Origin of the sequence: Neobacillus sp. GCM10027624, assembly GCF_042675345.1 — a bacterium.
GTDB classification, from domain to species: domain Bacteria; phylum Bacillota; class Bacilli; order Bacillales; family Cytobacillaceae; genus Neobacillus; species Neobacillus cucumis_D.
The window spans coordinates 173,015-228,175 of sequence record NZ_JBHTHD010000033.1 but is presented as its reverse complement, the minus strand read 5'-3'; the positions used below and the strand labels follow the sequence as shown (position 1 = coordinate 228,175).

Annotated in this window: 70 protein-coding genes and 1 pseudogene (2 of these 71 only partly in view); 56 read left to right on the top strand and 15 right to left on the bottom strand. The window is 38.7% G+C overall.

What is annotated here, in order from left to right:
* A protein-coding gene (locus ACFQZ9_RS30755; RefSeq protein WP_498947139.1) for a M23 family metallopeptidase crosses the window boundary here: on the bottom strand, positions 1–465 show its 5' end (the start). 531 nt of this gene lie to the left of the window's left edge; the window shows 465 of its 996 coding nt (coding positions 1–465); it begins with the start codon at positions 463–465; the stop codon falls past the left edge of the window.
* A gap of 203 nt (positions 466–668) precedes the next feature.
* On the opposite strand from ACFQZ9_RS30755, the gene lipA reads away from it, so the two are divergent.
* Positions 669–1,586 carry a lipoyl synthase gene (gene lipA, locus ACFQZ9_RS30750; RefSeq protein ID WP_498947138.1) on the top strand — a complete coding sequence of 306 codons (918 nt, stop codon included), beginning with the start codon at positions 669–671 and terminating at the stop codon, positions 1,584–1,586.
* 45 nt (positions 1,587–1,631) lie between these two features.
* Here lipA and ACFQZ9_RS30745 read toward each other — a convergent pair whose 3' ends face one another.
* Complete coding sequence (locus tag ACFQZ9_RS30745; protein WP_198310366.1) at positions 1,632–2,261, bottom strand: YhcN/YlaJ family sporulation lipoprotein; 630 nt, start codon at positions 2,259–2,261, stop codon at positions 1,632–1,634.
* Between the two features lie 115 nt (positions 2,262–2,376).
* Between ACFQZ9_RS30745 and ACFQZ9_RS30740 the strand changes: the two genes are divergently transcribed.
* A complete protein-coding gene (locus ACFQZ9_RS30740) occupies positions 2,377–2,652 on the top strand; it encodes a YutD family protein (RefSeq protein ID WP_198310365.1) in 276 nt (91 codons plus the stop codon).
* 34 nt (positions 2,653–2,686) lie between these two features.
* On the opposite strand, the gene ACFQZ9_RS30735 is transcribed toward ACFQZ9_RS30740, so the two are convergent.
* Positions 2,687–2,977 carry a cytosolic protein gene (locus ACFQZ9_RS30735; RefSeq protein WP_498947137.1) on the bottom strand — a complete coding sequence of 97 codons (291 nt, stop codon included), beginning with the start codon at positions 2,975–2,977 and terminating at the stop codon, positions 2,687–2,689.
* A gap of 66 nt (positions 2,978–3,043) precedes the next feature.
* On the bottom strand, positions 3,044–3,310 hold the full coding sequence (locus tag ACFQZ9_RS30730; RefSeq protein ID WP_026576053.1) for a DUF3055 domain-containing protein: 267 nt from the start codon (positions 3,308–3,310) through the stop codon (positions 3,044–3,046).
* Between the two features lie 175 nt (positions 3,311–3,485).
* On the opposite strand from ACFQZ9_RS30730, the gene ACFQZ9_RS30725 reads away from it, so the two are divergent.
* Genes ACFQZ9_RS30725 through ACFQZ9_RS30715 form a run of 3 tightly spaced genes read left to right on the top strand, consistent with a single transcriptional unit; the run spans position 3,486 to position 6,066 of the window.
* Positions 3,486–4,784 (top strand): EAL domain-containing protein, encoded by a 1,299-nt coding sequence (locus ACFQZ9_RS30725; RefSeq protein ID WP_498947136.1) that lies wholly within the window; start codon positions 3,486–3,488, stop codon positions 4,782–4,784.
* Positions 4,785–4,812: 28 nt separating this feature from the next.
* Positions 4,813–5,250, top strand: a complete 438-nt coding sequence (locus ACFQZ9_RS30720) for a DUF86 domain-containing protein (RefSeq protein WP_498947135.1) — start codon at positions 4,813–4,815, stop codon at positions 5,248–5,250.
* A 51-nt stretch (positions 5,251–5,301) separates the two neighbouring features.
* The gene (locus tag ACFQZ9_RS30715) at positions 5,302–6,066 is read left to right on the top strand and encodes a TIGR01457 family HAD-type hydrolase (protein WP_498947134.1); all 765 of its coding nucleotides are present in this window, start codon (positions 5,302–5,304) and stop codon (positions 6,064–6,066) included.
* A 27-nt stretch (positions 6,067–6,093) separates the two neighbouring features.
* On the opposite strand, the gene ACFQZ9_RS30710 is transcribed toward ACFQZ9_RS30715, so the two are convergent.
* Positions 6,094–6,591 (bottom strand): phosphatidylglycerophosphatase A family protein, encoded by a 498-nt coding sequence (locus ACFQZ9_RS30710; RefSeq protein WP_035424610.1) that lies wholly within the window; start codon positions 6,589–6,591, stop codon positions 6,094–6,096.
* Between the two features lie 184 nt (positions 6,592–6,775).
* On the opposite strand from ACFQZ9_RS30710, the gene yutH reads away from it, so the two are divergent.
* On the top strand, positions 6,776–7,786 hold the full coding sequence (gene yutH / locus ACFQZ9_RS30705) for a spore coat putative kinase YutH (RefSeq protein WP_198310360.1): 1,011 nt from the start codon (positions 6,776–6,778) through the stop codon (positions 7,784–7,786).
* 30 nt (positions 7,787–7,816) lie between these two features.
* Positions 7,817–8,809: a 2-hydroxyacid dehydrogenase gene (locus ACFQZ9_RS30700; protein WP_498947133.1), complete on the top strand. Its 993-nt coding sequence runs from the start codon at positions 7,817–7,819 to the stop codon at positions 8,807–8,809.
* Between the two features lie 38 nt (positions 8,810–8,847).
* Here ACFQZ9_RS30700 and ACFQZ9_RS30695 read toward each other — a convergent pair.
* A pseudogene (locus ACFQZ9_RS30695) lies at positions 8,848–9,139 on the bottom strand (NifU family protein).
* A gap of 95 nt (positions 9,140–9,234) precedes the next feature.
* On the opposite strand from ACFQZ9_RS30695, the gene ACFQZ9_RS30690 reads away from it, so the two are divergent.
* Positions 9,235–9,561 carry a YuzD family protein gene (locus tag ACFQZ9_RS30690; protein ID WP_198310357.1) on the top strand — a complete coding sequence of 109 codons (327 nt, stop codon included), beginning with the start codon at positions 9,235–9,237 and terminating at the stop codon, positions 9,559–9,561.
* A gap of 51 nt (positions 9,562–9,612) precedes the next feature.
* Here the strand turns inward: ACFQZ9_RS30690 and ACFQZ9_RS30685 are convergent, their stop codons facing one another.
* On the bottom strand, positions 9,613–10,680 hold the full coding sequence (locus ACFQZ9_RS30685) for an NAD(P)/FAD-dependent oxidoreductase (RefSeq protein WP_498947131.1): 1,068 nt from the start codon (positions 10,678–10,680) through the stop codon (positions 9,613–9,615).
* Positions 10,681–10,952: 272 nt separating this feature from the next.
* Here ACFQZ9_RS30685 and ACFQZ9_RS30680 point away from each other — a divergent pair, with 272 nt between their 5' ends.
* Together ACFQZ9_RS30680 and ACFQZ9_RS30675 are read left to right on the top strand one after the other, a co-directional pair.
* Positions 10,953–11,192: a YuzB family protein gene (locus ACFQZ9_RS30680; RefSeq protein WP_498947130.1), complete on the top strand. Its 240-nt coding sequence runs from the start codon at positions 10,953–10,955 to the stop codon at positions 11,190–11,192.
* Positions 11,193–11,384: 192 nt separating this feature from the next.
* Positions 11,385–11,750 carry a HesB/IscA family protein gene (locus ACFQZ9_RS30675; protein ID WP_198310354.1) on the top strand — a complete coding sequence of 122 codons (366 nt, stop codon included), beginning with the start codon at positions 11,385–11,387 and terminating at the stop codon, positions 11,748–11,750.
* Positions 11,751–11,794: 44 nt separating this feature from the next.
* Here ACFQZ9_RS30675 and ACFQZ9_RS30670 read toward each other — a convergent pair whose 3' ends face one another.
* Positions 11,795–12,793, bottom strand: coding sequence for an NAD(P)/FAD-dependent oxidoreductase (locus ACFQZ9_RS30670; protein WP_498947129.1), 999 nt, complete (start codon positions 12,791–12,793; stop codon positions 11,795–11,797).
* Positions 12,794–13,305: 512 nt separating this feature from the next.
* Between ACFQZ9_RS30670 and ACFQZ9_RS30665 the strand changes: the two genes are divergently transcribed.
* From ACFQZ9_RS30665 to kapD, 9 genes are all read left to right on the top strand, one after another.
* Entirely contained in the window at positions 13,306–14,523 is a 1,218-nt protein-coding gene (locus ACFQZ9_RS30665; RefSeq protein ID WP_026576066.1) for an NAD(P)/FAD-dependent oxidoreductase, read from the top strand.
* A gap of 83 nt (positions 14,524–14,606) precedes the next feature.
* Entirely contained in the window at positions 14,607–15,086 is a 480-nt protein-coding gene (locus tag ACFQZ9_RS30660) for an NUDIX hydrolase (protein WP_498947128.1), read from the top strand.
* A gap of 156 nt (positions 15,087–15,242) precedes the next feature.
* Positions 15,243–15,368 (top strand): YuiA family protein, encoded by a 126-nt coding sequence (locus tag ACFQZ9_RS30655; RefSeq protein WP_372512730.1) that lies wholly within the window; start codon positions 15,243–15,245, stop codon positions 15,366–15,368.
* A gap of 201 nt (positions 15,369–15,569) precedes the next feature.
* Entirely contained in the window at positions 15,570–15,893 is a 324-nt protein-coding gene (locus ACFQZ9_RS30650; protein WP_133334069.1) for a YuiB family protein, read from the top strand.
* A gap of 96 nt (positions 15,894–15,989) precedes the next feature.
* Positions 15,990–16,598 (top strand): stationary phase survival protein SpsC, encoded by a 609-nt coding sequence (spsC, locus tag ACFQZ9_RS30645; protein ID WP_286180123.1) that lies wholly within the window; start codon positions 15,990–15,992, stop codon positions 16,596–16,598.
* Positions 16,599–16,735: 137 nt separating this feature from the next.
* On the top strand, positions 16,736–18,244 hold the full coding sequence (locus ACFQZ9_RS30640; RefSeq protein ID WP_498947126.1) for a M17 family metallopeptidase: 1,509 nt from the start codon (positions 16,736–16,738) through the stop codon (positions 18,242–18,244).
* A gap of 111 nt (positions 18,245–18,355) precedes the next feature.
* Positions 18,356–18,592, top strand: coding sequence for a hypothetical protein (locus ACFQZ9_RS30635; protein WP_198310349.1), 237 nt, complete (start codon positions 18,356–18,358; stop codon positions 18,590–18,592).
* A 110-nt stretch (positions 18,593–18,702) separates the two neighbouring features.
* Positions 18,703–19,086 carry a hotdog fold thioesterase gene (locus tag ACFQZ9_RS30630; protein ID WP_198310348.1) on the top strand — a complete coding sequence of 128 codons (384 nt, stop codon included), beginning with the start codon at positions 18,703–18,705 and terminating at the stop codon, positions 19,084–19,086.
* A gap of 187 nt (positions 19,087–19,273) precedes the next feature.
* Complete coding sequence (kapD, locus tag ACFQZ9_RS30625) at positions 19,274–19,891, top strand: 3'-5' exonuclease KapD (RefSeq protein WP_198310347.1); 618 nt, start codon at positions 19,274–19,276, stop codon at positions 19,889–19,891.
* Positions 19,892–20,153: 262 nt separating this feature from the next.
* Here kapD and kapB read toward each other — a convergent pair whose 3' ends face one another.
* Positions 20,154–20,534, bottom strand: a complete 381-nt coding sequence (gene kapB / locus ACFQZ9_RS30620) for a kinase-associated lipoprotein KapB (RefSeq protein ID WP_498947123.1) — start codon at positions 20,532–20,534, stop codon at positions 20,154–20,156.
* 103 nt (positions 20,535–20,637) lie between these two features.
* On the opposite strand from kapB, the gene ACFQZ9_RS30615 reads away from it, so the two are divergent.
* From ACFQZ9_RS30615 to ACFQZ9_RS30585, 7 genes are all read left to right on the top strand, one after another.
* Positions 20,638–21,378: a peptidylprolyl isomerase gene (locus tag ACFQZ9_RS30615; RefSeq protein WP_286180035.1), complete on the top strand. Its 741-nt coding sequence runs from the start codon at positions 20,638–20,640 to the stop codon at positions 21,376–21,378.
* Between the two features lie 81 nt (positions 21,379–21,459).
* The gene (locus ACFQZ9_RS30610) at positions 21,460–21,666 is read left to right on the top strand and encodes a hypothetical protein (protein ID WP_198310345.1); all 207 of its coding nucleotides are present in this window, start codon (positions 21,460–21,462) and stop codon (positions 21,664–21,666) included.
* An 86-nt stretch (positions 21,667–21,752) separates the two neighbouring features.
* On the top strand, positions 21,753–22,301 hold the full coding sequence (locus tag ACFQZ9_RS30605) for a superoxide dismutase family protein (RefSeq protein ID WP_498947122.1): 549 nt from the start codon (positions 21,753–21,755) through the stop codon (positions 22,299–22,301).
* Positions 22,302–22,435: 134 nt separating this feature from the next.
* A complete protein-coding gene (locus tag ACFQZ9_RS30600) occupies positions 22,436–23,617 on the top strand; it encodes an alanyl-tRNA editing protein (protein ID WP_498947121.1) in 1,182 nt (393 codons plus the stop codon).
* Positions 23,618–23,766: 149 nt separating this feature from the next.
* Positions 23,767–25,179: an NADP(+)-dependent, decarboxylating phosphogluconate dehydrogenase gene (gene gnd, locus ACFQZ9_RS30595; protein WP_498947120.1), complete on the top strand. Its 1,413-nt coding sequence runs from the start codon at positions 23,767–23,769 to the stop codon at positions 25,177–25,179.
* A gap of 94 nt (positions 25,180–25,273) precedes the next feature.
* Positions 25,274–25,651: a PH domain-containing protein gene (locus ACFQZ9_RS30590; protein ID WP_198310341.1), complete on the top strand. Its 378-nt coding sequence runs from the start codon at positions 25,274–25,276 to the stop codon at positions 25,649–25,651.
* Positions 25,652–25,672: 21 nt separating this feature from the next.
* Positions 25,673–25,939, top strand: coding sequence for a DUF1871 family protein (locus ACFQZ9_RS30585; RefSeq protein ID WP_498947119.1), 267 nt, complete (start codon positions 25,673–25,675; stop codon positions 25,937–25,939).
* Positions 25,940–26,102: 163 nt separating this feature from the next.
* Here the strand turns inward: ACFQZ9_RS30585 and ACFQZ9_RS30580 are convergent, their stop codons facing one another.
* Complete coding sequence (locus tag ACFQZ9_RS30580; protein WP_026576081.1) at positions 26,103–26,339, bottom strand: helix-turn-helix domain-containing protein; 237 nt, start codon at positions 26,337–26,339, stop codon at positions 26,103–26,105.
* Positions 26,340–26,546: 207 nt separating this feature from the next.
* Here ACFQZ9_RS30580 and yugI point away from each other — a divergent pair, with 207 nt between their 5' ends.
* Both yugI and ACFQZ9_RS30570 read left to right on the top strand, forming a co-directional pair.
* A complete protein-coding gene (yugI, locus tag ACFQZ9_RS30575; RefSeq protein ID WP_026576082.1) occupies positions 26,547–26,948 on the top strand; it encodes a S1 domain-containing post-transcriptional regulator GSP13 in 402 nt (133 codons plus the stop codon).
* 159 nt (positions 26,949–27,107) lie between these two features.
* A complete protein-coding gene (locus tag ACFQZ9_RS30570) occupies positions 27,108–28,307 on the top strand; it encodes an ornithine--oxo-acid transaminase (RefSeq protein WP_198310339.1) in 1,200 nt (399 codons plus the stop codon).
* Positions 28,308–28,384: 77 nt separating this feature from the next.
* On the opposite strand, the gene ACFQZ9_RS30565 is transcribed toward ACFQZ9_RS30570, so the two are convergent.
* Positions 28,385–28,615, bottom strand: a complete 231-nt coding sequence (locus ACFQZ9_RS30565; RefSeq protein WP_198310338.1) for a DUF378 domain-containing protein — start codon at positions 28,613–28,615, stop codon at positions 28,385–28,387.
* Positions 28,616–28,769: 154 nt separating this feature from the next.
* On the opposite strand from ACFQZ9_RS30565, the gene ACFQZ9_RS30560 reads away from it, so the two are divergent.
* The 3 genes from ACFQZ9_RS30560 to ACFQZ9_RS30550 all read left to right on the top strand — a co-directional run bounded on the left by ACFQZ9_RS30560 (position 28,770) and on the right by ACFQZ9_RS30550 (position 31,925).
* Positions 28,770–29,933, top strand: a complete 1,164-nt coding sequence (locus ACFQZ9_RS30560; RefSeq protein ID WP_498947118.1) for an iron-containing alcohol dehydrogenase — start codon at positions 28,770–28,772, stop codon at positions 29,931–29,933.
* Between the two features lie 145 nt (positions 29,934–30,078).
* Entirely contained in the window at positions 30,079–31,428 is a 1,350-nt protein-coding gene (locus tag ACFQZ9_RS30555) for a glucose-6-phosphate isomerase (RefSeq protein ID WP_498947116.1), read from the top strand.
* A gap of 98 nt (positions 31,429–31,526) precedes the next feature.
* Positions 31,527–31,925 (top strand): YugN-like family protein, encoded by a 399-nt coding sequence (locus ACFQZ9_RS30550; RefSeq protein WP_133334085.1) that lies wholly within the window; start codon positions 31,527–31,529, stop codon positions 31,923–31,925.
* A 3-nt stretch (positions 31,926–31,928) separates the two neighbouring features.
* On the opposite strand, the gene ACFQZ9_RS30545 is transcribed toward ACFQZ9_RS30550, so the two are convergent.
* Positions 31,929–32,915 (bottom strand): potassium channel family protein, encoded by a 987-nt coding sequence (locus tag ACFQZ9_RS30545; RefSeq protein ID WP_498947115.1) that lies wholly within the window; start codon positions 32,913–32,915, stop codon positions 31,929–31,931.
* A gap of 211 nt (positions 32,916–33,126) precedes the next feature.
* On the opposite strand from ACFQZ9_RS30545, the gene ACFQZ9_RS30540 reads away from it, so the two are divergent.
* The 5 genes from ACFQZ9_RS30540 (at position 33,127) to ACFQZ9_RS30520 (ending at position 38,807) form a co-directional block, all read left to right on the top strand.
* A complete protein-coding gene (locus tag ACFQZ9_RS30540; protein WP_198310334.1) occupies positions 33,127–33,285 on the top strand; it encodes an aspartyl-phosphate phosphatase Spo0E family protein in 159 nt (52 codons plus the stop codon).
* Between the two features lie 132 nt (positions 33,286–33,417).
* Positions 33,418–35,115, top strand: coding sequence for a DUF6044 family protein (locus ACFQZ9_RS30535; protein WP_498947114.1), 1,698 nt, complete (start codon positions 33,418–33,420; stop codon positions 35,113–35,115).
* A complete protein-coding gene (locus ACFQZ9_RS30530; RefSeq protein WP_198310332.1) occupies positions 35,112–36,149 on the top strand; it encodes a glycosyltransferase family 2 protein in 1,038 nt (345 codons plus the stop codon). The genes ACFQZ9_RS30535 and ACFQZ9_RS30530 overlap by 4 nt, the downstream gene beginning before the upstream one ends.
* 110 nt (positions 36,150–36,259) lie before the next feature.
* Complete coding sequence (locus ACFQZ9_RS30525; RefSeq protein WP_198310331.1) at positions 36,260–36,883, top strand: LysE family transporter; 624 nt, start codon at positions 36,260–36,262, stop codon at positions 36,881–36,883.
* Between the two features lie 136 nt (positions 36,884–37,019).
* The gene (locus ACFQZ9_RS30520; RefSeq protein WP_498947113.1) at positions 37,020–38,807 is read left to right on the top strand and encodes an adenine deaminase C-terminal domain-containing protein; all 1,788 of its coding nucleotides are present in this window, start codon (positions 37,020–37,022) and stop codon (positions 38,805–38,807) included.
* 51 nt (positions 38,808–38,858) lie between these two features.
* Here the strand turns inward: ACFQZ9_RS30520 and ACFQZ9_RS30515 are convergent, their stop codons facing one another.
* Complete coding sequence (locus tag ACFQZ9_RS30515; RefSeq protein ID WP_498947112.1) at positions 38,859–39,830, bottom strand: MBL fold metallo-hydrolase; 972 nt, start codon at positions 39,828–39,830, stop codon at positions 38,859–38,861.
* 292 nt (positions 39,831–40,122) lie between these two features.
* Between ACFQZ9_RS30515 and ACFQZ9_RS30510 the strand changes: the two genes are divergently transcribed.
* The 11 genes from ACFQZ9_RS30510 (at position 40,123) to ACFQZ9_RS30460 (ending at position 48,565) form a co-directional block, all read left to right on the top strand.
* Positions 40,123–40,917 carry an enoyl-CoA hydratase/isomerase family protein gene (locus ACFQZ9_RS30510; RefSeq protein ID WP_498947110.1) on the top strand — a complete coding sequence of 265 codons (795 nt, stop codon included), beginning with the start codon at positions 40,123–40,125 and terminating at the stop codon, positions 40,915–40,917.
* Between the two features lie 69 nt (positions 40,918–40,986).
* Complete coding sequence (locus ACFQZ9_RS30505) at positions 40,987–41,436, top strand: acyl-CoA thioesterase (RefSeq protein ID WP_498947108.1); 450 nt, start codon at positions 40,987–40,989, stop codon at positions 41,434–41,436.
* 87 nt (positions 41,437–41,523) lie between these two features.
* A complete protein-coding gene (locus ACFQZ9_RS30500) occupies positions 41,524–42,402 on the top strand; it encodes a PaaX family transcriptional regulator (protein WP_198310327.1) in 879 nt (292 codons plus the stop codon).
* A 26-nt stretch (positions 42,403–42,428) separates the two neighbouring features.
* Positions 42,429–43,421, top strand: a complete 993-nt coding sequence (locus ACFQZ9_RS30495) for an MBL fold metallo-hydrolase (protein WP_498947107.1) — start codon at positions 42,429–42,431, stop codon at positions 43,419–43,421.
* A 287-nt stretch (positions 43,422–43,708) separates the two neighbouring features.
* On the top strand, positions 43,709–44,647 hold the full coding sequence (locus ACFQZ9_RS30490) for a Phenylacetic acid catabolic protein (protein WP_498947106.1): 939 nt from the start codon (positions 43,709–43,711) through the stop codon (positions 44,645–44,647).
* 2 nt (positions 44,648–44,649) lie between these two features.
* Positions 44,650–44,970: a metal-sulfur cluster assembly factor gene (locus tag ACFQZ9_RS30485; protein WP_498947153.1), complete on the top strand. Its 321-nt coding sequence runs from the start codon at positions 44,650–44,652 to the stop codon at positions 44,968–44,970.
* Positions 44,967–45,197, top strand: a complete 231-nt coding sequence (locus ACFQZ9_RS30480) for a hypothetical protein (RefSeq protein ID WP_498947104.1) — start codon at positions 44,967–44,969, stop codon at positions 45,195–45,197. Before ACFQZ9_RS30485 ends, ACFQZ9_RS30480 begins: the two co-directional genes overlap by 4 nt.
* A 1-nt stretch (position 45,198) precedes the next feature.
* Positions 45,199–45,837, top strand: coding sequence for a Phenylacetic acid catabolic protein (locus tag ACFQZ9_RS30475; protein WP_498947102.1), 639 nt, complete (start codon positions 45,199–45,201; stop codon positions 45,835–45,837).
* Positions 45,830–46,000: a PaaD family protein gene (locus tag ACFQZ9_RS30470; RefSeq protein WP_498947101.1), complete on the top strand. Its 171-nt coding sequence runs from the start codon at positions 45,830–45,832 to the stop codon at positions 45,998–46,000. Before ACFQZ9_RS30475 ends, ACFQZ9_RS30470 begins: the two co-directional genes overlap by 8 nt.
* A 67-nt stretch (positions 46,001–46,067) precedes the next feature.
* Positions 46,068–46,865 carry an enoyl-CoA hydratase/isomerase family protein gene (locus ACFQZ9_RS30465; protein WP_498947099.1) on the top strand — a complete coding sequence of 266 codons (798 nt, stop codon included), beginning with the start codon at positions 46,068–46,070 and terminating at the stop codon, positions 46,863–46,865.
* A gap of 122 nt (positions 46,866–46,987) precedes the next feature.
* The gene (locus ACFQZ9_RS30460; protein ID WP_498947098.1) at positions 46,988–48,565 is read left to right on the top strand and encodes an acyl-CoA synthetase family protein; all 1,578 of its coding nucleotides are present in this window, start codon (positions 46,988–46,990) and stop codon (positions 48,563–48,565) included.
* Positions 48,566–48,651: 86 nt separating this feature from the next.
* On the opposite strand, the gene ACFQZ9_RS30455 is transcribed toward ACFQZ9_RS30460, so the two are convergent.
* Positions 48,652–48,813: a hypothetical protein gene (locus ACFQZ9_RS30455; protein WP_498947097.1), complete on the bottom strand. Its 162-nt coding sequence runs from the start codon at positions 48,811–48,813 to the stop codon at positions 48,652–48,654.
* A gap of 187 nt (positions 48,814–49,000) precedes the next feature.
* Here ACFQZ9_RS30455 and ACFQZ9_RS30450 point away from each other — a divergent pair, with 187 nt between their 5' ends.
* On the top strand, positions 49,001–49,774 hold the full coding sequence (locus ACFQZ9_RS30450) for a yteA family sporulation protein (protein WP_498947096.1): 774 nt from the start codon (positions 49,001–49,003) through the stop codon (positions 49,772–49,774).
* Between the two features lie 63 nt (positions 49,775–49,837).
* Here the strand turns inward: ACFQZ9_RS30450 and ACFQZ9_RS30445 are convergent, their stop codons facing one another.
* Positions 49,838–50,011 (bottom strand): YozQ family protein, encoded by a 174-nt coding sequence (locus ACFQZ9_RS30445; RefSeq protein WP_198310317.1) that lies wholly within the window; start codon positions 50,009–50,011, stop codon positions 49,838–49,840.
* An 88-nt stretch (positions 50,012–50,099) separates the two neighbouring features.
* Here ACFQZ9_RS30445 and ACFQZ9_RS30440 point away from each other — a divergent pair, with 88 nt between their 5' ends.
* The 8 genes from ACFQZ9_RS30440 to ACFQZ9_RS30405 form a co-directional block, all read left to right on the top strand.
* Complete coding sequence (locus ACFQZ9_RS30440) at positions 50,100–50,240, top strand: hypothetical protein (protein ID WP_198310316.1); 141 nt, start codon at positions 50,100–50,102, stop codon at positions 50,238–50,240.
* 107 nt (positions 50,241–50,347) lie between these two features.
* Entirely contained in the window at positions 50,348–51,244 is an 897-nt protein-coding gene (locus ACFQZ9_RS30435) for a cation diffusion facilitator family transporter (RefSeq protein WP_498947095.1), read from the top strand.
* Between the two features lie 81 nt (positions 51,245–51,325).
* Positions 51,326–51,454: a hypothetical protein gene (locus ACFQZ9_RS30430; protein ID WP_286180031.1), complete on the top strand. Its 129-nt coding sequence runs from the start codon at positions 51,326–51,328 to the stop codon at positions 51,452–51,454.
* Between the two features lie 12 nt (positions 51,455–51,466).
* Entirely contained in the window at positions 51,467–52,405 is a 939-nt protein-coding gene (locus tag ACFQZ9_RS30425) for a magnesium transporter CorA family protein (protein ID WP_498947093.1), read from the top strand.
* Between the two features lie 96 nt (positions 52,406–52,501).
* Positions 52,502–53,200: a class I SAM-dependent methyltransferase gene (locus ACFQZ9_RS30420; protein WP_498947091.1), complete on the top strand. Its 699-nt coding sequence runs from the start codon at positions 52,502–52,504 to the stop codon at positions 53,198–53,200.
* Positions 53,201–53,327: 127 nt separating this feature from the next.
* A complete protein-coding gene (locus tag ACFQZ9_RS30415) occupies positions 53,328–54,593 on the top strand; it encodes a S8 family peptidase (protein WP_498947089.1) in 1,266 nt (421 codons plus the stop codon).
* Between the two features lie 52 nt (positions 54,594–54,645).
* Complete coding sequence (locus tag ACFQZ9_RS30410) at positions 54,646–54,813, top strand: hypothetical protein (protein WP_498947087.1); 168 nt, start codon at positions 54,646–54,648, stop codon at positions 54,811–54,813.
* A gap of 178 nt (positions 54,814–54,991) precedes the next feature.
* A protein-coding gene (locus ACFQZ9_RS30405; RefSeq protein WP_498947085.1) for an aldehyde dehydrogenase family protein crosses the window boundary here: on the top strand, positions 54,992–55,161 show its beginning. Its footprint extends 1,315 nt past the window's final position; 170 of the gene's 1,485 nt are visible here — the first part of the coding sequence; the start codon lies at positions 54,992–54,994; its stop codon lies beyond the right edge, outside the window.

Sequence of the window (55,161 nt, the reverse complement as noted above, 5' to 3'; positions counted from 1 at the left end):
TTTATCACGATGATAATAATTCCACAGACCAATCTTAAGATTATCATGGTCCAAACCATAAGAAAGAAGGTAATGGGCAAATGTATATAAAACATCTTCATCATTTTTACTATCCGCTTTTCCATCTCCATCCCCGTCGACGCCCAATCCATTAAAAAGCTGAATCGTTGCAGGATTTTGATCTGTTGGGTTAGGGTTTGTAAGACCTGCCCATTTTTCTGGGCTGATATAAATCGCAATCACACTTTCTGCCTTTGGCAAGTCTCTACGGACTTGACGAATACTTCTTTCATATTGATCAATGGCAGCAAGGTAGTACCAAGGAATCTGTGTAATCGTTTCAACTTTTTTGTAAAGTTTCATTCTTTCCTGGTATACATCAGGTTCTTTCGCATGAGCATCCCTGACAGCAAATGTAGAGGAAAAGAATAAAAGGAAAGTTCCAATTATCAGAGCTGCCCGCACAGGAATCCTCCTTCCAATTAATGTACAACATTAGTTTATGATTCTTTAGCCATTTCATAATGGTTAATAAATGGTAATGAATGTTTTTAGAATGAAAAAATTCACAAGGTTGCAAAGTTTTCTCGACTTGTCCTTCGGTGTACTCTATGTTAAAGTGACAACTGAGAGAACTCATTCACATACATAATGTAGGGGTGGAATACATGAGCACAAAAGAACCAAATTTAAGAAAGCCGGAATGGCTAAAAATAAAATTAAATACAAATGAGCATTATACTGGCTTGAAAAAAATGATGCGTGAAAAGAGCCTTCATACCGTTTGTGAAGAAGCGCGCTGCCCGAATATTCATGAATGCTGGGCCGAAAGAAGAACCGCTACCTTTATGATTCTCGGAGATGTTTGTACCCGGGCATGCCGCTTCTGTGCGGTTAAAACAGGTCTGCCAACTGAATTAGATTGGCAAGAGCCGGAAAGAGTTGCTGACTCTGTTCAGTTAATGAATCTAAAGCATGTCGTTGTCACCGCAGTAGCCAGGGATGACTTAAAGGACGGCGGTGCTGCTGTATTTGCAGAAACCGTAAGAGCCATCCGCAGAAAAAATCCGTTTACCAGCATTGAAGTTCTGCCTTCTGATATGGGTGGTAAGGAAGAAAATTTAAGAATTTTAATGGATGCTAAACCGGATATTTTAAATCATAATATCGAGACCACCAGACGCTTGACTCCAAGTGTAAGGGCAAGGGCTAAATATGACCGTTCATTAGAATTTTTACTCCGCGCAAAAGAAATGTATCCGGAAATTCCAACCAAATCAAGCCTAATGATTGGACTTGGGGAGTCAAAGGAAGAGATTCTTGAAGTTATGGACGATTTAAGAGCAAATCAGGTAGATATTATGACGATTGGCCAATATTTACAGCCAACGAAAAAGCATTTAAAGGTTCAGAAATATTATAGCCCTCAGGAATTTGAAGAATTACAACAAATCGCTATGAGTAAAGGCTTCAGTCATTGCCAGGCAGGGCCGCTTGTCCGTTCATCCTACCATGCAGATGAACAAGTAAATGAGGCAGCAAAACATAAACAAGCTTTAGGTGAGCAAGAAATAAAAGAAGCATAAAAAAAAAGTTCAGCCGAATGAAAACGGCTGAACTCTTTTTTTTATTTAATGCATTTTACGGTCATCCGATGTTAAACCATTTTCATCTTCACTATCACTTAAGCGGTTTCCTTGTGGAGAGTCTTTCATTTGTCTGATAACATAGTTAATCGAATGTCTGGAGTTTTTGTTCCTTGCATCCATATGCGAAAGGTTTTCAACATCGCGCATTAAAGCCTTTTTATCGGTAACATATACATGATAGTAACGCGGAACAACAGACATGGCTGTTCTTTTTACCTGATCCGCTGTTAAATTACGATCCTTGGAATCGGTTGTATAAGCAACCAAAACCTCCTGGTCGGTTACCAATGTAGCCACATCATGTACATTCGGCAGGTTTGTACTGTATTTACTAATAATATTCGCAACCTGCTCACGGTCAAGGGCAGTGTAATGGTTATTTGCCGTATTATCGTTCATGATTGGACTTTTTTGATGGCGGACATATCCGAAATCATTACTGACATTTCGGACACTTCGACCCGCCCCTTCATTATAAAGCTCAGTCCTTTTATTGTTCACATTAATGGAATTTCCGCTTTCCTCGTAGACATCCCGGTTATTCATATCCTTGGAGCAACCTGTTATGGTTGTAATCGTACATAACCCAAGGATGATCATCAACTTTTTCAAATTAAAACACCTCCCTTTTATTAGAATAGCCAGAAGGAGGATTTTTTTTCTTAGTAATTGATGGTGAATCGGTTATAATGGGAAGTAGGATCGACTGGTAAAATGAGGTGATAACATGATTGTAATGAACAATACCATGTATGAAATGGTCGAGGAATACCGCAACGGCTTTAACGAAGAAGCCTTTAAGGCAAGGTATAGTGATATTTTATCCAGGTATGACTATGTTGTCGGAGATTGGGGCTATGGGCAGCTCCGTTTAAAAGGATTTTTTGATGACCAAAATCAAAAAGCAACCTTTGATACAAAAATAAGCACACTTAGCGAATATATATATGAATACTGTAATTTCGGATGTGCTTATTTCGTTTTGAAAAAAGTAAAAAAATAATGAAAGGACCCAAAATCGGGGTCCTTTCATTATTTTATTCATTCATGGAATACGGCGGCTGGGCATCTGTATCCGGGTCATCATGCGGCTGATGTGCAGGCTCTATTTGTCGAGGTGCATCTTCATGCAAAGATTTGAATTCCCAGTTAAAAGCTGAATAATAGCGCTGTCCTTCTTTCCAAGGTGTACTCTTATTCTGCACGGGATCATTTACTCGGAAAGTTGAGCCATAGGGTCCTTCTGGGAACTCCTGGGCAGTCAAATAATTTTCCCGCTTTTCCACTGTTGATATTTCTGTATATTTTTCCGCATCCTTTTTAGACATGTACCTCACTCCTTTTATCGTTAGTATGATAAAAGAAGTTCCTAAACATAATATCCAATTTTTTGGTTAAACGATTTCAGAAAGAAAAGATCTTAATTCCTCTGCATCCTCTTCATTTAATTGAAAAGCGAATTCTAAATAGCCTTCTTCTTCCAGGTCATCATGTCCAATAATGGCAAAACGGTTCCCTTGCATATCAAGGACAAGATGTTTGCCATAATGACGACTTGTTTGGACAATCGCTAGATCAAAACGCTGGTTTTCACCCACAAAGCTGACAAATCTCGTTCTTGTATTTTCTGTATCATCATATAAGAAAAATCGTTCGTTCATAAAACGGTCTCCTTTATTCACAACTTTTTTCGACACTCCCCTAATCATATCAAATATACAGTAATAAAGGGAGTAATGTTTTTAATAATTAAAATGTCGTGAAAAGACAAAAGGTGCCAAAATGTGGTATAATTGAACTAATCACGTATGTTGACTTTTGAGAGGAATGAATGGAATGGTCCGTTGTTACATTGAAAAAGCTAAACGTGTAATACAATGGGGAAAGCTCCTTTTACCTCTTGCGTCCATACGATATTATCCCCCTCAATTTAATTTGCGCAACCCATTATTGGAAGGCGTTTCTGCTGCATTTAAAGCAAGGCATGATGTAGCGGTAATTGTTTTTACCATAAAAAATTATATTGAATTGTCAGAAGCGGAGGGAAACTTTCATTCCTCTCCATTTATAAAAAAAATGAAACGAGTTTTTCAGAACTGTATTGAAAAAGAAATGGAAAAAAATGATGTTATTGCCCTTCATGACCATTATGAAGATGGCATTACCCTAATGATTAAGGTGGACTATGAACGGCATAGCCTTTCGGAAATTGATGAACTTGTGAATAAAATTATCCAAGAAGTGGAACGTAATCTACACCAGGAAAATCCACTAGTCAGACCTGTTTTTGATGGTGGTTATATGTTCGTGGAGAAACATAATTTTTCGATTCAAAGCTCCATTGAAAGGGCTCATCGCCAAGCAATTGCAATGGCGGAACGAAAGATAGATGCAGAGTTGAATGAAATGATTTTTACGTTTAAGAAAATCATCTCTAAAAAAGAAATTCACCTATGGGCACAGCCGATTATTGATGTGGCAACAAGCGAAATTCACGCTTGGGAAATGCTGACACGTGGTCCTCAGGGGGTATTAGAGAATCCTTTTCCGCTTTTTTCTGTTGCCAGACAGACAGGAATGCTATATGACCTTGAAATGATTATTTTCGAAAAGATTTTTCAACAATTAAAGGTAACAAAAAGCAGGGAAAATATCTTTATGAACTGTACGCCGCTGACGCTTGGAAATATCCGGTTTCCCCGCGATATAAAACAGTTACTTGAAAAATATAGAAGAATTTCCCCCAAACAGATTACGTTTGAAATAACTGAACATGATTCAATTGATGGGGTTGAGAATTTTTCCTATAATCTTAAGGTCTTACGATTAATGGGATTTCGATTTGCTGTTGATGATACTGGAGCAGGTTATAATAGTTTAAATACGATTAGTGAGATCATGCCTGATATCATTAAAGTGGATCGTTCCGTGATTGAGAATATCCACAAAAGTCCTGTAAAGGAATCCATGTTGAAGGGATTGTTACTCGTGGCACGAGAAGCAGGGTCGTTAGTGGTAGCCGAAGGTATCGAAAATGAAGAGGAAGCCTCTGTATTAACACGTAATAAGGTTGATTTAGCCCAGGGATACTATTATGCTAGACCTACCGCACTTGTGAAAGGAATTGCAACATAAGAGAAGCGGAAACAAGGAGTGGACAATCATGTATTTTGTTGATAGGGAAAAAATTGAAGCCATTTTAGTTTTTTTTGAAAAGCAAATTAGCCTTTTTTTAAGCCAGAAAAATTGGTCATCGCCAATTGAAAAGGCTGCGCTCGAACGGTTGACGCAGATGATGCTCGAGTCCGTACTGGATGTCGGCAATTCGATGATTGATGGGTTTATTATGCGTGACCCTGGCAGCTATGAAGATATTATTGAAATTCTAACAGACGAAAAGGTGATTTCTGCAGAAAACGGCAATCGTCTTAAGGTTCTCATTCAATATCGAAAATCTCTTGTGCAAAATTATACAGAAATCAATCATGATGAACTACTAAAACAATTTTCAGAGAACATCGAAGCATTACACCAATTTTCAGCCAATGTCCGGGAGTACATTGTAAATGAACTGGGTCCCGTTTCAGCATTTAAAAATTAACCATAAGACCGTCAATTGCGGTCTTTTTCCTATTTAGGAAAGGAGTATCAAATGAAAAAATATCAAGGTTATTTAATTGATTTAGATGGCACGATGTACAAAGGAACAGAGCGAATCGAAGCTGCTTCCGATTTTGTCAAAAAACTAGCAAACAAAGGAATCCCTTATTTATTTGTAACCAATAATTCTTCAAGAACTCCAGCGCAGGTTGCGGAAAAACTCCGTGGATTTGATATTCCTGCAGAAGAGCATCAAGTGTTCACAACTAGCATGGCAACGGCTAATTATATTTTCAGTCAAAAGCCAGATGCTTCAGTTTATGTGATTGGTGAGGAAGGAATCCAAACGGCCATAAAAGAAAAAGGATTTCTAACTGCATCCGAGAATGCTGATTTTGTGGTGGTAGGAATTGATCGTGCAATTACCTATGAAAAATTAGCAGTTGCCTGCTTGGCTGTAAGAAATGGGGCTGTGTTTATTTCTACTAACGGCGATATTGCGCTTCCAACAGAGCGAGGACTGCTGCCTGGGAATGGTTCATTGACCTCTGTTATTACCGTATCAACCCAAACAAAACCAATTTTTATTGGGAAGCCTGAATCGATTATTATGGAACAGGCGCTAAAGGTATTGGGGACGACTAAAGGTGAGACCTTAATGGTGGGGGATAACTATGATACAGACATCATTGCGGGAATGAACGCCGGCATGGATACTTTGTTAGTACATACAGGCGTTACCACAAAAGAATTGCTGGCTGGATATGACCGCAGACCAACCTGTGTGGTGGATACGTTAGACCAATGGGAGCCATAAAAAAAGGATGGAAGAGGTCCATCCTTTTTATTCTTTATCCTGTTCCTCTTTGCGTGCGGCCCGGTGTGCCAAACGGCTTGATGCAGCTGCAGCAATCGCACCGACAATATCATCAAGGAAGGTGTGGCATTCCCCAGTTGATTTATCGTTTAAATGAGCAAGGATACCTGGTTTCTGCTTATCAATATAACCGTAATTTGTAAAACCAATTGAACCGTAGACATTCACAATTGATAACGCAATAATTTCATCCACACCATAAAGGCTTTCATCACGTTTAATAATGTCCTGGAGCGGCTCCTCTAATAAACCCTTTTCCCCCAGCTTATCGAGCTGAATCCCTGTTAAAATTGCGTTTTGAACCTCGCGCTTTGATAGTACCCGTTCTACGTTGGCAATACAGTCCTCCATTTGTAAATTTTCATGATACTTATTTTGGAGAAAATAAACTAAATCGGCAATATCCTGAATTTCAACGCCTCTTTCTTTAATCCATCTTCGAGCGGTTTCTTCAAGAATATCCATTTTTTTGTCTGCTGCCATACAATCACCTTTTCTATGAATTTTCACGATTGTTCTCTATATATTATTGATTTTTTCCCTAACATATGCACTTTTTTCAAAAATGAATTGAAAAACGGGAACCAACAAGTTTTGAAAGACCCTTACATATATATAAAGTAAAAGAGGTTTCGAAAGAGGTGGCGGCATGCTGCAGAAATTGCTGGAGAACCAGTATGGAATCAAGGTTGAGGAATATCTGAAATTAGATTCTTATGACGCTTTAAGGGGAAATGGCTGGCTTTATTTAGTCTCTAAGCCTGGTGGCAAGGAGGAAACGGATATTTCTGAATTGGAGAAAATAGCAGTGCATCTTAGAAACTTTGGAGACCAGCATGTACCTGTTTTTCTTTCATCAAAAGACGGGAATTTGATTACAACCTGGGAGCAAAATAAATATTGTGTTCTCGCAAACAAGCAGACTGAAAAACCACAAAAAATTAAATTAGGCCGTAAATTGGCCAAATTCCATGAGCGCGGCCGAAATGTTCCGTTTCAAATCGAAAGAACTAGCAGGATTGGCCAGTGGAAGTCCCTATGGGAAAAGCGTCTAGAGCAAATGGAGAAGGTATGGAATGGACAGTTGTTTCAAACACCGGAGGATGAATTTGAAAAAATGTTTATTGAATCCTTTCCCTACTATTTGGGGTTAACCGAAAATGCTATTCAATATTTAGTGGATACTGAAATTGACGATGAACCAATGGACTTTGATGCTGGGACTGTGTGTCACGAACGGTTTTCAAAAAATTCATGGGGCAGAAATTATTATATTAAAAATCCATTTGATTGGGTATTTGACCATCGAAGCCGGGATCTTGCTGAATGGACGAGGGAGCGCTATTTCCGAAACAATCAAACATATGATCAGGAATTAAGACAGTTTTTCGAGGAATATCAAAGCATTGCTCCATTATCTTCCTTTTCTTGGCGGCTTTTATATGCTCGTTTATTATTTCCATTACATTATTTTGAGTGTGTTGAAAATTATTATATTACTCGTTCTGAGCAAGATAAAAAGCTTTTGGAGGAGAAATTAAGTAAAATCTTAAGGCAATCATCAGAGTATGAACAATTTCTTGGGGGCTTTTATTTATTATCAGGAGCTCCAATTAAAAGACTGAATCTTCCACTGCCTGAATGGCTTATGGTAAAATAATGTTAAAAGCGGGTAAGGAAGGAAATACCAATGAAGCCATATATTTATATAACAAGGAAGCTGCCAGAAGAAGCAATAGCGCCGCTTCGGCAAAATTATGAAGTCAAAATGTGGGAACACGATGACGTTCCTGTGCCGATGGACATTTTACTAGCGGAAGTCAAACAAGCAGATGCCCTATTAACCATGGTATCCGATACGATTGATGAAAAGGTACTAAATGAAGGGAATAAGCTTAAAATAGTAGCTAATTGTGCTGTTGGGTATGACAATATTGACCTTACTGCAGCTGCTAAAAATGGGGTAGCCATTTGTAATACCCCTGATGTTTTAACCGATACAACGGCAGATCTGACCTTTGCATTATTAATGTCCGTTTCCCGCAGGGTGGTGGAAGCGGCTGAATTTATTAAAAAGGGACAGTGGAAAAGCTGGAGTCCGTTTTTACTAGCAGGTCAGGATATTCATCATAAAACACTTGGGATTGTTGGAATGGGGAAAATCGGAGAAGCGGTTGCCAAACGTGCGTCCGGATTTGAGATGAATCTTCTCTACCATAATCGAACAAGGAAGCCGGAAATCGAACAGAAACTGGGCACTGTTTATTGTGCGTTTGAGGACCTCATAAAAAAGGCTGATTTTGTGGTCTGTTTAGCACCGCTAACCGATGAAACCCAAAATATGTTTACCCGGGAAGTTTTTCAGAAAATGAAGCATTCCGCCATTTTCGTTAATTCTTCAAGAGGACCCGTTGTAGATGAACAGGCTTTATATGAGGCACTTGTTACAGGAGAAATCGCCGGGGCTGGATTGGATGTATTTGAAAAGGAACCTATTGACAACGGTCACCCATTACTTGGGCTTTCAAATGTTGTTGCGCTCCCGCATATCGGAAGCGCAAGTGTAGAAACAAGAACGGCAATGATCAATTTATGTATCGCTAATATTGAAGCGGTGTTAGAGGGAAAGCTGCCCTTAACAATTGTAAATAAGAATTGGAAGACCTGTACGAATTCTAAATAAAAAGAGCGATTGCCGATGAGGCAATCGCTATTATTTTATTAGAATACTTGTTCAACTTCGACAATTCCAGGAACTTCTTCAAGAAGTGCTCTTTCAATGCCGGCTTTAAGTGTGATGGTGGAACTTGGACAGCTGCCGCATGCACCTAATAAACGGAGTTTCACAATACCATCCTCAACATCAACTAATTCACAATCCCCGCCATCGCGAAGAAGAAATGGTCGTAATTTATCTAATACTTCTTGTACTTGTTCTTTTATTTCTAACTCTTCCATTCCCATCGACTCCTTTCCTATCTATATTATAATGTGATTGACAGTAAAAATCCATTCCGAAGAAACTGGCAAAACGCCCATTTAATCATTTTCTTTCATTTTTAAGTAAGAGATGTTGTAAAATAAAAGAAAAAAACAAGGATGAATCAAATGGAACATAATCAAGTAGAAATCATATTATACGGAGCAGAGCAGCTTTGCCCAAGCTGTGTAAATCTTCCCTCATCGAAAGAAACATTTGAATGGCTTGAGGCTGCTATTGCTCGAAAATTTCCGGAACAGCCCTTTAAAATGACTTATGTAGATATTCATTTTCCTCCCGCAGAGCCCGAAAAGCAAAGCTTCGCTCAAAAAGTGATTGAGGAGGATATGTTTTATCCTGTGGTTGTGATCAAGGACAAAGTGGTCGGCGAAGGAAACCCGCGGTTAAAAACGATATTTTCCGAGCTTGAAAAGCATGGATACAAAGCGGTTTAAACAGAAGAAGGGGGTGTTCCATTATATGGACATCCCCTTCTTTTTCATGCATTATCCATTATGATATTTGTACATCCATAAGATTCCGGACTTGATCAGGCGTGCAACACGTCCTGTAATCGCTGAATTGCCCATCATTCCAAATCCTTGTTTCTTTCCAAGGGATCCGAGTATGCCTTTTAATTTGATTGGTGGGAATGATGCTGGCGGTTCTTCCCCATTCCAACGTTTTCTCAATACCTCCACAATTTGCTCTGCTTGTCCTTCCGCTAATTGTGCACTTGGTGCATGAGGGAGGCTTGCACAGTCACCGAGGATATAAATATGTTCATCCGTTTTTAGGTTGTGTTGAGGAGTAAGGACCACTCTACCCATGTTATCTTTTTCCTCAGGAAAATCACGAACGATTTTGTTTGCTTGAATTCCAGCTGTCCAAACGATGACATCACAATCAATTGGTTCATCATGGTTATATAGTCTTTTTTCTTCTACTTTTGTTATATTAGAATTGTTGATAATTTCAACATTATTCTTATTAAACCAATTTTCAACATATTTACTCAGGCGGTCAGGAAACGATGATAGAATATGCTTTCCTCTGTCAAACAACTTAATTTTAAGGTCATCTCGGCTTTCGCTTAATTCACTTGCAAGTTCTACCCCGCTAAGACCAGCTCCGACAATGCCGACCACTGATCCGGGAGGCAGATTATTTAAAACAGAATAAGTTTCACGGGACTTTCCAATGCTTTGAATACTGTAAGTAAATTCATCTGCCCCAGGAACCCCATGATACTTGTCCTCACAGCCAAGACCAATAATTAAATCATCGTAGCTAATTGGTTCATCATCTTTTAGAAGAACCTTTTTTTCTTCTCTTTTGATTCCGGTAACTTCACCAAACTTTATATTCAACCGAGGATGTTCAGGAAAACAAACACGAACCTCTTTATCGGAAATGGTTCCTGCCGCTAAAGCATAGTATTCGGTTTTAAGACAGTGGTATGGGACTCGGTCCACAAGTGTAATCGTTACGTTTTCCGGAAGATTGTTCGGAAGGAGTTCACTAAGAATTTTCATTCCTCCGTATCCTCCGCCAAGAATTACCAGGTTTCTCATTTTTAAATTTCCCCTTTTTACAAAACAATTGTATTCCTATTTTTAATGTTCCTTTTTTCTTCGATTTATTGCACGCGGAATATAGCAATAAATTGGAATCAAGGATTTAATGGTTTATAAAGTCAAGCGCAATTTCACACAATTACGAGTATAGCTAAGATATGACGAAATAACAACAATTTTCATGCTTTCTTGACAAAATGAATGCACTTTGTTAATTGACGGTATCCCCTAAAAAGAGTACGATTAGTAGGTATGAAGAGGTGAAGGCATTGATTAAACCAATCATTGAATTTTGTATAAGCAACTTAGCAAATGGCGCACAGCGGGCGCTTGAAATATTAGAAAAAGATCCGAATTTGGATGTTATCGAATATGGTTGTCTTGGATATTGCGGAAAGTGTGCAATTACACTTTACGCACTCGTTAATGGGGAAGTAGTAACTGGAAAAACTCCGGAAGATCTTGTAGATAATATCTATCAATACTTGGAAGAAAATCCAATGTTTTGAGAAACGCGAAAGCGCCTTGTTCAGCCCGACAAGAAACCTCCGGGTCTAGGCGCTGGGGCTAGATAAAAAGAAAGGAGCGTAAACCGCTCCTTTTTTCATTTTTTATCATATAATAGTTATTATAAACGATTTGTTGTGCCAGTAATCTGAAGTGGATATACTAAATCAAAAGACTTAAAAGGGGGAACTAGAATGAGTAATGAGGTTGTTATTTTAACCGAGGCGGCTGCCATGCAAATTAAAGATATGATGAAGCAAAATGAAGAAGAAGGAGCCCTTTTACGTGTGGGTGTTAAAGGCGGAGGCTGCAGCGGCTTATCTTATGGAATGGGATTTGATCATGAAGTAAAGGAAGACGATCTACAATTCGAACTGCATGGAATTCAAATCCTCGTTGATAAGGAAAGTGCTCCTATTTTGCAAGGAACAAAAATTGATTATAAACAATCGATGATGGGCGGAGGATTTACGATCGAGAATCCGAATGCTATTGCCTCGTGCGGTTGTGGATCTTCTTTCCGAACAGCAACGGCTACAGGTACACCGGAGGAATGTTAGGATTTAAAGGGAAAAGGCGTCCGCAAAACGGGCGCCTTGTAAGACTATTGATTAAACATGGAAGAACTGTGTAATGGCTGAACTTTTGCTTTTGGATCAATATATGATTTTGCGTTGTTAACGGCAGTTGGTGCCTCACCAAATCCACAGGCAATTAATTTCACTTTCCCATCATACGTGCAAATGTCCCCTGCAGCATAAATTCCCGGTACACTTGTTTCCATTTTAGAGTTGACTAAAATCGAATTCTTTTCAATTTGCAGGCCCCACTCTTTGATCGGTCCAAGAGATGACACAAAACCATAATTACAAATGACGGCGTCAACATTAATGGTAACCTTTTCTTCACCGTTCACACTTTCAAGAACCACTTGCTTAATTCCGGAATGATCTCCAATTAGTTCTGAAGGAACATAGGGAGTTTTTACAAGAACCTTTGAATTGAATAAGTTTTCAACACTATGTTCATGGGCTCGAAATTTATCTCTGCGGTGAACAATCGTCACTTTTTCTGCAATAGGTTCCAACATTAAGGCCCAATCCACCGCGGAATCTCCGCCGCCAAATACTACAACTTTTTGACCGGCAAATTTATTTAAATCTTCGATAAAATAATGGAGGTTTTTCCGTTCATACTGTGTAGCACTTTCTAGCTCTAAGCGGCGAGGCTGGAAAGCACCGTTTCCTGCCGTAATTACCACGGTTTTTGAATAATGTACTTCAGTATTTGTTGTTAATTTAAAAATACCGCTTTCTAGCTTTTCTAATTTTTCAACAGATTGTTCAAGCGCAACTACTGGATCAAATTTCGCCATTTGCTCTTTTAGGTTATTTACCAATTCTTGAGCACGAATTTTTGGAAAACCGGCAACATCATAGATATATTTTTCAGGGTATAGCGCTGACAATTGACCGCCAAGTTGTGGTAAGCTCTCAATGATTTTCACTGAAGCTTGTCGCATCCCTCCGTAAAACGCGGTAAATAAACCAACAGGACCTCCCCCGATAATGGTGAGATCAAATACCTTTTGATCACCTTGCACTATGAATCCCCCCCAGCTGTTAGTAACAATCTCCATCCCAATCATAACATAAAAATATTAAATGCTCACTTGAATTGCAAGGAATATTCACTTTATTGGAAATAGTCCATTAATTCATCTCCTTAGTTGGATTACTTGAGTGGAAAATGTTCAAAGTATAATTATGTTAAATAAATTAAAAAACCGCTTGAAAACTAGATGAAAAAGGAATAAGATGAATTGTGTATATATTGTTACTATTATGTGACAATATCAGAACATTGTTTAATTAAGAGAGTTTATAAGGAATAGGAATATTAATGTGCATCCTACTGTAATGAGAAGTAGCTGCTGATTTCTTTGTACCCATTCGTGAAAAATATCACAAAGATTTCGCCTTGTAAACCTAAAGAAATCTGCCGATTGGTAAGCGCCAGAGGCGCAGTTGCGCTTTCGGCAAATAAAAACAAAGAAATCAGTGGATGATAAAACAAAAGGTTCATTAAAATAAAATAAAGGTGGAAGTGATCACTTTGAGAAAGCCAAAAATTGTTATTGTCGGGGCAGGATACGGCGGACTTATGACAACAGTTCGTTTGCAAAAATTATTAGGTGTGAATGAAGCGGAAATCGTGTTAATCAATAAAAATGATTATCACTACGAAACTACATGGTTACATGAAGCATCAGCAGGCACATTACACCATGATAAAGTGCGCTATGATATCCGCAATGTAGTTGACCGTAGTAAAGTTGAGTTTATTCAAGATACAGTTGTTGAAATCAATAAAGAAGAAAAGAAAGTCATTTTAGAAAATGATCAAGTCAATTATGATTACCTGGTCATTGCGCTTGGCGGAGAACCAGAAACATTTGGAATTAAAGGGTTAAAAGAATATGCATTTGGCATTACCAATGTCAATTCCTCTCGTCAATTACGGGAGCATATTGAGTACCAATTTGCTACGTACAATATGGAAGAAGAAAAGAACGATAATCGCTTATCTATTGTAGTTGGCGGTGCCGGATTTACGGGGATTGAATTCCTTGGTGAATTAACGAATCGTATTCCAGAGCTTTGCCAGGAATATGATGTGGATTTCCAAAAAGTTAGAATTACTTGCGTAGAAGCAGCACCAACTGTTCTTCCTGGTTTTGATCCGGAATTAGTTAGCTACGCAGTTTCTCAATTAGAGCGTAGAGGCGTAGAGTTTTTAATCGGTACAGCGATTAAAGAAGCTACTCCTGAAGGGATCTTTGTTGGTAAAGGCGATGAGGAGCCTTATGAAATTAAGGCTGGAACTGTCGTTTGGGCTGCAGGTGTACGAGGAAATGCCATTATTGAAAAATCAGGTTTTGAGGCAATGAGAGGCCGCGTGAAAGTACAACCGGATCTTCGTGTACCAGGATTTGATGATGTATTTATTATTGGTGACAGCTCTCTTGTTATTAATGAAGAGATCAACCGTCCATATCCTCCGACTGCACAAATTGCCATGCAGCAGGGTGAAGTAGTTGCTAAAAACATTGCAGCACTTGTTCGAAATAAGGCAGAGCTTGAAAACTTTACCTTTGATAATAAAGGTACTGTTTGTTCCCTTGGTGAAGATGATGCGATCGGTGTTGTATTTGGTAAAAAAGTGACTGGTTCAAAAGCAGCCTTCATGAAAAAAGTGGTTGATAACCGGGCCCTTTATATGATTGGCGGTACATCACTAGTGCTGAAAAAAGGGAAGTTGAACTTCTTTTGATAAAAATCTTTTAAAAAAAGGGCAGAAAAATTCTGCCCTTTTTTTTCATATCATTTCATGAAAATGTGATTTAGGAGGTTCTCATGAGTAAACGTGGTAAGGTGTGGCTTGCCGTCTCGGGATTGGTAAAGTATGACGAGAAATGGCTCGTAGTTAAGAAAAGATACGGTGGGTTAAAAGGGCAATGGTCGTTGCCGGCAGGCTTTGTTAATGAAGGAGAAACAGCGGATGAAGCTGTTATTCGGGAGGTCAAAGAAGAAACGGGTATTGATTGCTCAGTGAAAGGTTTAATTGGGCTGAGAACAGGTGTAATAAAAGAAGAAGTAAGTGACAATATGCTTATGTTTTTACTTGAGCCGACGGACGGTGTTCAAATTATTCATCAAGACAGCGAACTTTATGAGGCGCGATTTATGACACCTGAAGAGCTTCTGAATGAAAAGGAGGCCTCTATTCTTTTAAGCTACTTAATAAATCAAACGAATTCCTTTTTAATACCCTGTAAAGATGGTTTGAATCCGGGTAATCAGTTCGGATATACGGCATATAAAATATTTTTGTAATTTTTAGAAAATTTAAGGAACCCATCGAAAATGAAAGAAAACTCAGGATGTATCCGTTTTCTTATGTTTATTTGCTTGTATTTCCTTCTTTTCTTTTTTTCATTTTCTTGATATATTATCAGAAAATTTAATAAATAAACAAGGAGGATGAATAGTATGACTGTAAAAAATTTGGATACAAAAACATGTGATTATTGTTCTGGAAATGGTTATTTTCAACTTTTACTTGGTGGTTCTGAAACCTGCTCATGCTGTGAAGGTACAGGAAAGAAGCAGGAGTAAAAAATGGAACTGAGAAAATTTGCTTCTTCGAATCCTTCGGAGGGCTATTTTTTTGCATAATCTTTGAACTTGATACTTCCGCTCGGCACTTATTGGCTTGTACTTGTAGTTTACTCTAAAGCTTTCCGCTTTTCTTTTCTATTGACTCCCTTTTGGACATTCAGTACACTTAATGTTGATGTGTCAAAGGGGGAATTTTCAATGCAAATGAGCATTGTTGTCTTAATTATCTCGATGTTATTGTTTCTTGTGTTATTTTTTGGAATAGGATTTATCCTTAATATGCTTTTAAGAATGTCTTGGATTATGGCGATTATTTATCCAATTGTCGCGATTTTAATTGTTGATAAAGTACGTTTTATTGAATATTTTACGAATAGTAAAGCTGCCTTCGGACAACTCGGGCATCGTTTCAGTTCACTTGCAACTGCTGACATCTTAATTTTAGTTAGCGGGCTGGCAGGTGCAATTGTCTCAGGCATTGTCATTAAGCTTTTAAGAAAAAATGGATACCAGATGTTCTAAGACTTTTTACCTTGGTAAGGAGTCTTTTTTATTTACTCCTTGAATAATTCTTTTCCCCATGGGAAATGAATATTTTTTGAGGAGTGAAAAATTTTGATGAACATATTAAAAAGTTGGGCTAAGCGCTTTATGATGACAAGTCTTTTCTTACTGGCGCTTTTCGTTACCTATCAATCCCTTTCCGGAGTGAATGCCCAAACAGTATTAAATTTTGTTGATCCGTTTATTTCGTCGAGTAAAACGGCATCAGGTACAGTCCCAACGTTAGAAGAAGCCATTGATTGGTCTAAATATCCGAAAAAAACGGTTATTGCCACGGGTTACACTGCAGGGTTTGAGTCAACAGGAAAATATCAAGGGCATCCTGAATATGGAATTACCTATTCGGGTGTAAAAGTGAAGCGGGATTTATATTCAACGATTGCAGCAGATTTAAATGTTTTTCCAGTAGGGACCATTTTATTTATCCCCGGCTATGGCTATGGCGTAGTAGCTGATAAAGGCGGGGCAATAAAGGGAAATGAGTTGGACTTGTATTTTAACACGGTTAAAGATGTTTATAACCAATGGGGCAAAAAGAAATTGGATATTTATGTTGTTCAAAAAGGAAATGGAAGTCTTTCGGAAAAAGAATTAACAACATTAAATGAAAAAAAGTCGATGCAAGTATTCAGGCAGCAATATATTCATTCTGAGAAAAGATAAAAGCAGGCAACCGCCTGTTTTTTTCTATTGTCCAGCTTCGGGTCAAGCCGCTTCTGCTTTTCTAATTGTTTCCGATTCTCGAAAGAATTTTTCTTTTTCGTTATAATAAACTTATAAAGATACTAGGGGGAAAAGACATGTTTGAAATTAAAACAGAATTTAATGGATCAAATGAACATGAAGGTTTGGTTGTCGGTCTTTTTGACCGGCCGGAAAAATTTACGGGTTTACTGGCCAGGCTTGATGAATTATTCGATGGACAGCTTAAAGAGCTTGTAAAGTCTGGAGATATTACTGCTAAGTTTAAAAGTATTAATAAAATACATACTCTTGGAAAAATGGGTGTAAAGCGAATTTGGTTTGTTGGCCTGGGTAAAGAAAAAGAACTATCATTTGAGAATGCACGTGATGTGTTCGGGAAACTTTTTAAGATGATAAAAGCTCAAAAACAGGAAGAATTAGCTATTGTTATGGAAACGTTTACAACGGAGGGGTTGACAGCACTGGATGCAGCTCATGCAGCTGGTGAAGCATTGGCACTAGCGACGTATGAGTTTAAGGGCTACAAACAGAAGTCAAATGAACCGGAGAAGAGTCTGGAAAATCTAACAATCTATTGTGGCTCCAATGATTTTGAAGAACTAAAAGCATCGTTAACAGTAGGGTATGCGTTTGGAAAAGGAACTAATTCAGCCCGTACACTTGTGAACACACCAGGAAATTTGCTGACAGCATCCGATATGGCCGATTATGCAAAGAAACTTGCCGCTAAGTATGACTTTGAAGTGGAAGTCTTAGAAAAGGCGGAAATTGAAAAGCTGGGGATGGGTGCGTTTTTAGCAGTAAATCAGGGGTCAACAGAGCCGCCAAAAATGATTGTTCTTAAATATCAAGGGAAGGATAACTGGAAGGATGTTATTGGTCTTGTCGGCAAAGGGATTACCTTTGATACCGGAGGATATTCCATTAAAACAAAAACAGGGATTGTTGGCATGAAATCAGACATGGGCGGTGCGGCAGCTGTGTTAGGGGCAATGGAGATTATTGGGGAAATACAACCTGAACAAAATGTTGTCGCTGTTATTCCGTCTACTGACAACATGATTAGCGGATCGGCCTTTAAGCCTGATGATGTGATTACTTCGATGAGCGGTAAGACGATAGAGGTACTAAATACGGACGCTGAAGGTCGTTTAGTCCTAGCAGATGCTGTTACATATGCAAAACAACACGGTGCTGAATACCTCGTGGATGTTGCAACCTTGACAGGGGGTGTGATTACTGCACTTGGTCTTCACACCACAGGTGCCATGACCAATCATGATTCTCTATACGAACAGGTTTTAGAGGCATCAAAGGAAGCCGGAGAACGGATTTGGCAATTGCCGCTGTTTGATACCGAAAAAGAAAGAGTACGAAACAGTAAAGTGGCGGATTTAAATAATTCACCTGGAAGTGAAGGTCATGCCCTTGTAGCAGGTGCGTTTATCGGAGAATTTGCGGAAGAAACACCATGGGTACATTTAGATATTGCAGGAACCGCAACTACCTCAAGGGAATATGACCTTGGACCTGCAGGTGCAACGGGTGTCATGACCCGGACACTCGCTCTATTTGTTGAGCGTTTTGAGCCAATTGAAAAATAACTTCATCCTCCGAGCTATCTTTGGTTTTTTATGTATTTGCCCACTCAAAAACCTATCTGTTCGCATATGAAATAGTGTAGGCAAGTATATACGAAAGGGAGGTATGATGGCATGTACCCTTATCGATATCCCTATCCCGTTCAAGATCAAAGATTTATCGGGTGGGGCTGGCCGTTGGCGATAGGAGGACTTGGCTTTTTAGGAGGATTATTAGGTGGAGGATTAGGCGGGTTTGCAGGAGCAGCATTAGGAAGCCGCCCGCCTTGGGGTTATCCAGGATTTGGTTATCCAGGCATGGGTTACCCGGGATTTGGTTATCCGGGCATGGGTTACCCAGGATATTATTAAACAGAGTAAAAACAGCTCCAAGGGCTGTTTTTACACTTTTTAGAAGAGTAATTTTGTAAAAAATTAGAAATAAAATATTACATAAAATAATCTCTAGAGGAGAGGTAAATATGGTTAAAAACACATTATTAGAAGCATTAGGGATTGAAATAACTCATATAGAGCCAGGGAAAGTAATTGCAACGATGCCGGTTGATGAGCGTACGAAGCAGCCCGTTGGTTTACTGCATGGAGGGGCGTCTGTGGCGCTAGCAGAAACAGTTGCCAGTTTAGGTGCTTATGAATTGGTGGACAAAGAAACACAAGGGGTTGTAGGTCTAGAAATAAATGCAAACCATGTACGATCCGCTAAAGAAGGTTTTGTGACAGCAGTCGCAACCGTTCTGCACCAAGGAAAAACAACAATGGTATGGGATATAAAAATAAGCGATGAAAAGGATCGGCTTATCTGCGTTTCCAGATGCACAATGGCGGTTATCTCCTTAAAAAAATAAAAGCCACTAAAAGGATGAGTTCTTCATCCTTTTTTCTTTGGATGATTTGTAGGAAAATTTAAAAAAATCACGACCATTTCATGTTATAATAGAAAATAATAAAAAATTTTCTTATATGTACAATTTTTTGTACAGGTTTCTTTATATAATGTAGTAATAAATTTGTTAGAAAAGGTGGTGAAAAACGATGGGAAAACGGCATTGTTTATTTATAGATTTTGAATTTACCATGCCAGAAAGAAATGTCCGAATGAAGGAGTTTTATCCTGAAATTATTGAGGTTGGTATTGTTTCAGTAATAGATGATCAAATCGTTGATCAGTTTTCATCTTATGTGACCCCGCTTAAATTTCCTACGCTTTCAGAACGCTGTAAATCATTTCTACATATTTCTCAGGAACAGGTAAACAAAGGGATTACTTTTTTTGAATTAATTCGAAAAATGGAGGAGTTCAATCAAGGATATGAAATGACCATTGTTACTTGGGGAAATATGGACATGAAGGTGTTGCGCCATAATTGTCTTGCAGCCGGAATTCCGTTTCCATTTCATGCAGCCGAGTTAGATCTATCCATGGAGTATAAACGATTTTTTGGTGATCAAAACCAAACGGGGCTTTGGAAGGCGGTTCAAGAGTATGGCAAGGAAGGGACAGGCAGACACCATCGTGCACTTGATGATGCACTGACTACTTATAATATATTCAAGCTTGTTGAAAAGGATAAACGTTACTTGGAAAAACCTAAACCAACGACGATTGGGGACCGGGTTGATTTTTCAAAACTATTAAATGAATTCGCATAAAAGGCCAAATCATTCAAATTGATTTGGCCTTTTATGTTATTTCTATAGGCTGTTTTCGTAAATTATGTTGCTAATGAACATGGATGGTTGATTTCCACTCCAGGATGCTCGCTTTCCGCGGGGCGGGCGGTGAGCCTCCTCGTCGCTTTGCTCCTGCGGGGTCTCACCTGTCCCGCTGCTCCCGCAGGAGTCTCGCACCTTCCGCTTCAATCAACCTTTTTCCTATCACAACATATTTAAAAATTCCTTTAGAAAAGAGCCTTTATTTAAAATAATCCTTTTCCAAGGAATCTATCATTTTTAAGCTCATTTCTGCCCATTCTGAGGGGTTTTCATTTAGCTCTTTTTTCATTACCTCAATGGCTTCTTTTAAAGATACTTGGTAATCCGGTACTTCCTCTTCAAAATGCTTGACCATTTGTTTTGGAATATTTGCCTGCTCTCTGAAGGCAAGTGCGCGTCTTTCGTGGAAAACAAGTACATCTGCACTCTTCGGATTATGTAGGTCGCCTTGCATCGGATGTTTCTTAACCGCCAAAACCTTTACTAAATAATGTTGCGGCCGTTCCTCTGTTATTTCACCAATATATTTGCCTGTTTTATATATCGCTGTCACACGATCGCCAATTTTAAATTCTGCCAAAATAAGCCCTCCCTGCTCCTTCATATCTTTCATTTTAAAAGAATTAAAAACAAAGTGCAAAAATAGTAAATTTCGGTTAAATTAAACAAATGGAGGGATGATAATGAAAAAGAGCTTAAAAATATGGACTGCATTGCTTATCATCATGTTTGTAATAGCCGGATGCGGGACAAGCAATGACAAGCATGAATCTAAATCCAAAGGCAGTACATCAAGCACGGAACAAAAGGAAGGGGACAAAAAAGTGTCAAACGCCGTCTATCCTCAGCTAACAAAGGAAGTCTCTGATAAGGAAAGATTAGTCGAAATGGAAACTTCAATGGGAAATATTAAAATAAAATTATTTCCGGAATACGCTCCAAAAGCGGTTGAAAATTTTGTGAAGCACAGTGAGAAAGGTTATTATGATGGTCTTATTTTTCATCGTGTGATTAAGGATTTCATGATACAAGGCGGAGATCCGAACGGAAATGGAACGGGGGGAGAAAGCATCTATGGTGCACCGTTTGAAGATGAATTTTCGAATAATCTCTTTAATCTCCGCGGTGCATTGTCAATGGCTAACTCAGGTCCGAATACGAATGGAAGCCAATTCTTTATCGTACAAAATCCTGCTCTTGATCCATCCATGAAGGAACAAATGGAAAAAATAGGATATCCGAAGGAAATCATAGCGGCCTATGACAAAAATGGTGGAACTCCATGGCTTGATCACCGTCACACAGTGTTTGGACAAGTCATTGAGGGTATGGATATTGTTGATGAAATTGCTGATACTCCTGTCGATGGAAAGGATAAACCGAAGAAAGATGTTGTCATTAAAAGGATTAATGTCCTAAAATAACAAAGACTATAAACTTGGTTGAAACTATTTTTATTGCTATAATGGTATGAATGGATTTCCTTGATGAAAGGGAGAAAGAAAATGTTTCAACCACACATCTTGTCGTTATTTTTATATTTTCCGAAAGATAAATCAGAATATATTCCCGCTGCCATCACGTTTCTCATCTTCTTTATTGGAGCTATTTTTGCAATGAAATATATCATTGCCATTTCCAAACGTGAAGCTAAAAAGGCAAAAGAATTGGAAGATCGAATCATGAATCAGCATAATCAAAAGGAACAGTAAAATCACGCTGTTCCTTTTTCATTTATGAATAGCCCATAGACACATTGGAGATACTATTTACAAAATGTCTATTGTGGAGGTATTAGATGAAGAAATATTGGCTGATCCTTCCTTTGCTTTTACTTGCAGGATGTACCCAAGAAAATCCTAAAAAGATTGATGTTCAAATGTTTAATCCGGTTGGTGATTCCCTTGGGAAAATTACCTTATCAGAACAGGCAAGCGGAGTAAAGATGGAAGTAAATTTATCTGGATTAACACCAGGAGTACACGCGATACATATTCACGATACAGGAAAATGTGAGGCACCTGATTTTAAATCAGCGGGAGGCCATTTTAACCCGGATAATAAAAAACATGGACTGCTGAATCCGAATGGAGCCCATGCCGGAGATATTCCCAATTTAATTGTCGGAGATGACGGGTCGGTGAAAGCGGAGCTAATGGCACCAAATGTCTCTTTAAAGGATGGAAAAAAATCTCTATTTACGAAAAAGGGCACTTCAATTGTCGTACATGCGGGAAAAGACGACGGCATGACACAGCCTGCCGGGGACTCAGGAAAACGAGTGGCTTGCGGTGAAATTACAAAAGATAAGAAGCAAAAGGGTCAAGGTTCTCAAGATGAAAAATAATAAGTAAAGTTTGGCTTTCTCCTGCCTTGGAGAGGCCTTTTTTCATGCCTATTGATTACTAAAACTTGATTTCTGTTCTCTCTTTGCTGAAAATAAAAGTCGGAGTTTATAAAGAAATTTAGGAGTGCACAGCCATGCGGAATAAATTATATTATCAGGACCCGTACATTCAGGCTTTTTCATCTGCCATTTTGAAGCAGGAAAGAGATGACTCTGGAAACTGGTATCTTGTTCTAAAGGAAACGGCTTTTTATCCAACTGGTGGCGGTCAGCCGCATGATACCGGAACAATCGGTGGAAAGGCTGTCATAAATGTAGAAGAAATCGATGGAGAAGTTCGTCATTATCTTGAAGAGCCTTTAAAGGAAACGGATAAAGAAATCCAGGGAGCAATCAATTGGACACGAAGATTTGATCATATGCAGCAGCATTCTGGGCAGCATATTTTATCAGCTGCGTTTGACCAATTGTTTCATTATCAAACCGTGGGCTTCCATTTAGGGAAGGAGACGGTGACGATTGATTTAGAAACGGATACTTTAACGGAGGAAGAGGCCTACAGAGCCGAGGAACTAGCCAACCAAATAATCTTAGGGAATCGGCCAATCGAAGTAAAATGGGTGACGGAAAAAGAATTGTCCTTTTACCGCCTGCGTAAAGCAACGAAGGTAAAAGAAGATATTCGGCTTGTCATTATTCCTGAATTTGATTACAATGCATGCGGCGGGACCCACCCGAATACAACGGGAGAAGTCAGAGCGATCAAAATACTTGATTGGGAAAGGCAAAAGAAAAAAGTCCGCGTTCAATTTGTTTGTGGAAGTCGTGTTCTTCAGCAGTTGCACGAAAAGAATAAAATTTTGATAGATTTAACTAGGCTCTTAAATACTCCTGAGAAAGAAATGGGACAGGCCGTAATACGGCTTCTTGAAACTGGAAAAAGCCTTGAGAAATCACTTGAACACGCCCGGGATCAGCTGTTACATTATGGAGCAAGGGAATTACTTATAAAATATAAAGATCAAACCATCGGCGAAGTTTATCAAAACCGTACGATTCAAGAGCTACAAAAGTTGGCGCGTTTGATCACAACCGAAAATGAAGATGCACTTGTCTACCTGCTGTCCGAAAATGAAAACCGCCTGCAAATCGTTTGTGCAAGAGGTATTGCCAGGTCGGAAAATATGAAAACAATTATTGGAAAAGCTCTTGCCCTTATTAACGGAAAAGGCGGCGGCAATGACTCCTTTGCCCAAGGCGGCGGAGAAATAAAAATCTCGGGTGAACAAATGCTGCAACACCTAGTTAATTTCTAATTAAAATTGTAAAAAAGGCAAATGTTAATAAGTAGGAAGAAAAGAAGAATTTCGATAGAATTTTTGCATAAAAGTTGTTTGAAATAAATTTTCTATTATAATTAGGGGTAAATGAAATTTTTTTCAACTACTGAAGGGATGAGTTTAATTTGAGGACACAGCAAGTAGGAGTAGTTGGCGTTGGTGTTATGGGAAGAAGCCTGGCGCTAAATTTTGAAAGTAAAGGTTTTTCTGTCTCTATTTATGATCTATCTACTGAGAAAGTAAATGAAATACTTGACAATAACCAAGGAAAAAACCTATATGGTACAACAGATATAAAAGAGTTTATTCAATCACTTGAAATTCCCCGCAAAATTCTATTAATGGTAAATGCCGGTTCGATTACTGATAAGGCGATTGAGTCTCTCTTACCCCATCTAGATAAAGGTGATATCCTCATTGATGGTGGTAATAGCTTTTTCAAAGATACAATTCGTAGGAATTCCGATCTTGCCGAAAAAGGAATTCTGTTTATTGGCGCTGGCGTTTCCGGTGGGGAAGAAGGAGCGCTTAAAGGCCCGGCGATTATGCCAAGCGGTCAAAGAGAAGCATATGATGAGGTAGGCCCGCTATTAACGGCTATTTCTGCAAAGGTAAACGGGGAACCATGCTGCACATATATTGGTCCAAACGGGGCTGGGCATTACGTTAAGATGGTTCATAATGGTATTGAATATAGCGACATGCAACTTATTTGTGAGTCCTACCATCTATTGAAAGAGTTGCTTGGTTTATCTGCAGAGGAACTCCATGAAGTATTTAAGGAATGGAACGAAGGAGAACTGGACAGTTATTTAATTGAAATCACAGCGGACATTTTCTCGAAAAAGGATCCCGAAACAGGGAAGCCGCTTGTTGATGTTATTTTGGATACTGCTGGTCAAAAGGGAACGGGAAAGTGGACAAGTCAAAGTGCGCTTGATTTGGGCGTACCACTTTCGATTATCACGGAATCTGTTTTTTCACGGTTCCTTTCTGCTCTGAAACAGGAACGTGTTAAAGCGAGCAAGATTTTAAACGGTCCTGCCAAATTTGATTTTACCGGGGATAAGAAACAATTTATTGAATTGATTCGAAAATCATTATATTTAAGTAAAATTGTTTCCTATGCACAAGGATTTGCCCAATATAGGGTGGCTTCCGATGAATATGGCTGGGATTTAAAGCCAGGAGAAATTGCGATGATTTTCCGTGGCGGTTGTATCATTCGTGCAGCATTCCTGCAAAATATCAAAGAGGCATATGACCGTAATCCGAATTTGGAGAACCTATTATTGGATTCCTATTTCCAATCAATCGTTGCTGATTATCAGGATGCGGCGAGAGAGGTGGTTTCCGTTGCCATTAAGGCGGGTATACCAGTTCCGGGGCTATCTAGTGCCATTGCTTATTACGACAGCTATCGCTCTGAGGTTCTTCCTGCGAACCTGCTTCAAGCGCAGCGGGATTATTTTGGTGCTCATACCTATCAGAGAGTGGATAAAGAAGGCATCTTCCATACGGAATGGCTTGCAAAATAGAATGACAAAGCCAGGCAAATTTTATAAATTTGCCTGGCTTTTTATTAGGGAGAAAAAAACGTATACTAAAACTATCAAATGGGGGGTGAAATCTTTGGGGTTTTTTGATGGAATTATGGGGAATGCATCTGAAGTAACACCTGTAGAATTACAAAGGGAATATGCGAAAGTGCTTGCATCAAATGAAAAAATTGAAAAAGCGTATAAATTAATCCGGGATTTATTTATTTTTACGAATAAACGCCTGATTTTAGTGGATAAACAAGGGTTAACTGGGAAAAAGACTGAATATCACTCCATTCCATATAAAAGTATTACACATTTCAGTATTGAAACAGCAGGTAATTTTGATTTAGATGCTGAATTAAAAATATGGATTTCCGGAAATGCACTTCCGCTGCAAAAACAATTTAATAAGAACTTAAATATTTATGAACTTCAAAGCGTTTTGGCGGAATATGTACTTAAATAGGGGAGTTTAGGTGATAGGAATATGGAGAATAGTCAGCTTCAAACGAATTTAAAATTTGTTGATTTATTAAATGAATGGAATCCTTTTCAATTAAAAGAGGGGAACTATGACACAGAGATTGCTGATACGATTCAGGCGATTCATGAATTGGAGGATCCGTCCGAACTTGCGGAAAAAATTCAAAGCATTTACGAGTTTTCTTTTGAACAGGTTATTCCCATGGACCGCTGTCTTGAGATTGCTGGGAAACTGTTGGTCATTAAAAACAGTGATTCGTGCTCAATTTAAATAAAAAAAGAGGACATCCCGGAAAGGTTGTCCACTTCAAAAAGGGGGAATACTAGAAAGCCTTATAGAATAAGGATTTCCAGTTTCCCTTTTTTTATACATAAAATGGAGAAAAAATAAAAAAAGCGGCATATGCCGCGTCATATCATATACTCAAATGTTTCTACAATCCTTGATCAATGGTAGAGGATTGTGTATGAAACGCTTGGTCTAAAAGTTCTGATGCAGGAATATCTAATACGGTTGATAGCTTTAAAATCGTCTGTCTGCTTGGAACTTGCTCTCCAGATTCGTATTTTTCAATCGTAGATAATCCTACTCTAACCTTTTGCGCCAATTCTTGCTGTGTCATATTTTGCATTTCACGGCAGTTTTTAATTATTTGGCCGATTGATCTCATACTATTCACCTCTCCTAGAAAAAATTACTTTTATACATATTTTATCATACTATATCAATAATGCCGATGGTGAATTTGAACATTGTGTTAATTTTTAAAATATTTCTAGCAATTTTTATTGTCTTTTTGATTTAATGCCATAATTGTGATATAATTTTTTATTGCATATATTGGGATATAAATAAATCATGATTTAGGAGTGTTTTCATGTCGGAAAAAATCGAAACAGGCAGTATATTAACAGGTAAGGTAACAGGAATTCAGCCTTACGGTGCATTCGTGGCACTAGGGGAAAATACACAAGGTCTTGTGCATATTTCTGAAATTACACACGGCTATGTAAAGGATATTAATGACCATCTTAAAGTTGGCGATGAAGTAAAAGTAAAAGTTTTATCTGTAGATGAGGAAGCAGGTAAAATTGGTTTATCGATTCGAGCTACCGAAGAAGCTCCTGCTCAGCAGGCTGCAAAGCCGGTCAAAAAGCCTCGCAAGCGCCAAGCAGCTGCAATTGTTCCAGATGCTGAAGGAATGCAAGGATTTAATACACTAAAAGATAAGCTTCAAGAATGGATTGACCAATCACAGCGCGAAGAAATAAAAAAATAATAACCAAAAAGCCCGGATGTTTAGAGTTCTTATAACATCCGGGCCTTTTTATTAACAAAATCTAGTAAAAATCTTTTTTGATATTGGGTCATTCTTTTTCCCCGCCCGGCTACAATAATATTAGTACATATTTCAATCATTGAAATGGAGGAAAGCTTTATGGCAGCAGAAGTAAATACAAATAAATTAATTGAACAAACAGAGAAATATGGTGCCCATAACTATCATCCGCTTCCAATTGTCATTTCACAGGCAGAGGGAGTATGGGTGGAGGACCCTGAAGGCACTAAATACATGGATATGCTTAGTGCCTATTCCGCCGTTAACCAAGGTCATCGTCATCCAAAAATTATTCAAGCCCTAAAGGATCAAGCAGATCGGGTTACCTTAACATCACGGGCCTTTCACAATGATCAGTTGGGGCCCTGGTATGAAAAAATTTGCAGCTTAACGAAAAAAGAAATGGCGCTCCCAATGAATACCGGGGCAGAAGCGGTTGAAACAGCTTTTAAAGCTGCACGCCGCTGGGGTTATGACGTGAAAGGAATCCCGGAAAATCAAGCAGAGATTATTGGCTGTAATGGAAATTTCCATGGCAGAACGATGACGGCTGTTTCTTTGTCATCCGATCCCGAGTACCAAAGAGGTTTTGGTCCAATGCTACCGGGAATAAAGCTAGTCCCATATGGTGATTTAGAGGCATTGAAAGCAGCGATTACTCCTAATACTGCGGCTTTTTTAATTGAACCGATTCAGGGAGAGGCTGGAATTGTCATTCCGCCTGAAGGCTATATAAAAGCAGCATTTGATTTATGTAAACAAAATAATGTTCTCTTTATTGCCGATGAGATTCAGGCTGGCTTGGCCCGTACCGGGAAAATGTTTGCATGTGAATGGGAAAACATTGAACCGGATGTATATATATTAGGTAAAGCATTAGGCGGAGGGGTAATGCCGATTTCGTGTGTTTGTGCCAATAAAGATATATTGGGTGTGTTTAATCCTGGGTCCCACGGTTCTACCTTTGGGGGAAATCCACTTGCCTGTGCTGTTTCTATTGCTGCGCTTGATGTATTGGTCGATGAAAGGCTTGCTGAAAAATCCCAAGAGCTTGGCGAGTATTTTATTAGTAAGCTAAAAGAAATAAACAATCCAAAAATTAAAGAAGTCCGCGGACGCGGGTTGTTTATTGGGGTGGAATTAACTGAACCTGCACGTAAATATTGCGAAGAATTAAAGGAGCAAGGACTGCTTTGTAAAGAAACGCATGACACAGTCATTCGATTTGCACCACCGCTTGTAATTTCGAAAGAAGAATTAGATTGGGCAATAGAAAGAATTCAAAAGGTGTTGGGTTAAAAAGAAAAATCCTTGCTATATAAGGGCAAGGATTTTTCTTTTTTGTTCAATTTAAGGCACCTGGTATCTCCGATTTTTTACCTTGTGTCTGTTTCAGGTGACTCTTCAAATTGTTCATTTGCTTTGAATAAAAGGCCGAGATTTAAGAGTCCGGCTACTCCAACTAATCCATAGATAATCCGTGCGAGTGCGGTATTTTGGCCGCCAAATATGGTTGCCACAAGGTCAAATTGGAAAAACCCTATTAATCCCCAGTTTATCGCACCGATGATGGTAAGTACTAAGGCAATCCGCTGCAGAGAACCCATATATGTAGTTTCCTCCTTATTTTATTAATTCTTATCTTTAGATTGAAACAATTTCCAAAATTATATTCGCTTTTTCTTTTTTAAACATAAAACTAGTTTTTTGCAATTAACATCATAATAATAAATAATGAAGAAGGAAAAGGAGTTGAGATTTATGGAGAATTTTACTTTTTGGAATCCAACGAAATTGATTTTTGGAAAAGGGCAACTGGAACAATTAAAAAACGAGGTTCCGAACTACGGACATAAGGTTTTACTTGTGTATGGAGGCGGTAGTATTAAACAAAGCGGCCTTTATAGTCAAGTATTAGACATATTAAAAGAATTAAATTGTGAGGTTTTTGAGCTTCCGGGTGTGGAACCCAACCCTCGTTTATCAACGGCTCGAAAAGGTGTAGAAATTTGTAAACAAGAAGGAATCGAACTCTTATTAGCCGTTGGCGGAGGGAGTGTGATTGATTGCACAAAACTTATTGCTGCCGGAGCTAAATATGACGGGGATGCCTGGGATTTAGTAACTAAAAAGGTAATTGCCGCTGATGCTCTGCCATTCGGGACGGTTTTAACACTTGCTGCAACGGGTTCTGAAATGAACTCAGGTTCTGTTATCACGAACTGGGAAACAAAAGAGAAGTATGGCTGGGGAAGTCCTGCGACATTCCCAAAATTTTCAATTTTAGATCCAGTTCATACGTTTACGGTCCCGAAAAATCAAACTGTTTATGGGATTGTTGATATAATGTCACATACTATGGAGCATTATTTTCATCTAGAAGAAAGTACGGATTTTCAAGACCGCATGTGCGAGTCATTATTAATTACGATCATGGAAACAGCGCCTAAATTATTGGCCGACCTTGAAAATTATGAATACAGAGGAACAGTTCTTTACTGTGGAACAATGGCATTAAACGGCATCCTTAATATGGGTTACCGCGGGGATTGGGCTACCCACAATCTGGAGCATGCCGTTTCAGCCGTTTATGATATCCCGCATGGAGGCGGACTTGCCATCCTCTTTCCTAACTGGATGAAGCACAATCTTAACGTTAAGCCTGAACGTTTCAAACAGCTTGCTGTCCGGGTATTTGGTGTAAACCCGGAAGGAAAGAGTGCGGAAGAGGCAGGTCTGGAAGGAATTCAAAAACTGCGTGACTTCTGGAACAGCCTCGGAGCTCCATCACGTCTGGCAGATTACCAAATTGATGATAGCAAAATTGACCTGATGGCTGACAAGGCAATGGTATATGGTGAATTTGGTAACTTTAAAAAGTTAAACAGGGAAGATACTTTAGCAATTTATCGTAGTTCATTATAAGCTCCAAAGGCCCAGGCAACCAATGCCTGGGTTTTAAAAAATCTGTCGAAAATGGACACGCTTTCATTGTGTGCCCGTTCTTGATTATCACCCCGGCATTCGTTAAAGTGGTTATTGAAAATAAATTTACTGGAGGATCCTACATATGACACACGTTCGCTTTGACTATTCAAAAGCATTAACCTTTTTTGGGGAACATGAACTTACATATTTACGTGATGCTGTGAAAGTTGCACACCATTCTCTTCATGAAAAAACAGGGGCAGGCAACGACTTTTTAGGGTGGATTGACCTTCCAACTGAATATGACAAAGAAGAGTTTTCCAGAATCCAGAAAGCTGCAGAAAAAATTAAATCCGATTCAGATGTTTTACTTGTAATTGGAATTGGCGGTTCATACCTTGGGGCTCGTGCAGCGATTGAAATGTTAAACCATAGCTTCTACAATGTACTTCCTAAGGAAAAACGGACTACTCCTCAAATTATTTTTGTTGGAAACAACATCAGTTCTACTTATATGAAAGATGTAATGGACTTGCTGGATGGCAGAGACTTTTCAATCAATGTTATCTCTAAATCTGGGACAACAACAGAACCGGCAATCGCTTTCAGGATCTTCCGCAAGCTGCTAGAGGAAAAATACGGCAGGGAAGAAGCTCGTAAAAGAATTTTTGCAACCACTGACAAGGCAAGAGGTGCGTTGAAAACATTATCCAATGAAGAGGGCTATGAAACGTTTGTGATTTCGGATGATGTCGGAGGTCGTTATTCTGTTTTAACAGCGGTTGGTCTTCTGCCAATTGCGGTAAGCGGGGCAAACATTGAAAAAATGATGGAGGGGGCAGCACAAGCCCAAGAAGACTTTAGCCAGTCTGAACTTGAAGATAATGCAGCCTATCAATATGCTGCTGTAAGAAATGCTCTGTATAATAAAGGTAAAACGATTGAAATGCTCATCAACTATGAGCCGGGACTTCAATATTTTTCAGAATGGTGGAAGCAGTTATTTGGAGAAAGTGAAGGCAAGGATCAAAAAGGAATTTTTCCTTCGTCCGCTAATTTTTCAACTGATTTACATTCACTTGGACAATATGTTCAGGAAGGGCGCCGCGATTTATTTGAAACGGTAATAAAAGTTGAACAGCCGCGCCATGAATTGACCATTGAAAAGGCAGATAATGATTTAGATGGCTTGAATTATCTTGCCGGCCAAACGGTTGATTTTGTGAATAATAAAGCCTTTGAAGGAACGATGCTCGCCCACACAGATGGCGGAGTTCCAAATTTAATCGTGACCATCCCATCTCTCGATGAATACACATTTGGCTATCTTGTCTATTTCTTTGAAAAAGCCTGTGCAATGAGCGGTTATTTACTTGGAGTGAATCCATTTGACCAGCCGGGAGTTGAGGCTTACAAGGTAAATATGTTTGCCTTACTAGGGAAACCAGGTTTTGAGGAGAAAAAGGCAGAACTTGAAAAGCGGTTAAAATAACAAAAAGAGAGTGCTGAAAATCATCCAGCACTCTCTTTTTGTTTTGAATTTCTTTCTGTTGGAGAAACTATCTTCATTGAAGATAAGGAGGTTTTATGATGATTGAGTTACCATCAAAGGTAGAGGGGCAACAGTTTGATTTATATAAGCTGGAACAAAAATTAAAGCCAATCGGCTATATGATTGGCGGTAATTGGGATTATGATCATGGTGCATTTGATTATAAAATCGATGGTGAAGATGGGTATGAATTTTTAAGACTTCCATTCCAAGCAGTTGACGGGCAGCTTGATGCAAATAATTGTACAGTTGAATTAGGAAGACCCTTTCTCTTATCCCACGAATACCAATCGGACATTGATGAACGTGTCGATTCGGCAGGAACCTTTAATCAATTTCAGGAACCTGTTGATAAAGATGCAAGTTTTCCTACTCAGTTTATTGATAATGGCAAAGCACTTGTACAAGAATTAGAATCAGTTTTATTATCAGAGTAGGAATTATTTAAAAATTAACAGTAAATCATGTTTTTCTATTCTGAGGGAGTGGGAAGGATTTAAAATGGTTTCTTCCCCTCTTTTGATCCCCATTACTAAATTTCCTTCTTTTAAATGATGATGACAGACCTCTATGAAGGTTTTTCCCATTTCATTTTCATTTACTTTGTTGGCGGACAATCTGCTTTCCTGTAATTGATGGACGAAATCTGATAAAAGACCATCCCCATTGGAATGAAGACTGTTTACCATAAACACACTTGTTAACTTATTGGATTGAATGACTTCGTCTGCTCCTGCTCTAAGTGCATTTACCACTTGTTCCGCAGTTAAGATTTCCACAATACATTTTACATTCGAACATAAGCCTTTAATGGTTAATAAGGTTAAAATACTGTTCATATCGGCTTGAAGTTCATCATTTCCCCGATCGGCCGTTATCAAAACCTTTTCTGCCACCGTTATATTACTTTTTGTAATCGTTTCGTCAACATGACCCTTGCCTTGAATAAAGTGGACAAATTTTGAGTGTACCGGGTTTGCTTCGAGGGTTTCATCAATTAAAACAACCATTTGCGGAGAGCTTGGACGGGTGATCTTATCAATCAACTCTCTTGACCTTTCATTCCAGCCAATAATGATAATATGGCCTTCTCCTTTAAAGTCAATTTTTCCTTCTGATAAGGCATCCTGTTTTGTCACAGCTGCTGCTGCTAAGGTTCCAAAATAAGAGGAAACGATACCGGCGCCAAGCAAAATGAGTATTAATGCGATAAACCTGCCCAAAAGGGAGTGTGGAACATAATCCCCATACCCCACTGTTGTACCGGTAATAATCGCCCACCAAATACCATCAAATATAGACGGGAAGGTTTTAGGTTCGATAAAATGTATAGAAATTCCAAATAGTAGAAACACTAGTAAAGCAATTAGTAGGATTCGAATTAAGAGAGGTAATCTTAAAAAACTAATATAAACACGGTTTGGCATGTTCTCACCCCGATCCTCGATTCTCTTCCCATTATTGACGTAAAGAAGGCTAATCTAATCAGGTATCTATACATTTTCTATTGCTGTAATGTCACAAAAAACTTTGACTTTTTTTTGGTTTATTCTACTTGTAAACGTTTCCGAAATCGAATAAATTAGGACTAATAACATGTAAACATTATCTACGAGAAACGGGGTCGAAGGGATGAATATGACTAAGCACTCACTATTAACGAATATTGAAAAAACAAGATTAGAAATGATTCTATTAGCGCATCAGTTTGGATATTCTAATCCCCATGTTGTTCAATGCAGTCAAAAACTCGACCTTTTGCTAAATGATTATAGTAAAAAGATAAATATGAATTAAAACACCTTCCGGGTCTCTGGAAGGTGTTTTTTTCTTATAAGAAGGATGAAAAGTTTTCCAACTACTTGAAAGGGATAATTTTCTACTGGGATGCAAAATTTAACTATAATTAAAAATTTTGAGGTGTAGCAGGTGTCTAGTGAAACGAAAAAGGAGCAAAAGTTGATTTTTTTTGCTTTGTTGGTTTTGGCCATTTATTTATCCCCGCTTTTTATTCTACAGGAAAATGCCCATATCCGTGTTCACGATAACTTAGATTCAAATTTGGCATGGTATAAGGTGCTTGCTAAAAGCGGAGAAATGTTCGGCCCGGTAAATGGGATGATTCCTCAAATTATTAATGGAGTCCCAAGAAATACATTCGGAACAGAGTTTAGCTTGATTGTCTGGCTATATGCTCTATTTCCAACGATGATTGCCTACGGAATCAGCCAAGCCATTACAAGGATTGTTGCTTTTTTTGGAATGTATTTGCTTTTAAAGAAACATTTTCTGCCGGGGGATAACTGGAGTTTTTATCAAGTAAGTGCTGCATTAGCCTTCGCCCTAACCCCGTTTTGGCCGTCGGGAATGTTAAGTACGTTGGGAATGCCTCTTGCCCTTTGGGCTTTTCTAAATATCCGTAAGTCGCAAGGAACAGCCAAAGATTACGTAACACTTACGTTGCTACCTTTATATTCGAGCATTGTTCTAGGATTTTTCTTCTTTTTAAGTGCAATGGGAATTTTTTGGCTTGTTGATGTGATAAGAGGAAAAGGGTGGAATCTACGTTTTTTATTTTCCATCGTGTACATGATCTTCATTTTCATGATTGTAGAATACCGTTTAGTGTATTCCTTTTTATTCGTTTCTGAAGCAAATAGCAGGGATGAATACTTCCATGCCCATTTACCTTTATGGCGGGCGATTCGACTGACATTTAAAAACTATGTGCTGGGGCATACCCATGTCATGACTGTACATACTCTCTTTATCCTCCCAGCGACATTTATTGCTTTGTATTTTATTTATAAGAAAAAAATATGGAAACAAGAAAAGCTCTACGTGTTCTTATTTACCTTGAATTTTGCATTATCCCTTTGGTATGCCTTTTGGTTTTACAAGGGGTGGGTGCCAATCACAAAGCGGTTTCATTTTATGGATACGTTTAACTTTGCCCGCTACCATTTCCTACGGCCGCTCGTCATTTACGCCAGCTTTGCTCTTGCCTTAAAAATTATTTCGCTTCAAGGAAAAAGCTGGGCTAAAACCGCGAAATGGTTTGTCGTACTGCAACTACTGGTTTTAGGGTTATTTAACGATGAAATCATTTACCATCAGAAACCGACAGTAAAAGAATTTTATGCAGAGGACTTGTTTAAGGAGGTAAAAGAATACATCGGCCTTCCACAGAAGAATTACAGGGTTGCCAGTATTGGGATTCACCCGGCTGTATCTCAATACAATGGCTTTTACACGCTTGATACGTACAATAATTTTTATCCGTTAACCTATAAGCATCAGTTCCGGAAAATAATTGAAAAGGAATTAGCAAAAAATAAAACAGTTCGCACTTATTTTGACAAATGGGGTGGGCGCTGCTACCTATTCACGGCCCAGCTCGGAAAAAGGTACATGATCAAAAAAGACTCAAAAAGGCACTTAAAGGATTTACAGCTGAATACAGCCGTTTTTAATCAATTGGGCGGCCAGTATATTTTTTCAGCCTTACCGATTGATAATGCAGAGGAAAATCAACTTAGCCTTGAAAAGGTGTTTAAGTCAAAAAACTCAGCATGGAAAATTTATTTGTATAAAACAATCGAGACATCGGAGGTAATGACTAGATGATTGAAGCAAACCTTACGATTGTGGTTCCTTGCTATAACGAGGAAGAAATACTGCCTGATACGATTTTCGAATTAAAGCAGCTTTTAGAAAGCTTGAAAGAGGAAAAGCTTGTTTCCTCTTTCAGCAAAATCCTTTTTGTTGATGATGGCAGTAAGGACCGTACCTGGGAAATCATTTATAAAGAAGGCTTAAAAAATGAAGCGATCCGCGGCTTAAAGCTATCTAGAAATGCCGGCCACCAAAATGCACTCTTAGCGGGTCTTTTTACGGCAAAGGAAACGTCCGACTGTCTGATTACGATTGATGCCGATCTCCAGGATGATATTCAAGTAATCCGGGAGTTTATCATAAAATATCATGAAGGCTGCGAGATTGTTTACGGGGTCCGAAAAGGCAGGGAAACGGATACAATTTTTAAAAGAAGCACGGCGCAGGGTTTTTATAAAGTGATGAAAAAAATGGGTGTGGATTTAATTTATAATCATGCCGATTTCCGACTAATGAGCAAAAGGGCAGTTGAGGAACTGGAACGCTTTAAAGAGGTAAATTTATTTTTAAGGGGAATTGTTCCGCTCCTTGGTTTCCGTTCCGATGTTGTTTATTACGACCGGAAAGAACGACTTGCCGGCGAAACAAAGTATCCATTGAAAAAGATGATTGCCTTTGCCCTTGACGGCATTACTTCTTTCTCCGTGTCTCCGATTCGCTTTGTCTTGTTTATCGGGTTTATCTCCTTTTTTATGAGTCTTTTATTTGGGGGGTATTTTTTAACTCTTAAGTTTTTAGGGAATACGCAAACTGGGTGGACTTCGCTTATTACGTCCGTCTGGCTGATTGGCGGCTTACAGCTCATTGCTATTGGATTGATTGGAGAATATGTTGGGAAAATCTATAAAGAATCAAAGCAGCGTCCAAAATATATAATTGATATTGATTCCTTTAATTTGCCGGTTTCTAGGCACCACTTACTAAATCGAACCCTTGGAGATGACTATTTTAAAAGAGAGCTAAAAAAGGCCACTGAAAGGAACTAAGCTAAAACGAGTTTTTCTGAAAAAGGAAAACTCGTTTTTTGTAGTACAACCTATCTTTCCTGAATAAAAATGAGAAGACAGGCTTTATTTTTAGGCAGGAGGAGAGAAGATTGAATATATTTCTAAGCTACATTTTACTGGGCTTATCACTAGCTGCGCCGATTGGTCCTATCAATGCAGCACAAATAGACAGGGGCATTCGGAGCGGCTTCATGCATGCCTGGTTAATCGGGGTGGGAGCCGTTGTGGCAGACGGGGTTTATATGCTCATCGTTTATATAGGTGTGGTTCAGTTTCTTGAAACACCAATCGTAAAAGCTTTCCTGTGGTTCTTTGGCTGCTTTGTCCTAATTTATACAGGAATTGAAAGTATGGTAAAAGCCGGTACAGTAAATTTAGCGTATACAAGAAATAAGGAAGCCTTGATCAAATCATTTTTCTCTGGCTTTTTCATGTCAATTTCGAATCCATTAACGATTTTATTTTGGTTAGGGATCTATGGATCTGTCCTGGCAAAAACAGCAGCCACTTCTAATCGTGCTGAATTAATGATTTATAGCGCTGCTATATTTATCGGTCTTTTACTTTGGGATATTACCATGGCGGGGGTTTCCAGCAGTTTCCGCAATTTTTTAACTTCCCGATTATTAGTGATGATTTCACTTTTTTCCGGACTTTCTTTGATTGGTTTTGGGCTCTATTTTGGTATCCAAGCATACCAGCTTTTATTTTAATTATTTTCACTTTTTTGAATTGAATGGATTGACAAAGAAAATGACCTCCTATTAATATTATGTTTAATAGACGATATTCAGTAAATCGTAATATTTATTAGATGAACATCCAAAACATTACAATGGGGGGAAGATTGTGCATCTTATAGCTCAAAGAAGTGAATTAATCGAAGTTGCCAAAGGAGAACGGGCCGCTGATTTGTTTATAAAAGGCGGAACGGTCATTAATGTATATTCAGGAGAATTCTTGAAACTTAATATTGCCGTTTATAAGGATTGCATTGCCTATGTGGGACCAAGTGAAACTTCGATTGGTCCCGAAACAAAGATCATTAATGCAGAAGGAAAGTATGTATCACCTGGGTTTATCGAGGCACATGCCCACCCATGGGTGGTTTATAATCCCGTAAGTGTTACGGAGAAAGTGCTGTCCTTAGGAACCACCACTACTGTAAACGATAATTTATTTTTTTATCTACATATGGGGGCAAAAGGATTTAAAAAGATGGCGAACGATTTAAAAGCTTTGCCAGGAAATTTCCTATGGCTGATCCGGCTTGTCTCACAAGCAGATTATCCGGGTGAACGGGAATGGTACAACCATAAGGATATTCAAGGATTACTAGAACTTGATAATGTCGTGGGATCAGCGGAAGTAACGCGTTGGCCGCTTTTATATCAAGGGGATCCATTTTTACTTGAAACAATGGATTTTATTAAGAAACTGGGTAAGGTTTCTGATGGGCATACTGCGGGCTGCTCTTATGAAAAATTAAATGCGGTTGTGGCATCCGGTGTAACAGCATGTCATGAAGCAATTACAGCTAAGGAAGCTTTTGACCGTCTTAGACTAGGCATGTGGACAACACTTCGTAATAGCTCTTTACGCCCGGACTTGGAAGAGCTTGTAAAACTTATTGTCGATGGGAACGTTAACACGAGCAGAATTGTGATGACAACGGACGGTCCGCATCCTGGATTTATTGAAAAAGAAGGCTTTGTCGATGGACTTGTCAGACAGGCTGTTGAACTTGGTGTCCCTGTGATGAATGCCATTCAGATGGTCACCATTAATGCTGCAACCTACCTAAGGCTTGATGACTACATTGGAGGTATTGCTCCCGGCAGAAAAGCAGATATTCTACTGCTTCCGAATTTAGTAGATTTTCAACCTGATATGGTCATTGCATCTGGAAAAATTGTTGCTGAGAATGGAGAATTAAATGTATCTCTTCCTGAAATCGACTGGAATCAATATATTGTAAGGGAACCATTTGCTTATTCAACATCAGCCTTAGAAAATTTGAATCTGTACCGCTATCCGCATCCATCCGAAAAGGTTCCTGTGCCAGTTTCCTATTTTAAAAGTAATGTCATTACCCAAAGAAAGGATACGGAACTTCCATCCGTAAACGGATATGCGGATCTTTCGCACCATGAAGGGCTTGTATATGCTGCTTTAATTGATCGAAGGGGTGAATGGGTCTCAAAGGCGATATTAGAAAGATTTGCCGTAAATCTGGATGGTATGGCTTCTACCTACAATACGACAACTGAATTGCTCGCCGTCGGAAGAAATCCGGAATCGATGAAAAAGGCGGCAATAAGAGTCCATGAAATGGGAGGAGGAGTTGTGATTGTTGACGGTGATGAAGTAGTGTTGGAAATTCCACTGCCGCTGACGGGAATGATGACATCGGATCCATCCTTTTCTGCAGCAGTGAATTACCATGACCAACTTTTGGCTGCTGTACAGGAGCGCGGATTCCCGTTCCATGACATACTTTATACATTGTTATTTTTAACCTGTGATTTTCTACCGGGGCTTCGGTTAGTTCCATATGGATTATATGAGGTCAAGACAGATGAGATTTTACTGCCTTCATCGCCTCTCAATTCGTTAACCTATCAAATTAATAGTTAAAAAAACAGAAGCAGCCATCAAAACTTGGCTGTTTCTGTTTTTGCTATTGAACTATTTTACCGAGTAGTGCCATACCCCATTTACAAGCTCTTTCTCAATTTTTCCCTGTAATTCAAGATAGTCTAGTTGACCAATGATTTCGGACATGACAAGAGAAAATTGCTCGTAATAAGTAGTTTTGTAATAGCCCTCAGCAATTGCACTGCCAGTTAGGCATCCGGATTGAATGAATTGAATTACCCGCTCTGCTTTTTTCTCAATCCGCTCCAGTCGTTTTACGATCAATGAATCAGGTTTTTCAATTAGGATGCCATGGCCTGAAAAAACAAGATCCGCATGAAGGGATAGGCATTTTTTTAAGGAAGCGATCTGCTGTGAGAGGGTTGGAAGCCGAGCCCCATATGAATCCGGCTCAACTAATGCATTACTTGAAATATGCTCAATCAACAAATCTCCTGAAAACAGCCAGTTTTGTTTTTCATGATAAAAGGCGATTTGGTCCTGAGAGTGTCCCGGAACCTCAACGATTTGAAAATTGCTTACTTGTTCATCTTCAATCGGAATGAGGTGAGCTTGAATCGCATTTTGTTTGTTTTGTTCGATCGCTTTTCTCAAATAGGATGCCTGGTGTTCTCCCTTATCAGCACAGCCCATTTCCTTGTAAAGATTGGAATAAAAGTCCACCCTCATTTCCAGGAAGTTTTTGTCCCGTTTTAACCGCGCAATGGAAGCATGGTGACAATAGACTGGAATTGGGTTTACTGATGTAATTCTATTAACTAAGCCTACATGGTCGATATGATGATGTGTAAGGAGGATTTCCGTTATATCCTTTATTGTAAATCCATTTCTTTTTAGGACAGCCATTAATCCATTCCAACATGCCTCGTTATTCCATCCGGCATCAATCAACGAAAGGGATTGATCCTGTTTAACTAAATAGAAGTTTACGCTTTTTAATGATGACGGTTCAGGAATCATGATTGGGAAGACCTCAATGCAAGCTTTCTTTAATTCAATCAAAGGTTACACCTCTCTTTATTTTAATAATTTTGAAATTTACCATAAATTATATCAACCCATGGTGTCTTCAACAATTAATTTGCACAGTCAATTTGTATGTTTTTACTACGTCCGTATTAAAAAAGTATAAAAGTAAGAAAACAGAAGAATCGGCATGAAAATGAAAGAAAATAGCAGATTATATTATGTAAATGAGTGTATTCGCTATTTTAAAAATAATATGAAAATTGTGTATATTATGTATATAGCACGACAGAAATAAAATCATAATAAAACTGAGGAGGATTTTAAATTGACAACAGTAACTGAAACGAAAACATTAACAGTAAAAAAACTAGATGGAGTTGCAGAGGTTCACATTCATGTTAACAAAACGAATGCATATGACTTGGAATATTATAAAGAATTAAACGCAGCCATTGATGATATTCGCTTTGACAGCGATATCAAGGTAGCTGTATTAATGAGTGATATGCCTAAATTCTTCTCAGCAGGTGCAAATATTAACTTTCTTAAACAAGCTGAGCCGCGTTTCAAAACACAATTCTGCTTATTCTGTAATGAAACTCTTGATAAAATTGCCCGCTCTCCACAAATTTGGATTGCCTGTTTGGAAGGGCACACCGTTGGCGGTGGTTTAGAAATGGCACTAGCTTGCGACTTACGCTTCATGGGTGACCAAGCTGGTAGAATCGGTCTTCCGGAAGTATCTCTTGGCGTATTGGCAGGTACAGGCGGTACACAACGCTTAGCTCGTCAAGTTGGACATTCTAAAGCGCTTGATTTAAACATTACTGGTGATACATTAACACCTCAAGAAGCTCTTGGAATTAAATTAGTGGACCGAGTTTTCCCACAAGAAGAAACGAGGGCAAAAACATTAGAATATGCACAAAAAGTTGCCAAAAGCGCATCCTATGCCGTTTCCAATATTAAGCTTTCGATCATGAATGGGAAAGAAATGCCTCTAAATGTGGCAATACGTTACGAGGGAGAACTACAAAACCTATTATTCCGCTCTCAAGATGCAAAAGAAGGACTTAGCGCATTCATCGAAAAACGTGAAGCAAAGTGGACAGGTCAGTAAAATACAAAATGGCGATATCGGCAATCGATATCGCCATTTTAATCAAGGGAATAGAAGAGGGGGATTTGCATGCGTTCAAATGAAATGGAGGTTTTAATTAATTGGGGGGACACAGATAAAGCGGGAATTGTCTATTATCCTAATTTTTTTAAATGGTTTGATATAGCAGGGCATCAATTTTTTAGAAGTTGTAATCTAGCTCCTGCCAAATTGGAGGAAGAACGAGGAATCATTGTTCCATTACTGGATGTTCAATGTACATTTGAAAAATCATTACTATACGATGACCTCATCACAATCCATACGAAAGTAGAAGAAATCAATCGAAAAACGATTAAATTGAGACATGTAATATATAGAGATGGTGTTCGCTGTGCACAGGGGTATGAATTACGGGGCTGGGTAGAGAAATCACCAGAAGGAATCAAGGCGGTTGTCATCCCGGAAGAGGTTAAAGCCATTCTTAATGAAAATATAGAAACAAAGGCAGATAAAAATAGACCCAGGTTTAATGCATAAGCTAAGACAATCCTCTATAATATTAATGTCACATTAAGAAGATTTACATAAAATGCGAATACTACTAAGTACTGGATGGTGGCAGCAATGAAACCGAGATCACTAATGTTTACTCTTTATGGAGAATACATTCAATATTATGGAGAAGAAATCTGGGTAGGGAGTTTAATTCAGTTAATGAATGGATTTGGTATCTCTGAATCCTCTGTCCGCGGTGCTATTTTAAGAATGGTACAAAAAGATTTATTGCAAGTGAGAAAGAAAGGAAATAAAAGCTATTACTCTATAACAGAGCTGGGGAGAAGAAGAGTTGAGGACGGGGTTTCAAGAGTATATTCAGCCCCTAGAGCAAATTGGGACGGGAAATGGAGAATTTTAAGTTACTCCTTTCCAGAGGAAAAACGTGAGCTTCGCAATGAAATTCGCAAGGAGTTGACGTGGACTGGATTTGGAATGCTTTCAAATAGTACCTGGGTCAGCCCGAATCCCCTTGAAAATCAAGTAATGGAAATGATTAAAAATTATAAAATAGAAGAAAATGCTATCCTTTTCAGCTCCTCCGACGTTGTTTCTCATCCAAAAGAATGGATTATGGAAAAGGGCTGGGATTTTCAACAAGTTACTGATAATTACATTCATTTCATTGAAAAGTATTCACCTAAATTTGATCAGCTCCGTGAAAAGGCATTGAATAATGAGTTATCTGATGAAGAATGTTTTATTAAGCGAACCACAATTGTTCATGAATATCGAAAGTTCCTCTTTCAAGACCCGGGTTTTCCGAGGGATTTAATGCCGGAGGACTGGGTTGGAACTAAGGCTAGAGAGCTATTTTGGAATATTCATCAATTAATATCGATTCCCGCTGTCCGTTATTTTGAATCTATATATGAAGCTGCTCCTGATCGTGATATTAAGCCTCAACGGGACAAGGCCATTAATCCGTTTAAAGAAGTTTATGTGTAGACAGGAAAGCGCATAGGGAGGAAAACATGATAAACACATTTCAAAACGGTGAAATTGTGACCATTGAAAAAATTATTTTTAATGGATATCGCATTGGGATTCCCATCCCTTTTCCGATGAAGTATGTGTATTGCTACCTGTTTAAACAGCAGGATGGATATGTTTTAATTGATGTTGGCTACAACAATAAACGTGGAAAAACAGCCTGGGAAGATGCCTTTCGAGAACTTCATATGGAGCCGGGCGAGATTAAAACGATTTATTTAACCCATTTTCATCCTGATCATGCCGGGCTTGCAGACTGGATGCACCAATTAACAGGGGCACCTATCTTTATGCACGGGATTGATGCCAAAATGATGGAGCGTGTTTGGGGAGAAAATAGCAGCCAATCAAGAAACATCAAGGAAATGGTAATCGAACATGGAACGCCTCAGGAGTTAGCTTGCGAAATTGAAAAACAAATGGATGTATTAGTCCAACAGGTGCGGCCAATTCCTGTCATTCACACAATTACTGACCAGGTGGTGTTTGCTAATAGAGAATGGAAGGTCATACATACACCGGGCCACAGTACAGGGCATATTTGCTTTTTCCAAGAAGAAGAGCGTGTGTTAATCTCAGGGGATCATATTCTTGAAAAAATCACCCCCAATATTAGTGTGTGGCCAGGTGCGAGCCCAACACCGCTGCATGATTATATAAGTTCTCTTCATAGAGTAGAAGATTTACAGGCTAAGATCGCCTATACAGCCCACAGAAGGCCAATTGGGAACGTAAATGAGCGGATTCAAGAACTACTGAAGCATCATGAGGAACGGCTGGCAGCCATTTTAGAGCTTGCGCAAAACAGAACAGCCTTTGAAGTTGCCAAGGATCTTTTTGCCCATAAGGAGTTAACTCCACACCAATGGCGGTTTGCTATTGCTGAAACAATCGCCCACTTAGACTATTTATCTATCGAAAACCGTGCAAAAAAAATAATCGGATCTCCACTAAAATATGAAAAGTTGCACTAGGACGACACATTTGATATGTGTTGTCTTTTTTTATTTTAACGTTAAAAAAACATAAAGCTAGAGAGAAAATCGTTAGAACAAAGGAAGATTACTAAAGTTCCAATGATCGTTTTAATAGGGTGTTTCATGGGTTATTTGGAAAAGTATCGCTTTCATTCAATTGGAATTACGTTTTTAATATCAACAACATAAAAACATAATAAAGTAATTGACAGACTATTATTAATATTCTATATTGTATTATATAAACGGTGTGTAAAAAAACGTAATGAAGAAGGGAGTTAAATATGAATCAAGCTGAGGTTTTGTTAGAAAAGATTCGAAATGGTTTTGTGCTGGAATGTAAAGAGGACATGAACGAGGAGTACCTTCGAGCCTTAAAACAAACATTAACGATTGTTGGCGACACAGAGCTTTTAAGTGTTCCACCTTTATTAACGGTATACAATCAAGCTCCAAATCTTAACTATAAGATTACTGCTTTAGCCGTGATCCAAGATGAAATTGGCCATGCCCATATCGCCTACCGGCTATTAGAGGATTTAGGTGAAAATGTGGAGGACCTTCTTTATAAACGTCCAGCAAATCGCTGGAAAAACCCTTACGCTTTTGATTTTAAATTAGACAACTGGATTGAGCTTGGTGTATTTAATGGGCTATTTGACAGGGCCGGCTATACACTGCTTGGAGATGCATTCGAGAATACCTCTTATGGACCTTGGAAACGTGCGTTAGTAAAAGTGGATAAAGAAGAGTTATTCCACCTCCGTAATGGCGAAATCATTATGAAGGCGGGAATGAAAAATCCAGAAACTGCTAAACAAGTACAGGAAGCCGTTGATTGGATGTTCTTAATGGGCTTAGAGTTCTTCGGTGTTGCTGATAATCTAAAAAGCCGTTCGGCACAATTAGATTACAAGTTAAAAGGCAAGACAAATGACCAACTAAGACAGAAATGGCTGTCAACGGCAGTTCCATTCTGTGAATCCATCGGGGTAAAAGTCCCAGCTCACTATGATGAGGAGCAAGGCAAGTTTGTTATTGATGTTCCATTTCCTTGTAAATTCAATGCAGAAAATAAAAAATGGCTGACCGATCAACCGGACACCTGGGAAGGCGTAATCGAACGTTTCAAAAAACGCGGGCCGCAAAATCAAGAGTTTGTAAGACGTATTCAAAAGGGTGCTTATGAAATGGAAGAACTGCGTGCTGAGGAGGTAAGTTAATGATGCAAACAATGGAGACGGAGAAATATTGGGATGCTTTAACTGAGGTCATGGATCCAGAGTTTCCAATAAGTGTTGTCGATATGGGATTAATCTACGGAATTACGAAGGTCGATGAAGGAAAGCTCGCAGTAAGGATGACCTATACTTCAACAGGCTGTGGCTGTATGCAGTGGATTGAAAACGATATCAAGGAAAGGCTGCTCCAAGAAGAAGATATCGCTGAGGTCGAAATCGAAGTGGTTTGGAGTCCGCCGTGGACAGTTAATAACTTAACAGAAAAAGGGAGAGCAAAACTTAAAACCTGGGGGGTAAGCTCATGACCGTTAGTAATCAAAAACTAGAGTACCTTCTTTTTACCCGTATCAAACGAGGGGATGATTTGATTCAAGTCGGGTCATTTCAAGCGGAAAGTGATGAATTGGCAAAGGTGTATGCACAGTATATCTACGATGAAGAAGACTGGGTTGAAATGCAAGTCGTAAGAAAAGAAGCATTTATTGCTGTACGCCTTCCGGAACCACTATTTGAAAAAGAAGGTGTAAATTAATATGAAAAATCAAAATCTATTTTCTCTAGTTGAAATAGCAGAAACGATTGCGGATAACAAATTTATTTTAGGGGATCGACTTGTAGAAATAGGAATCAGCGGTCCCAACCTGGAAGCAACGCTTTCCTCGATTGCGATGGCGCAGGCAGAACTTGGTCATGCAAGATTGATGTATAAATGGGCAAATGAGTTACAGGATATAAATGGAAGCAAGATTGAAGTGAGAGGACAAACAGGCAAAGCGTTTCCAACTGTGGTCCATACATCTAATTGGATTAGTTTAATCGCTGGATTATATGCTGTAAACGCAGCAGTTGATCATGTCATGAAAGTAGTGATCAATACCAATCATCCTGAAGTAAATACTCCATTTAGTAAAATGCTCAAGGAACAAGAGGAACATCTTCTTTATTCTAAAAGCTGGTGTAAACAATTACTTAATGACACAGGGGCTGTCCCAAAAACATTCAGACAGGAATTAGAAAAAGTGACGGTTGAGGTCGGGGAGTGGTTAAGGACTGTGGAAAATGACGAACTATTAATCTCAGAAAAAATAATCACAGAAAATAGTAATCTTACAACCATATACAAAGAAACAATTGAAAAGCTTACTAGCCTTGGAGATGTACAGCATGTCTAAGGCACATAGTCATATTCAATGCTCATTTTGTTCATCTGAAGATGTTGAAAAAATCTCTTCATTTGGTACAGCACAATTGGTTCGTCAGTATTATTGCAACCACTGTCATTCAGTCTTTGAATATATTCGCTGGCAGGCTGCTATGTTGGGGCAAAACCGCTAAATATTTTCGAAATATAAAAATATTTCATAAAATATATAATATATTAAATTATTTAGGAGGAATTAGCATGACTCAAGTCAAATTAGATACTAAAACATTAACGGTAAAAAAAGAAAATGGTGTTGCTGAAGTTCACATGCATGTTAATAATACAAATGCTTACGATTTGGAATATTACAAAGAATTGAACGCAGCGATTGATGATATTCGTTTCGATACTGACATTAAAGTAGTCGTATTAATGAGCGATATGCCGAAATTCTTCTCAGCTGGTGCAAATATCAATTTCTTAAAATCGGCAGAGCCAAGATTTAAAACGCAATTTTGTTTATTCTGTAATGAAACATTAGATAAGATTGCCCGCTCACCGCAAATTTGGATCGCTTGTTTAGAAGGACACACGGTTGGCGGAGGTTTGGAAATGGCGTTAGCTTGCGATTTGCGTTTTATGGGCGACACTGCAGGCAAAATCGGTCTTCCGGAAGTATCCCTAGGAGTATTAGCAGGTACGGGAGGAACACAACGCTTAGCCCGTCTAGTTGGACATTCCAAAGCGCTTGATTTGAATATTACCGGCGAAACTTTAACACCGCAAGAAGCTCTGCAAATTCAATTAGTTGACCGTGTGTTCCCTCAAGAGGAAACCCGTTATAAAACATTGGAATATGCAAGAAAAGTTGCAGATAGTGCCACATATGCAACTTCCAACATTAAGCTTTCCATCATGAATGGTAAAGAAATGCCGTTAAATGTAGCGATTCGCTATGAAGGAGAATTACAAAATTTATTATTCCGTTCCCAGGATGCAAAAGAAGGATTATCAGCCTTCATCGAAAAACGCCAGCCAGAGTGGTCTGGTCAGTAAGAAGAATGGGTCTAACTTTTTAAAAGAAGGTTAGGCCCTCCTTCCATGTAGGTGTGCCCGTTAATTTTCTGTAGGTAGATAAAAAAGATTTTAGTCTTCAATATTCTTCTGGGGGTTAAAGAATGCTAGAATTAGTGAAACAATTAAATGGCATAAGAGATTATTACAATTGTACAACTTTTTTTATCGAAGAGAAGGTTCGTAATGGACTCGGTAATAAAGTGGCAATTTTTTCTGACAGCGATGAAATTACATACCAGGAGCTCCTTTTTAAAGTAAATCAATTTGGAAACGCTCTCAAGAGTATTGGCGTTGAACAGGAAAATCGAATTTTACATGTCATCTATGATTCCCCAGAATTTATCTACGCTTTTTTTGGTGCAACAAAAGTTGGAGCCATTCCAATACCTGTGAATACAGCAATGAAACCAAAGGATTATGAATATTTTTTAAACCACAGTCGTGCAAGGGTCCTGGTCATCCAAGAGGATGTTTGGGAAACCATTAAGGAAAATAGGGATCGATTCATTTTCTTAAAATATATTATCGTTATTTCAGAAACCGGGACCCTCTATGAGGATACCATTGATTATGATGAATTCATCAGTCAGGCCTCATCTCAGTTGGAAGATGCTGTTACTACCTCGGAAGATCCAGCTTTTTGGCTGTATAGTTCCGGCAGTACTGGCAATCCAAAAGGAGTTGTTCACATCCATAGAAGCATGGAAGTGGCTGTTAAAAACTATGCGGAAAACATTCTGAAAGTGAATGAAAATGATCGGACATTCTCCGCTTCTAAACTTTATTTTGCTTATGGACTTGGAAATGGAATGTACTTTCCACTTGGAACAGGAGCTTCGACCGTGTTAATGAAAGAGCGGCCAACACCCGAAAATATTTTTAAAACCATTGAAAAAAATAAACCAACAATCTTTTTTGGTGTACCGACATTATATGGTTCCCTTATTCAGTATGTCGAAAAAACAGGGGTAATTCCAGATTTATCCTCCGTTCGAATATGTGTATCAGCAGGAGAAGCTCTTCCGGCCACCTTTATGAAAAAGTGGAAAGAGCTGTTTAACCTTGATATATTAGATGGAATTGGTTCAACAGAGGCATTGCATATTTTCCTTTCTAATCAGGCAAACGATATCAAAGCAGGAAGTACCGGAAAAGTCGTTCCAGGTTATAAGGCTAAAATCGTAAATGAAGAGTCTAAACCAGTGGGTGCTAATGAAATTGGCGACCTGGTTATTCAAGGAGATAGTGTTAGTATTGGGTATTTTTGCAACCTATTAGAAAATCAACGGAAGTTCCACGGTGAATGGATGTACACAGGAGATAAATATTATCAGGATGAGGAAGGATATTTTTGGTACTGCGGGCGCTCGGATGACATGCTTAAGGTAGGGGGGATTTGGGTTTCACCGATTGAAATAGAATCGACCTTGATTCGTCATGAGTATGTGCTTGAAGTGGCCGTTGTCGGGGCGAAAAATGAGAGTAATCTTGTTTATCCAAAAGCTTATATTGTCTTACGAGATGAGATTGAACCAACGGAAGACTTGAAAAGGGAACTTAAGCTTTTTGTTAAACAAAATCTCGCTCCCTATAAATACCCACGGGAAATTGAATTTATTCCAGAATTACCAAAAACTGCGACTGGAAAAGTGCAGCGGTTTAGGTTGAAACAGGTGTAATAGTATAGGTGGAAATAGCCAGACCTTTGGTTCTGGCTATTTTTATTTTGATTAAAATGATACGACCTGCTGTATATTTTGTGAATTTAAATATCTCTGCCCGTTGCCCCAACCGATTTATCGGTATCTTCCGCGCTATTATATTCCGGGTCATTCATGCCTGGTTGCTGTCTTTTTTCACTTCCTAAATAACTTCCCCGATGTTTTTGCTGAATTTTATTGAATTCGTTCCAGTTTTCATTAACCACTTGATTCCCTCTTTTCTGGCTGTACTTATATTTTTTAAGATACTCGCACCAATGAATCTTATTCAGTTTTTCCATGGAAACATCATTAGGATATTGATGGAATTAAATTTTCATTACATAAACAATCGTAAAAACATTGAAACTAAATAAGAAAAGCGGAAGCTTCTTTTTGAAAGGGGTTTGAGCAATGCTGTCGACCGAGCAGTTAGCTGAATTACGATTGCAATTGTTAAAGGAAAAAAACGAAGTGGAAAATAATTTAAAGCAAAATAACCATTTCGGCTTGGAACAAGGATTTTGGCATGAATCAATGGGGGAGTTATCAAGTTATGATAACCATCCGGCTGATCAGGGATCGGCCCTTTATGAGCGCGAGAAGGATATTGCTTTAAAGGAGCATTATGAATTGCAATTAAGCAATATTAACCACGCTTTAGAGGCAATGGAGAATGGAACTTACGGGAAATGTGAGGTTTGCGGGAAGGATATACCAACCGAACGTTTAGAAGCCTTACCAAACACCACCTATTGCAAGGAACATAGTCCTGACCAAGTCGTTTCTCATGAGCGCCCGATTGAAGAAGGGGTATTAATGCCGCCATGGGGTAAATTTGATATGGATAATCAGGACGAAGATGTTGCCTTTGACGCGGAAGACTCCTGGCAGGCTGTTGCCGAATGGGGAACATCTGAAACACCATCTGATTTGGTCAATCCACAAGATGATTACAACGATATTTATATTGAAGCTGACGAAAACATAGGATATGTAGAGGACTATGAAAATTTTACCGGTAACGATATGTATGGTAAAAATATTACCGTTTACCCCAATGCGCAGCATGAACGCTATGAAGATGCACTTGATGAAGAAGGCATTATGACAAGCTTCGGTGATCTTCCTGCATTTGAACATGATGCGTATGTAGATAACAATAACAAAAACGAAAGAAATACCTAATGCTGATGCCAGAAAATATAAAGAAAACAGCTTTCATCTATGAGAGCTGTTTTCTCTGAGTTCTTATTCTTGCTCATTTAAATCGTTTGTGCCAATGACTCCCTCCATATAGGTATCACTTACCTGTTCGTGGGTGGTTGCTAGACCTGAAGACAAAGCATCATTTTTTTGATAATCATTTGCATTAAAATTACGTCCTGCAATTTCTGTACTGCCGTTTTGATTTTTTTTAACCATAGAAACCACTCCTTTATTGAAGAATCTTACAGACGTATTTTCTCTTATTAACGGATATTTAGTCTAACTATTTTAGGAGTTGAAAATCATGAATAAAAAAAGCTCATTTCCCTCAAGAGAAGAATTAGATCAAGCTTTTCATTTTCTTCAGGATGAAATCACCAGAATTTCTGTAGTAGAAGAAGTCGAAATGGTGAAACAGGAAAATAAAGGACAGGTCGAACAATAAATTGTTGAATTTGTCCAACTATGGTTCAAGGGGGCAAGACTTTTTCTCTAGACCCATCCAGGAAAAGTTTGGTATGATTTCAGGAGAATTTTTTGAGGTGGTAGACGATGGAAATGAGAGAAGTTCTTGCTAAAAAAATAGCCTGGATTAGTGTAGTCAGTAATATTGTCCTGACATTGGGAAAAATCTTTATTGGCTGGCTCGGGCATAGTGATGCCGTGTTCGCCGATGGAATTCATTCTGCAGCTGATGTATTTGCTTCCGTCATTGTTTTATTGGTGATAAAAATAGCCAATAAGCCGGCGGATAAAGAGCATCCGTATGGACATGGCAAAGCAGAAGTTATTGTTTCCGAGATTATTGGAATTTTGTTGTTTGCGGTAGCCCTTTATGTGGTATATGAAGGAATCAGCGGCTTCTTCCATGAGGTTGAAACACCAAGTTATTTAGCAATGTGGGTTGCGGTTTTTTCTTTTGTTGCAAAAATACTTCTTTACCGTTCATCCTTAAATGTAGCAGAGAAGCATAGGAGTAAGGCAATCGAAGCGATTGCTTTTGATCATAAGGCTGATATTGTTGCTTCCATCGCAGCTGCCATCGGGGTTCTTATTTCCATTCTCGGTGTGAAATTTGATATTCATGTTTTACTTTACGGTGATAAGGTGGCCAGTATTTTTGTTGCCTATTTAATTTTTAAAATTGCGAAGGAAATGATAACAGAAGCATTTGACATCTTACTCGAGAGAAATATTAACAGCGAAATTCTTCAAGAATATATCTCCATTATTTCCGAATTTCCTGAAGTAAGGCGAATTGACCGAATTCGGGCGAGAGAACATGGACATTATATATTGGTGGATTTACGGATTTCCATTGATCATTTTATAACCATTAAAGAGGGGCACGATCTTTCTCATTCGATTAAACAACAATTGATGGACCATTTTGATAATATTAAGGAAGTGCTGATTCATTTAAACCCTTACTTCCCTAAGGAAAAATAAAACCAAAAAAAACTGCTTTGTACTTTTGGCCTTTAGGGTTTATGATAAGGAAGGAATAAAAAGTTAAAGGAGTTGATATTTTTGAGTTATTCCATAGACCCGGACCCAAGTAGGCGAGGGGAAGTCAATGTCTTTGAATTGATTGAATTGGTTTCTACAAGAATATCAGCTCTTGAAAAGGTTGTTGGCTTCCTCAAAAACGAGCAATGAGGAGGTTTTGACATGTTGGAGATTTTCAAAAATACAGAAACAAAGGTTCTAGAAAAAGTAGATGTTGTGTCAAAGGGCTGCTGGATAAATATGTATGCCCCAACAGCTGAAGAAATTAGCCGGATTGCAAATGATGCACAAGTTGATGTCGATATCATTAAAGATGCTCTGGATGATGAAGAACGTCCAAGGATTGAGCGAGATAATGGTCAAGTATATATTATCGTTGACTTTCCCTATATTGTTCACGACGATACCGGTTTAGCTGTTTATGAAACGATTCCAATTGGAATTATTCTAACGGATGATTGTGTAATCACCGTATCCTTAAAGGATACACCGATTTTAGAAGAATTTAGAAAAAATAGAGTAAAAGAGTTCTTTACGTTTAAAAAGACCCGTTTTGCCCTGCAAATTTTATTTGTCATTTCATCTTATTACCTGCGCTATTTAAAACAAATCAATAAGAAAACAAATGAAATTGAACGTGAAGTGCACCAATCATTAAAAAATAAAGAATTATATGCCTTTCTTGCCTTAGAGAAAAGTTTGGTTTATTTTACAACCTCACTAAAATCGAATAAGGTTGTTCTTGATAAGATTTTGCGTTTTAATTATTTAAAAATGTATGAAGAAGATAAAGATTTACTTGAAGATGTAATCATTGAAAAAACACAGGCGATTGAAATGGCGGAAACCTATCGTTCTATCTTGAGCGGGATGATGAATGCCTTTGCTTCCATCATTTCGAATAACCTAAACATTGTCATGAAATTTTTAACATCGATTACGATTATCCTTTCATTTCCGACGATGGTCGCAAGCTTTTATGGGATGAACGTCGATATTCCATTCCAGCATGCAACCCACTCGTATGCCATTCCATTAGTTATCTCGGCCCTTTTAACGAGTTGTACGGCCTTTATTTTCTGGAAAAAGAAATATTTCTAGAGTATTAGTTTTTTATAATAAAAATGACAGGCACAATCGCTGCCTGTCATTTTTCTATCTCCCTGTAATATTGAAAAGTAAAGTCAGGGGAAAGGATTGGATCTCGCGGATGTTTCCAGGAAGATTGCAGTGGATATTGGTGCAGGCGGTGGAATCTATTCGATTGCCTTAGCGGAATTGGGAGCGGCAAGAGTCATTGGAGTCGATATCTCTGAAAATATGATTGCCGGAGCGAAGGAGAATTGCCGGGAATATCCGCAAATTAGTTTCCAAGTTGGAACAGCTAGTGAATCGAATCTTCCAAGCGGGACAGTAGATGTGCTGTTGGAGCGTGCCTTAATCCATCATTTAAAGGATCATCAATTATCAGAATGTTTCACAGAGGCTAAGCGAATTTTAAATAAAAATGGTGTATTCATCATTCAGGACCGGACATTTGAGGACTGTTCGTTAGCAGGAAGTAATGAGCATATTCGTGGTTACTTTTTTGAATTTTATCCGGACTTGCTGAAAATGGATATTGCTAGAAGACATTCAGCAGACACAATTAATTCTTATTTAACAGAGGCAGGCTTTCAGCATGTTGAGGTTCTGTCCTTTTGGGAAAATCGTAAAACTTATAATACGCTTGATGAATTGAAGCAAGAGATCATTTTGCGTAAAGGTCGTTCGATATTATTTGAATTAAATGATGAACAGGTTCAGATTCTAGCTGATGATATTGGAGAACGTGTAACGAAATCTTTTCCGTTGGTTGAAAAAGAAAGATGGACGATATGGTTTGCAAGGGCATAGACAAAATTTTGTCTATGTCTTTTTTCATCCCTTTTTTAGGAGAATGGACTGATTATATTAAATTAGTAGTCTGAATAGTTTAAATAATCAGCAGCGTGCTGTAAATAGAAGGGGTGAGGTGTTGCGGGTGAAAAAGAGAAGGGTAATCGGTTCAGTTGTACTTAGCTTGGCAATGGGGATGTCCATGTTTGCAACGGCGGCATTTGGGCAGCAAACCAGCAGCCAAAGCCAGGATTCCTACCGAGTTTTAATTAATGGACCGGCTTCTGAAAAAGCGAAGGCAAAAGATAGCTACGGAAAACGTTGGGATTTTGGTAGCAAAGGATTTACTACAACGGTTAATGAGCATCAGTATCAAGCGTTATTGAAAAATAAAAACTTAACGATTGAAAAGGTACCGGAAATTCAGATGGAGAAAATCGTGGACCAAAAGGCTAAGCCAGGTGGAACAGCCAGCAGTGTTCCAAGTGATGCGACACCATGGGGAATTCAGGCAATCTATAATGACCCTGCTATTGTAAAAACGTCTGGAGGCGATGGAATTAAAGTAGCCGTCCTAGATACAGGGGTTTTAAAAACCCATAAAGATTTAGCCGCTAATGTTGAACAATGTAGAGATTTTTCACAAAGGAAAAACCCTTTGGTTGAAGATAGCTGTGCCGATGGTAATGGACATGGAACTCATGTATCAGGAACCGTTTTGGCTAATGGTGGAAGTGGTAGTGGTATTTATGGAGTTGCCCCGGAAGCAAAGCTTTGGTCCTATAAAGTATTAAATGATCGTGGGTCGGGCTACTCGGATGATATTGCGTCAACGATTAGAGCAGTTGCAGATAAAGCCGTAGAAAAAGGTTCTCATGTCATTATTTCCATGTCACTTGGGTCCAGCACGAAAGACTCACTTATATCAAGTGCTGTTGATTATGCTTATGGTAAGGGAGTCTTAATTGTAGCCGCTGCCGGAAATGAGGGTCCAGGAACCAATACAATTGGGTATCCAGGTGCATTAGTGAATGTGGTGGCGGTTGCCGCTTTAGAAAATGTTTCGGAAAACGGAACCTATCGTGTTGCAGATTTCTCTTCCCGCGGAAATCCGGCAACCGATGGTGATTATAAAATTCAAGAACGTGATGTTGAAGTGTCTGCACCAGGAAGAGCGATTGAGTCTACTTGGAATGATGGCACCTATAACACGATTAGCGGTACATCAATGGCTACACCGCATGTATCCGGTCTTGCCGCAAAAATTTGGGCAGCAAATCCTTCAATGTCTAACACTCAGCTTCGGACAGAACTGCAAAATAGAGCAAAAGCTAATGATATTTTAGGTGGAACTGGCGCCGCAACAGGCGATGACTATGCATCAGGATTTGGTTTTCCACGAGTAAAATAACTCTTCTTGTATATAATAGAAAAAATAAAAATACAAGAGGAGGATGAATAAAATGAAAGAAAAAGAACCCCAATTTCAAAGCGGTGAAGAAATAGAACAACTGGCAAAAGGCCTATACGGACTGGATCCCGAAATGAGCCTACTATCCGTCAACTTTGCAACCACAGAAAATCCCCTATTAAATGAACATTATCAAGAGGATCCAAAAGAAGAAGATTGATTCGACAAAATTCGGGTGGTGCCTGTCACCACCCGAATTTTGTCGATAATATTTTGAATTTTCCGATGGTTTTTGGTTGATTACTAGATTTTAACAATGATACTATAAAACTCGAGGGTTGAAAGCGCATACAAGTTGCTTTTATTCTCAGAATCTTGTACATAGGGAGGAATTACATTTGAGTCAAGTAACAGTCGGTCTAAAAGAAAAGGTAGAAAAATTTCTATTAGGGAAAAAGAAACTGTATATTGATGGTCAATTTGTTGAAAGTCTCTCTCAAAAAACATTCGATACGTATAATCCTGCTACGGGTGAAGTACTCGCTGCGGTTTATGAGGCCGGTCCGGA

Excerpts from the sequence above, each read along its gene's own strand:
- lipA (WP_498947138.1), top strand. The coding sequence starts at position 669 with ATGAGCACAAAAGAACCAAATTTAAGAAAGCCGGAATGGCTAAAAATA.
- ACFQZ9_RS30740 (WP_198310365.1), top strand. The coding sequence starts at position 2,377 with ATGATTGTAATGAACAATACCATGTATGAAATGGTCGAGGAATACCGC.
- ACFQZ9_RS30735 (WP_498947137.1), bottom strand. The coding sequence starts at position 2,977 with ATGTCTAAAAAGGATGCGGAAAAATATACAGAAATATCAACAGTGGAA.
- ACFQZ9_RS30730 (WP_026576053.1), bottom strand. The coding sequence starts at position 3,310 with ATGAACGAACGATTTTTCTTATATGATGATACAGAAAATACAAGAACG.
- ACFQZ9_RS30725 (WP_498947136.1), top strand. The coding sequence starts at position 3,486 with ATGGTCCGTTGTTACATTGAAAAAGCTAAACGTGTAATACAATGGGGA.
- ACFQZ9_RS30720 (WP_498947135.1), top strand. The coding sequence starts at position 4,813 with ATGTATTTTGTTGATAGGGAAAAAATTGAAGCCATTTTAGTTTTTTTT.
- ACFQZ9_RS30715 (WP_498947134.1), top strand. The coding sequence starts at position 5,302 with ATGAAAAAATATCAAGGTTATTTAATTGATTTAGATGGCACGATGTAC.
- ACFQZ9_RS30710 (WP_035424610.1), bottom strand. The coding sequence starts at position 6,591 with ATGGATATTCTTGAAGAAACCGCTCGAAGATGGATTAAAGAAAGAGGC.
- yutH (WP_198310360.1), top strand. The coding sequence starts at position 6,776 with ATGCTGCAGAAATTGCTGGAGAACCAGTATGGAATCAAGGTTGAGGAA.
- ACFQZ9_RS30700 (WP_498947133.1), top strand. The coding sequence starts at position 7,817 with ATGAAGCCATATATTTATATAACAAGGAAGCTGCCAGAAGAAGCAATA.
- ACFQZ9_RS30690 (WP_198310357.1), top strand. The coding sequence starts at position 9,235 with ATGGAACATAATCAAGTAGAAATCATATTATACGGAGCAGAGCAGCTT.
- ACFQZ9_RS30685 (WP_498947131.1), bottom strand. The coding sequence starts at position 10,680 with ATGAGAAACCTGGTAATTCTTGGCGGAGGATACGGAGGAATGAAAATT.
- ACFQZ9_RS30675 (WP_198310354.1), top strand. The coding sequence starts at position 11,385 with ATGAGTAATGAGGTTGTTATTTTAACCGAGGCGGCTGCCATGCAAATT.
- ACFQZ9_RS30660 (WP_498947128.1), top strand. The coding sequence starts at position 14,607 with ATGAGTAAACGTGGTAAGGTGTGGCTTGCCGTCTCGGGATTGGTAAAG.
- ACFQZ9_RS30655 (WP_372512730.1), top strand. The coding sequence starts at position 15,243 with ATGACTGTAAAAAATTTGGATACAAAAACATGTGATTATTGTTCTGGA.
- ACFQZ9_RS30650 (WP_133334069.1), top strand. The coding sequence starts at position 15,570 with ATGCAAATGAGCATTGTTGTCTTAATTATCTCGATGTTATTGTTTCTT.
- spsC (WP_286180123.1), top strand. The coding sequence starts at position 15,990 with ATGAACATATTAAAAAGTTGGGCTAAGCGCTTTATGATGACAAGTCTT.
- ACFQZ9_RS30640 (WP_498947126.1), top strand. The coding sequence starts at position 16,736 with ATGTTTGAAATTAAAACAGAATTTAATGGATCAAATGAACATGAAGGT.
- ACFQZ9_RS30635 (WP_198310349.1), top strand. The coding sequence starts at position 18,356 with ATGTACCCTTATCGATATCCCTATCCCGTTCAAGATCAAAGATTTATC.
- ACFQZ9_RS30630 (WP_198310348.1), top strand. The coding sequence starts at position 18,703 with ATGGTTAAAAACACATTATTAGAAGCATTAGGGATTGAAATAACTCAT.
- kapD (WP_198310347.1), top strand. The coding sequence starts at position 19,274 with ATGGGAAAACGGCATTGTTTATTTATAGATTTTGAATTTACCATGCCA.
- ACFQZ9_RS30615 (WP_286180035.1), top strand. The coding sequence starts at position 20,638 with ATGAAAAAGAGCTTAAAAATATGGACTGCATTGCTTATCATCATGTTT.
- ACFQZ9_RS30610 (WP_198310345.1), top strand. The coding sequence starts at position 21,460 with ATGTTTCAACCACACATCTTGTCGTTATTTTTATATTTTCCGAAAGAT.
- ACFQZ9_RS30605 (WP_498947122.1), top strand. The coding sequence starts at position 21,753 with ATGAAGAAATATTGGCTGATCCTTCCTTTGCTTTTACTTGCAGGATGT.
- ACFQZ9_RS30600 (WP_498947121.1), top strand. The coding sequence starts at position 22,436 with ATGCGGAATAAATTATATTATCAGGACCCGTACATTCAGGCTTTTTCA.
- ACFQZ9_RS30585 (WP_498947119.1), top strand. The coding sequence starts at position 25,673 with ATGGAGAATAGTCAGCTTCAAACGAATTTAAAATTTGTTGATTTATTA.
- ACFQZ9_RS30580 (WP_026576081.1), bottom strand. The coding sequence starts at position 26,339 with ATGAGATCAATCGGCCAAATAATTAAAAACTGCCGTGAAATGCAAAAT.
- yugI (WP_026576082.1), top strand. The coding sequence starts at position 26,547 with ATGTCGGAAAAAATCGAAACAGGCAGTATATTAACAGGTAAGGTAACA.
- ACFQZ9_RS30570 (WP_198310339.1), top strand. The coding sequence starts at position 27,108 with ATGGCAGCAGAAGTAAATACAAATAAATTAATTGAACAAACAGAGAAA.
- ACFQZ9_RS30565 (WP_198310338.1), bottom strand. The coding sequence starts at position 28,615 with ATGGGTTCTCTGCAGCGGATTGCCTTAGTACTTACCATCATCGGTGCG.
- ACFQZ9_RS30560 (WP_498947118.1), top strand. The coding sequence starts at position 28,770 with ATGGAGAATTTTACTTTTTGGAATCCAACGAAATTGATTTTTGGAAAA.
- ACFQZ9_RS30555 (WP_498947116.1), top strand. The coding sequence starts at position 30,079 with ATGACACACGTTCGCTTTGACTATTCAAAAGCATTAACCTTTTTTGGG.
- ACFQZ9_RS30550 (WP_133334085.1), top strand. The coding sequence starts at position 31,527 with ATGATTGAGTTACCATCAAAGGTAGAGGGGCAACAGTTTGATTTATAT.
- ACFQZ9_RS30545 (WP_498947115.1), bottom strand. The coding sequence starts at position 32,915 with ATGCCAAACCGTGTTTATATTAGTTTTTTAAGATTACCTCTCTTAATT.
- ACFQZ9_RS30540 (WP_198310334.1), top strand. The coding sequence starts at position 33,127 with ATGACTAAGCACTCACTATTAACGAATATTGAAAAAACAAGATTAGAA.
- ACFQZ9_RS30530 (WP_198310332.1), top strand. The coding sequence starts at position 35,112 with ATGATTGAAGCAAACCTTACGATTGTGGTTCCTTGCTATAACGAGGAA.
- ACFQZ9_RS30505 (WP_498947108.1), top strand. The coding sequence starts at position 40,987 with ATGCGTTCAAATGAAATGGAGGTTTTAATTAATTGGGGGGACACAGAT.
- ACFQZ9_RS30500 (WP_198310327.1), top strand. The coding sequence starts at position 41,524 with ATGAAACCGAGATCACTAATGTTTACTCTTTATGGAGAATACATTCAA.
- ACFQZ9_RS30495 (WP_498947107.1), top strand. The coding sequence starts at position 42,429 with ATGATAAACACATTTCAAAACGGTGAAATTGTGACCATTGAAAAAATT.
- ACFQZ9_RS30490 (WP_498947106.1), top strand. The coding sequence starts at position 43,709 with ATGAATCAAGCTGAGGTTTTGTTAGAAAAGATTCGAAATGGTTTTGTG.
- ACFQZ9_RS30485 (WP_498947153.1), top strand. The coding sequence starts at position 44,650 with ATGCAAACAATGGAGACGGAGAAATATTGGGATGCTTTAACTGAGGTC.
- ACFQZ9_RS30480 (WP_498947104.1), top strand. The coding sequence starts at position 44,967 with ATGACCGTTAGTAATCAAAAACTAGAGTACCTTCTTTTTACCCGTATC.
- ACFQZ9_RS30475 (WP_498947102.1), top strand. The coding sequence starts at position 45,199 with ATGAAAAATCAAAATCTATTTTCTCTAGTTGAAATAGCAGAAACGATT.
- ACFQZ9_RS30470 (WP_498947101.1), top strand. The coding sequence starts at position 45,830 with ATGTCTAAGGCACATAGTCATATTCAATGCTCATTTTGTTCATCTGAA.
- ACFQZ9_RS30465 (WP_498947099.1), top strand. The coding sequence starts at position 46,068 with ATGACTCAAGTCAAATTAGATACTAAAACATTAACGGTAAAAAAAGAA.
- ACFQZ9_RS30460 (WP_498947098.1), top strand. The coding sequence starts at position 46,988 with ATGCTAGAATTAGTGAAACAATTAAATGGCATAAGAGATTATTACAAT.
- ACFQZ9_RS30450 (WP_498947096.1), top strand. The coding sequence starts at position 49,001 with ATGCTGTCGACCGAGCAGTTAGCTGAATTACGATTGCAATTGTTAAAG.
- ACFQZ9_RS30445 (WP_198310317.1), bottom strand. The coding sequence starts at position 50,011 with ATGGTTAAAAAAAATCAAAACGGCAGTACAGAAATTGCAGGACGTAAT.
- ACFQZ9_RS30440 (WP_198310316.1), top strand. The coding sequence starts at position 50,100 with ATGAATAAAAAAAGCTCATTTCCCTCAAGAGAAGAATTAGATCAAGCT.
- ACFQZ9_RS30435 (WP_498947095.1), top strand. The coding sequence starts at position 50,348 with ATGGAAATGAGAGAAGTTCTTGCTAAAAAAATAGCCTGGATTAGTGTA.
- ACFQZ9_RS30425 (WP_498947093.1), top strand. The coding sequence starts at position 51,467 with ATGTTGGAGATTTTCAAAAATACAGAAACAAAGGTTCTAGAAAAAGTA.
- ACFQZ9_RS30410 (WP_498947087.1), top strand. The coding sequence starts at position 54,646 with ATGAAAGAAAAAGAACCCCAATTTCAAAGCGGTGAAGAAATAGAACAA.